At 60.0% G+C, this 55444-nt stretch carries 56 protein-coding genes, 2 tRNA genes and 1 pseudogene (1 of these 59 cut by a window edge); 28 read left to right on the forward strand and 31 right to left on the reverse strand.

Annotated features, from left to right (window positions below; all coding sequences use genetic code 11):
* The 9 genes and pseudogenes from GV818_RS34275 to recX all read left to right on the forward strand — a co-directional run.
* Positions 1-588: pseudogene (locus GV818_RS34275) on the forward strand (phage tail protein); the annotation flags it as partial.
* Positions 585-965, forward strand: coding sequence for a phage tail assembly chaperone (locus tag GV818_RS26245; protein ID WP_161759535.1), 381 nt, complete (start codon positions 585-587; stop codon positions 963-965). The pseudogene GV818_RS34275 and the gene GV818_RS26245, both read left to right, overlap by 4 nt.
* 49 nt (positions 966-1014) lie before the next feature.
* Positions 1015-1578, forward strand: a complete 564-nt coding sequence (locus GV818_RS26250; protein ID WP_161759534.1) for a glycoside hydrolase family 19 protein — start codon at positions 1015-1017, stop codon at positions 1576-1578.
* A gap of 165 nt (positions 1579-1743) precedes the next feature.
* A complete protein-coding gene (locus GV818_RS26255) occupies positions 1744-2259 on the forward strand; it encodes a hypothetical protein (RefSeq protein WP_161777915.1) in 516 nt (171 codons plus the stop codon).
* Positions 2260-2545: 286 nt separating this feature from the next.
* Positions 2546-2731 (forward strand): Com family DNA-binding transcriptional regulator, encoded by a 186-nt coding sequence (locus tag GV818_RS26260; protein ID WP_161759532.1) that lies wholly within the window; start codon positions 2546-2548, stop codon positions 2729-2731.
* An 8-nt stretch (positions 2732-2739) separates the two neighbouring features.
* On the forward strand, positions 2740-3582 hold the full coding sequence (locus tag GV818_RS26265; RefSeq protein WP_161777916.1) for a putidacin L1 family lectin-like bacteriocin: 843 nt from the start codon (positions 2740-2742) through the stop codon (positions 3580-3582).
* Between the two features lie 317 nt (positions 3583-3899).
* Positions 3900-4400 (forward strand): CinA family protein, encoded by a 501-nt coding sequence (locus GV818_RS26270; RefSeq protein WP_161777917.1) that lies wholly within the window; start codon positions 3900-3902, stop codon positions 4398-4400.
* 83 nt (positions 4401-4483) lie between these two features.
* Entirely contained in the window at positions 4484-5536 is a 1053-nt protein-coding gene (gene recA / locus GV818_RS26275; RefSeq protein WP_161759529.1) for a recombinase RecA, read from the forward strand.
* Positions 5537-5544: 8 nt separating this feature from the next.
* Positions 5545-6012 (forward strand): recombination regulator RecX, encoded by a 468-nt coding sequence (recX, locus tag GV818_RS26280; RefSeq protein WP_161777918.1) that lies wholly within the window; start codon positions 5545-5547, stop codon positions 6010-6012.
* Between the two features lie 40 nt (positions 6013-6052).
* Here recX and GV818_RS26285 read toward each other — a convergent pair whose 3' ends face one another.
* On the reverse strand, positions 6053-7171 hold the full coding sequence (locus GV818_RS26285; RefSeq protein ID WP_161777919.1) for a TIGR00730 family Rossman fold protein: 1119 nt from the start codon (positions 7169-7171) through the stop codon (positions 6053-6055).
* A gap of 455 nt (positions 7172-7626) precedes the next feature.
* On the opposite strand from GV818_RS26285, the gene GV818_RS26290 reads away from it, so the two are divergent.
* Positions 7627-7821, forward strand: coding sequence for a hypothetical protein (locus GV818_RS26290; protein WP_161777920.1), 195 nt, complete (start codon positions 7627-7629; stop codon positions 7819-7821).
* Here the strand turns inward: GV818_RS26290 and GV818_RS26295 are convergent, their stop codons facing one another.
* Complete coding sequence (locus GV818_RS26295) at positions 7822-8247, reverse strand: quorum-sensing-regulated virulence factor family protein (protein WP_161759525.1); 426 nt, start codon at positions 8245-8247, stop codon at positions 7822-7824.
* A gap of 191 nt (positions 8248-8438) precedes the next feature.
* Between GV818_RS26295 and GV818_RS26300 the strand changes: the two genes are divergently transcribed.
* Positions 8439-9149, forward strand: a complete 711-nt coding sequence (locus tag GV818_RS26300) for a tRNA-uridine aminocarboxypropyltransferase (protein WP_161777921.1) — start codon at positions 8439-8441, stop codon at positions 9147-9149.
* Here the strand turns inward: GV818_RS26300 and GV818_RS26305 are convergent.
* The gene (locus GV818_RS26305; protein ID WP_161759523.1) at positions 9133-10041 is read right to left on the reverse strand and encodes a DMT family transporter; all 909 of its coding nucleotides are present in this window, start codon (positions 10039-10041) and stop codon (positions 9133-9135) included. The genes GV818_RS26300 and GV818_RS26305 overlap by 17 nt on opposite strands.
* A 227-nt stretch (positions 10042-10268) precedes the next feature.
* Here GV818_RS26305 and erdR point away from each other — a divergent pair, with 227 nt between their 5' ends.
* Together erdR and GV818_RS26315 are read left to right on the forward strand one after the other, a co-directional pair.
* Complete coding sequence (erdR, locus tag GV818_RS26310; RefSeq protein WP_161759522.1) at positions 10269-10919, forward strand: response regulator transcription factor ErdR; 651 nt, start codon at positions 10269-10271, stop codon at positions 10917-10919.
* Positions 10920-10994: 75 nt separating this feature from the next.
* Positions 10995-11357 carry a diacylglycerol kinase gene (locus GV818_RS26315; protein WP_161777922.1) on the forward strand — a complete coding sequence of 121 codons (363 nt, stop codon included), beginning with the start codon at positions 10995-10997 and terminating at the stop codon, positions 11355-11357.
* Between the two features lies 1 nt (position 11358).
* On the opposite strand, the gene GV818_RS26320 is transcribed toward GV818_RS26315, so the two are convergent.
* Positions 11359-12285: a LysR family transcriptional regulator gene (locus GV818_RS26320; RefSeq protein WP_161777923.1), complete on the reverse strand. Its 927-nt coding sequence runs from the start codon at positions 12283-12285 to the stop codon at positions 11359-11361.
* 119 nt (positions 12286-12404) lie between these two features.
* Here GV818_RS26320 and fpr point away from each other — a divergent pair, with 119 nt between their 5' ends.
* Positions 12405-13184 (forward strand): ferredoxin-NADP reductase, encoded by a 780-nt coding sequence (fpr, locus tag GV818_RS26325; RefSeq protein WP_007923929.1) that lies wholly within the window; start codon positions 12405-12407, stop codon positions 13182-13184.
* Between the two features lie 67 nt (positions 13185-13251).
* On the opposite strand, the gene tsaA is transcribed toward fpr, so the two are convergent.
* From tsaA to rimO, 6 genes are all read right to left on the reverse strand, one after another.
* Complete coding sequence (tsaA, locus tag GV818_RS26330) at positions 13252-13947, reverse strand: tRNA (N6-threonylcarbamoyladenosine(37)-N6)-methyltransferase TrmO (RefSeq protein WP_161777952.1); 696 nt, start codon at positions 13945-13947, stop codon at positions 13252-13254.
* 119 nt (positions 13948-14066) lie between these two features.
* On the reverse strand, positions 14067-14837 hold the full coding sequence (locus GV818_RS26335; protein WP_161777924.1) for an SDR family oxidoreductase: 771 nt from the start codon (positions 14835-14837) through the stop codon (positions 14067-14069).
* Between the two features lie 123 nt (positions 14838-14960).
* On the reverse strand, positions 14961-15422 hold the full coding sequence (locus GV818_RS26340) for a DUF1456 family protein (RefSeq protein WP_161759518.1): 462 nt from the start codon (positions 15420-15422) through the stop codon (positions 14961-14963).
* A 64-nt stretch (positions 15423-15486) separates the two neighbouring features.
* On the reverse strand, positions 15487-16197 hold the full coding sequence (locus GV818_RS26345) for an rRNA pseudouridine synthase (RefSeq protein WP_161759517.1): 711 nt from the start codon (positions 16195-16197) through the stop codon (positions 15487-15489).
* An 82-nt stretch (positions 16198-16279) separates the two neighbouring features.
* Positions 16280-16753 (reverse strand): GNAT family N-acetyltransferase, encoded by a 474-nt coding sequence (locus tag GV818_RS26350; protein WP_161777925.1) that lies wholly within the window; start codon positions 16751-16753, stop codon positions 16280-16282.
* 118 nt (positions 16754-16871) lie between these two features.
* On the reverse strand, positions 16872-18209 hold the full coding sequence (gene rimO / locus GV818_RS26355; protein WP_161777926.1) for a 30S ribosomal protein S12 methylthiotransferase RimO: 1338 nt from the start codon (positions 18207-18209) through the stop codon (positions 16872-16874).
* 380 nt (positions 18210-18589) lie between these two features.
* Here rimO and GV818_RS26360 point away from each other — a divergent pair, with 380 nt between their 5' ends.
* A complete protein-coding gene (locus GV818_RS26360) occupies positions 18590-20431 on the forward strand; it encodes a potassium transporter Kup (RefSeq protein WP_372242125.1) in 1842 nt (613 codons plus the stop codon).
* Between the two features lie 168 nt (positions 20432-20599).
* Here GV818_RS26360 and GV818_RS26365 read toward each other — a convergent pair whose 3' ends face one another.
* The 4 genes from GV818_RS26365 to GV818_RS26380 form a co-directional block, all read right to left on the reverse strand.
* A complete protein-coding gene (locus GV818_RS26365; protein WP_161777927.1) occupies positions 20600-21892 on the reverse strand; it encodes a virulence factor family protein in 1293 nt (430 codons plus the stop codon).
* Positions 21892-24540, reverse strand: a complete 2649-nt coding sequence (mprF, locus tag GV818_RS26370; protein WP_161777928.1) for a bifunctional lysylphosphatidylglycerol flippase/synthetase MprF — start codon at positions 24538-24540, stop codon at positions 21892-21894. Before mprF ends, GV818_RS26365 begins: the two co-directional genes overlap by 1 nt.
* Positions 24541-24818: 278 nt before the next feature.
* Positions 24819-24895 (reverse strand) — tRNA-Met (locus GV818_RS26375).
* A 202-nt stretch (positions 24896-25097) separates the two neighbouring features.
* Positions 25098-25174, reverse strand: a tRNA-Met gene (locus tag GV818_RS26380).
* Positions 25175-25469: 295 nt separating this feature from the next.
* Between GV818_RS26380 and dinB the strand changes: the two genes are divergently transcribed.
* Entirely contained in the window at positions 25470-26534 is a 1065-nt protein-coding gene (gene dinB / locus GV818_RS26385) for a DNA polymerase IV (protein WP_161777929.1), read from the forward strand.
* Positions 26535-26601: 67 nt separating this feature from the next.
* On the opposite strand, the gene GV818_RS26390 is transcribed toward dinB, so the two are convergent.
* The 4 genes from GV818_RS26390 to GV818_RS26405 all read right to left on the reverse strand — a co-directional run bounded on the left by GV818_RS26390 (position 26602) and on the right by GV818_RS26405 (position 31379).
* On the reverse strand, positions 26602-27555 hold the full coding sequence (locus tag GV818_RS26390) for a hypothetical protein (protein WP_161759510.1): 954 nt from the start codon (positions 27553-27555) through the stop codon (positions 26602-26604).
* Between the two features lie 17 nt (positions 27556-27572).
* On the reverse strand, positions 27573-29288 hold the full coding sequence (locus tag GV818_RS26395; protein ID WP_161759509.1) for a proline--tRNA ligase: 1716 nt from the start codon (positions 29286-29288) through the stop codon (positions 27573-27575).
* A gap of 129 nt (positions 29289-29417) precedes the next feature.
* Positions 29418-30983: an AmpG family muropeptide MFS transporter gene (locus GV818_RS26400; protein ID WP_161759508.1), complete on the reverse strand. Its 1566-nt coding sequence runs from the start codon at positions 30981-30983 to the stop codon at positions 29418-29420.
* Between the two features lie 42 nt (positions 30984-31025).
* Positions 31026-31379, reverse strand: coding sequence for an MGMT family protein (locus GV818_RS26405; RefSeq protein ID WP_161759507.1), 354 nt, complete (start codon positions 31377-31379; stop codon positions 31026-31028).
* Between the two features lie 157 nt (positions 31380-31536).
* Between GV818_RS26405 and GV818_RS26410 the strand changes: the two genes are divergently transcribed.
* Positions 31537-32544: a DUF481 domain-containing protein gene (locus GV818_RS26410; RefSeq protein ID WP_161777930.1), complete on the forward strand. Its 1008-nt coding sequence runs from the start codon at positions 31537-31539 to the stop codon at positions 32542-32544.
* A gap of 120 nt (positions 32545-32664) precedes the next feature.
* Here the strand turns inward: GV818_RS26410 and GV818_RS26415 are convergent, their stop codons facing one another.
* Entirely contained in the window at positions 32665-32874 is a 210-nt protein-coding gene (locus GV818_RS26415; protein ID WP_002554837.1) for a cold-shock protein, read from the reverse strand.
* A gap of 352 nt (positions 32875-33226) precedes the next feature.
* Here GV818_RS26415 and dcd point away from each other — a divergent pair, with 352 nt between their 5' ends.
* Positions 33227-33793 carry a dCTP deaminase gene (gene dcd / locus GV818_RS26420; RefSeq protein WP_161777931.1) on the forward strand — a complete coding sequence of 189 codons (567 nt, stop codon included), beginning with the start codon at positions 33227-33229 and terminating at the stop codon, positions 33791-33793.
* A 105-nt stretch (positions 33794-33898) separates the two neighbouring features.
* Complete coding sequence (locus tag GV818_RS26425) at positions 33899-34111, forward strand: hypothetical protein (RefSeq protein ID WP_161759504.1); 213 nt, start codon at positions 33899-33901, stop codon at positions 34109-34111.
* Between the two features lie 71 nt (positions 34112-34182).
* Here GV818_RS26425 and GV818_RS26430 read toward each other — a convergent pair whose 3' ends face one another.
* The 7 genes from GV818_RS26430 to GV818_RS26460 all read right to left on the reverse strand — a co-directional run bounded on the left by GV818_RS26430 (position 34183) and on the right by GV818_RS26460 (position 41924).
* Entirely contained in the window at positions 34183-34947 is a 765-nt protein-coding gene (locus GV818_RS26430) for an ABC transporter ATP-binding protein (RefSeq protein WP_161777932.1), read from the reverse strand.
* A 14-nt stretch (positions 34948-34961) separates the two neighbouring features.
* Positions 34962-36080 carry a succinylglutamate desuccinylase/aspartoacylase family protein gene (locus GV818_RS26435; protein ID WP_161777933.1) on the reverse strand — a complete coding sequence of 373 codons (1119 nt, stop codon included), beginning with the start codon at positions 36078-36080 and terminating at the stop codon, positions 34962-34964.
* Between the two features lie 24 nt (positions 36081-36104).
* The gene (locus GV818_RS26440; protein ID WP_161759501.1) at positions 36105-36815 is read right to left on the reverse strand and encodes an ABC transporter permease; all 711 of its coding nucleotides are present in this window, start codon (positions 36813-36815) and stop codon (positions 36105-36107) included.
* On the reverse strand, positions 36812-37540 hold the full coding sequence (locus GV818_RS26445) for an ABC transporter permease (RefSeq protein ID WP_161759500.1): 729 nt from the start codon (positions 37538-37540) through the stop codon (positions 36812-36814). Before GV818_RS26445 ends, GV818_RS26440 begins: the two co-directional genes overlap by 4 nt.
* 56 nt (positions 37541-37596) lie before the next feature.
* Complete coding sequence (locus GV818_RS26450; protein WP_161759499.1) at positions 37597-38379, reverse strand: transporter substrate-binding domain-containing protein; 783 nt, start codon at positions 38377-38379, stop codon at positions 37597-37599.
* A gap of 316 nt (positions 38380-38695) precedes the next feature.
* Positions 38696-41137 carry a penicillin acylase family protein gene (locus tag GV818_RS26455; RefSeq protein ID WP_161777934.1) on the reverse strand — a complete coding sequence of 814 codons (2442 nt, stop codon included), beginning with the start codon at positions 41135-41137 and terminating at the stop codon, positions 38696-38698.
* Between the two features lie 148 nt (positions 41138-41285).
* Positions 41286-41924 carry a glutathione binding-like protein gene (locus GV818_RS26460; RefSeq protein WP_161777935.1) on the reverse strand — a complete coding sequence of 213 codons (639 nt, stop codon included), beginning with the start codon at positions 41922-41924 and terminating at the stop codon, positions 41286-41288.
* A 145-nt stretch (positions 41925-42069) separates the two neighbouring features.
* Between GV818_RS26460 and GV818_RS26465 the strand changes: the two genes are divergently transcribed.
* The gene (locus GV818_RS26465; protein ID WP_161759496.1) at positions 42070-42618 is read left to right on the forward strand and encodes a cysteine hydrolase family protein; all 549 of its coding nucleotides are present in this window, start codon (positions 42070-42072) and stop codon (positions 42616-42618) included.
* A gap of 57 nt (positions 42619-42675) precedes the next feature.
* Here the strand turns inward: GV818_RS26465 and GV818_RS26470 are convergent, their stop codons facing one another.
* From GV818_RS26470 to GV818_RS26485, 4 genes are all read right to left on the reverse strand, one after another.
* Complete coding sequence (locus GV818_RS26470; RefSeq protein WP_161777936.1) at positions 42676-42882, reverse strand: SEC-C metal-binding domain-containing protein; 207 nt, start codon at positions 42880-42882, stop codon at positions 42676-42678.
* Between the two features lie 6 nt (positions 42883-42888).
* The gene (locus GV818_RS26475) at positions 42889-43374 is read right to left on the reverse strand and encodes an LEA type 2 family protein (RefSeq protein ID WP_161759494.1); all 486 of its coding nucleotides are present in this window, start codon (positions 43372-43374) and stop codon (positions 42889-42891) included.
* A 65-nt stretch (positions 43375-43439) separates the two neighbouring features.
* The gene (locus GV818_RS26480; RefSeq protein WP_161777937.1) at positions 43440-43916 is read right to left on the reverse strand and encodes a YchJ family protein; all 477 of its coding nucleotides are present in this window, start codon (positions 43914-43916) and stop codon (positions 43440-43442) included.
* 4 nt (positions 43917-43920) lie between these two features.
* The gene (locus GV818_RS26485) at positions 43921-44418 is read right to left on the reverse strand and encodes a DUF6231 family protein (RefSeq protein ID WP_161759492.1); all 498 of its coding nucleotides are present in this window, start codon (positions 44416-44418) and stop codon (positions 43921-43923) included.
* Positions 44419-44608: 190 nt separating this feature from the next.
* Between GV818_RS26485 and GV818_RS26490 the strand changes: the two genes are divergently transcribed.
* The 3 genes from GV818_RS26490 (at position 44609) to GV818_RS26500 (ending at position 46530) form a co-directional block, all read left to right on the forward strand.
* Positions 44609-45265: an OmpA family protein gene (locus GV818_RS26490; RefSeq protein ID WP_161759491.1), complete on the forward strand. Its 657-nt coding sequence runs from the start codon at positions 44609-44611 to the stop codon at positions 45263-45265.
* 235 nt (positions 45266-45500) lie between these two features.
* Entirely contained in the window at positions 45501-45779 is a 279-nt protein-coding gene (locus tag GV818_RS26495) for a DUF1145 domain-containing protein (RefSeq protein ID WP_161759490.1), read from the forward strand.
* Positions 45772-46530: a collagen-like protein gene (locus tag GV818_RS26500; protein WP_161777938.1), complete on the forward strand. Its 759-nt coding sequence runs from the start codon at positions 45772-45774 to the stop codon at positions 46528-46530. The genes GV818_RS26495 and GV818_RS26500 overlap by 8 nt, the downstream gene beginning before the upstream one ends.
* 55 nt (positions 46531-46585) lie before the next feature.
* Here the strand turns inward: GV818_RS26500 and GV818_RS26505 are convergent, their stop codons facing one another.
* The gene (locus tag GV818_RS26505) at positions 46586-47050 is read right to left on the reverse strand and encodes a CopD family protein (protein ID WP_161777939.1); all 465 of its coding nucleotides are present in this window, start codon (positions 47048-47050) and stop codon (positions 46586-46588) included.
* A gap of 98 nt (positions 47051-47148) precedes the next feature.
* Between GV818_RS26505 and dinG the strand changes: the two genes are divergently transcribed.
* The 5 genes from dinG to GV818_RS26530 form a co-directional block, all read left to right on the forward strand.
* Complete coding sequence (gene dinG, locus GV818_RS26510; RefSeq protein WP_161777940.1) at positions 47149-49293, forward strand: ATP-dependent DNA helicase DinG; 2145 nt, start codon at positions 47149-47151, stop codon at positions 49291-49293.
* 93 nt (positions 49294-49386) lie between these two features.
* Positions 49387-51780 (forward strand): beta-galactosidase, encoded by a 2394-nt coding sequence (locus GV818_RS26515; RefSeq protein WP_161777941.1) that lies wholly within the window; start codon positions 49387-49389, stop codon positions 51778-51780.
* A gap of 151 nt (positions 51781-51931) precedes the next feature.
* Positions 51932-53086 carry a serine hydrolase domain-containing protein gene (locus tag GV818_RS26520; RefSeq protein ID WP_161759485.1) on the forward strand — a complete coding sequence of 385 codons (1155 nt, stop codon included), beginning with the start codon at positions 51932-51934 and terminating at the stop codon, positions 53084-53086.
* A gap of 97 nt (positions 53087-53183) precedes the next feature.
* On the forward strand, positions 53184-54329 hold the full coding sequence (locus GV818_RS26525) for a serine hydrolase domain-containing protein (protein ID WP_161777942.1): 1146 nt from the start codon (positions 53184-53186) through the stop codon (positions 54327-54329).
* A 140-nt stretch (positions 54330-54469) separates the two neighbouring features.
* Positions 54470-55444, forward strand: partial view of an OmpA family protein gene (locus GV818_RS26530; protein ID WP_161777943.1) — the 5' portion only. 270 nt of this gene lie beyond the right edge of the window; only the first 975 of its 1245 coding nucleotides appear in the window; the start codon lies at positions 54470-54472; its stop codon lies off the right edge, out of view.

The following is a 55444-nucleotide window of genomic DNA, read 5'->3' on the forward strand; positions in this document are numbered from 1 at the left end:
CTGCGGGGTTGGGATCATGGGCGGGGGGTGGATGCGGGACGGCTGATTGGTACTTGGCAGGACAGCGACAACAAAGCACATACTCACGGGTTAACTGCAGGTGCTGGATGGAAAATTCTTTCTTCTGATATTACCTCCGGTGGGGGACTTACAGGAGGAGCGGGTTCCAGGGTCAGCTACTTAGGCGAAATTGCGAGTTCGGGTGGTTCGGAAGCTCGGCCGCGCAACCTGGCGGTCATGTGGTGCATCAAAGCCTGGAACGCCCCGGTCAATCAGGGAAACATCGACATCGCAGGCTTGGCTGCAAACGTTTCAGCGCTAGAAGTCAGACCACGGGGCCTAGGTGATGGTCAGGCCTGGCAGAACGTCACGGCTAGCCGCGTTTCTGGCACGGTCTACACAAACACGACGGGTCGTCCAATTCAGGTCCAGGTATCAATAAACTCCGGCGCAGTTACTGCTACTTGCGGGGGGGTGACTGTGACAAGTATTGCGTATTACACAACGTTTGTTGTCCCTGCTGGTGCAACCTATTCAGTAACTCTTAATAATCCGGTTAGTCCCCTATGGTCGGAGCTGCGCACATGAAATATTTCCATAACTCCCAGACCGACAAGGTCCATGCTTACGATGACGATGCCCCAGCGCACTTTATCCCTAGCCATCTGATACCCATGTCCGAAGAGGAGGCGCAGGTTTACATCGACAGCACGACAGCGCCATTGCCTGCGACGCAGGACAGCGAGCGCAATTGGCGTGATACCGAGTTGGCTTCATTTATGTGGCTGCGTGAACGTCACCGCGATCAACTGGAAATCGAAGCTCCGACAAGTATTGATGGCGAGCAATTCAAGGCGCTGCTTGTGTATATGCAGGCGCTGCGCGACTGGCCACAGTCGTCTGACTTTCCTGATGCCCGGTACCGTCCTGCAGCGCCGCCCTGGGTTGCTGAGCAGAGCGAGTAAACGCCCCGCACTGATGGGGCGTTTTTTATCCAACCTCGAAAATCTGACCATGCTGATTACCGAACAACAACTGCAACAAATCATGCCTAACGCCCGCCGCCAAGCGGGCGTTTTTGTTTCTCCACTCAACACCGCCATGGCTCATCGGCAGATCGATACGCCGAAGCGCCAGGCGGCCTTTCTCGCCCAGATCGGTCACGAATCCGGGCAACTGCAATACGTGCGTGAACTGGGTAGCGATCAGTACCTGAGCAAGTACGACACCGGCACTCTGGCAGCGCGCCTGGGCAACACCCCGGAAGCCGACGGTGATGGCCAGCGCTATCGCGGGCGCGGGCTGATCCAGATCACCGGACGCAGCAACTATCGCCAGTGCAGCCTCGGGCTGTTTGGCGATGAGCGCCTGCTGGAGTTGCCGGAGCTGCTGGAGCAGCCGCAATGGGCCGCCGAGTCGGCGGCCTGGTTCTGGGAGCGCGGTGGGCTTAATGCCCTGGCCGATCGCGATGAGTTCAACAGCATTACCCGACGTATCAACGGCGGTCTGAACGGTCTGCAGGATCGTCTGCAACTCTGGGCCAGGGCACGAGCAGTGCTGTGTCTGCCCGCGATCTGAGGCCAGGATCGACCGACAGGCAGAAAGCGTTTCTGCGTTGCCACAGGCTCGGATTTTGTGCGGATGAAAAGGTCGGCACTCCAGCCTTATCAACTGCGGTGCCCCTTCGGGGGCGAACGCAGCGCTACCGGGTCTTGCCCTTCATCTCGCCAAAGGAGCATCGCGATGAACCTTCGCAGTTGGTTGGCCATCGCCGTCGCGGCCGGGTTGCTCTATGCCCTCGGCTACGTGAGCGGTGCCAGCACTGAACGGATTAAAAACCAGGGCCTCGATGAAACTCGTCTCAGGCAATCCTTCGAGCAAGGCCAGGCCCTGGGCACGGTCAAGGAAAAGGTGGTGGTCGAGTACGTTGACCGCATCGTCAAGGTCTACCAGGCGGGCGCCACCCTCACCAAGGAAGTCCCTATCTATGTCTCGAAAACAGCGGATGACGCTTGTGTCGTGCCTGATGGTTTTGTCCGGGTGCACGACGCCGGCGCCGCCAACCTGCCCGTGGCCGGAGGCCCCAGCGTCGCTGATGGCACCGCCTCGGGTCTTGCACTCTCTACCGTCGCCGCCAGCGTCGTCGACAACTACAGCGAATGCCACGCTAATGCCGAGCAATTGAAGGCGTTGCAGCAGTGGGTTCGTGAGTCTCAGGCAGTGCGACAGGGCACCGCGGCGGCGCAGCGGCAGCACTGAGAGCGGTACGGTGTCCCTTTATGCTTAAAAACTCGTTCAAGACCATTGTCCAGCAGCCTGAAAACGACAGGCTCATGCTTGTCGTCTAACTAGACGGACGACGGTAGTGGTAAGCCAGCAGTCTGCTGGCGAGATCCAGGGTCTGGAGCCCGCCTATCGATCCATTCTTTACTGAGAATGATGGCCTTTTCTTGTTCGCCAGATCGTGATAGCGCGCAGGCCAACCAACGCTCAATGGCTCCCACAAGCGGAGCATGGGCCGGCAGATAATCAAGCGGATGTGCCGATGCTAAAAGAATGCAGATGCGGTCATTGCAAACGACTTCTCGCCCGTACGGGTGAGTTCACAGAGCTCCAGATCAAATGTTCCCGATGCGGGACGTTGAATCATGTGAAGGCCACGAGCCTCGGGCAATCGCCTATGAGCGACATGAGAGCGGAATTTTCCGCGGCCAATCATTCGACTCAATAGGTAACAACATGGCTTGGATTCGATACGACTTTACCGATAACGGTTCTTCTGTACTGCCAGCTCGCTACTACATGGCGCCGAACCAGTTTCTGCAGTCTCCTAACAAGCGCTTCAAGCTGCTCTTTCAGCCGGATGGCAACCTCGCGCTCTATGACGGTGCTCAGTTGGCATGGGTCGCTGACCAGAACACCCCCTTCACGAATGTGAGCAAGGGCAACAAAAAGGACCCGATGATGGTCTTCATGAATTACGGCTTCGTCCTGGATGACCCTCTGCGTGGCCGTATCTGGTCGACTACTCCGAGCGACCCAACCATGGGCTCTCGTGAAGATGCATCACTGCGCGCGTTCACCCAGGTTCAGGATGACGGGAACATCGTAACCGTCGACACCCTCCCTCACTGGTATGCACCTAACGGCCGCGTGTTCACCCCGGCGGTCGGGGCTGCCATGATTATCGGTGGTACTACTGAGCTGGTACCGGGTCAGTTTTACGGCGCCGGCGACCACTCTCTGGTCTTCCAGGGGGATGGCAACCTGGTGGTCTACGGTCCGAACGCCAGTGTTGTCTGGGCGACTTACACCCAGAACAAAGGCGGCGTGCGATGTGTAATGCAAGAAGACGGTAACCTGGTGATCTACGCTGCGAACAATGCCGTAGTTTGGCAAAGCGGCACTGGCGGCCACCCTGGCGCAAGTATCCGTCTGCAGGCAAACGGCAGCTTCACGATCGTAACCGAGCGGCCGATCTGGGCTCGTTTCGGGTACACCCCAACCATCAAGCCGCCGCGTGTCTTCTACCCGGACCACAAGTGGAAAACCGGTAGCTACACCTGGAACAACGTGTTCTAAAAACTGCAAGGAGCTCCGCGATCATGCGGAGCTCTTTGCACATGGTCTCATCTTCTGCGGCAACAACTCAGGGAGAGCGGGCGAGCAAGCACAGTGTTCTTGCCATACCCTTTATTCATTCCGGCGGGTCTAGGCATCCCGGCAAGCAGCGGAAGCTTTCTTGCTGGGGCCGCACCTACTGACGGGCTGGGGCTGCCCTGGGACTTCCTCGCCTGATGCAGTGGCCCAGAGTCGTTCGGTTTCCTGACAGCTTGTCACTTGCAAGCCACCTCGCCTGGTGTACGGTAGGTACACGCCAGCCCCATCAGGAGAGAGACGTGAAAGAAATTACCCAGCTTGCCGCTGAACTCGGTCGGCGTCTGCAGGTTCTGAATGCCCACGTCACCACGGCGGAATCCTGTACGGGCGGTGGGATCGCGGAGGCGATCACCCGGATTCCGGGGAGTTCGGCCTGGTTCGAGGCCGGTTATGTGACCTACTCCAACCGCCAGAAGACCCAGCAGCTGAATGTGCCGGTGGAGCTGTTCGGCACTGTTGGTGCGGTCAGTCGCGAAGTGGTCGAGGCCATGGTCCACGGCGCCCAGGCCAAGAGTCATGCGCATTTTGCCGTGGCGGTCAGCGGTATTGCCGGGCCGGATGGCGGTTCCGCACAGAAGCCTGTGGGCACCGTCTGGCTGGCCTGGGGCGCGGGAGAGACGCTGAGCAGCGAGTGCCGGCACTTCCCGGGGAACCGCGATGAGGTCCGCCGACAAACGGTGAAAGCCGCGCTAGAGGGGTTGCTGCAACATGCCGCGGCAGAAATCGCAAATCAGGGGTAGGCGATCCTCGAACGCTGTGGAATAATACTGTCTACTTATACAGGTGTTGGCCGTCAGGCCTTATTGATTACGTGAGGACTTTAATGGACGACAACAAGAAGAAAGCCTTGGCTGCGGCCCTGGGTCAGATCGAACGTCAATTCGGCAAGGGTGCCGTAATGCGTATGGGCGATCACGACCGTCAGGCGATACCGGCTATTTCCACTGGCTCTCTGGGTCTGGACATTGCTCTGGGCATTGGCGGTCTGCCAAAAGGCCGTATCGTTGAAATCTACGGTCCTGAGTCGTCCGGTAAAACCACCTTGACCCTGTCGGTCATCGCCCAGGCGCAGAAAGCTGGCGCTACCTGTGCGTTCGTCGACGCCGAGCACGCGCTGGATCCGGAATACGCTGGCAAGCTGGGGGTCAATGTTGACGACCTGCTGGTTTCCCAACCTGACACTGGCGAACAGGCACTGGAAATCACCGACATGCTGGTGCGTTCCAACGCGGTAGACGTGATCGTCATCGACTCCGTGGCGGCCCTGGTACCCAAGGCTGAAATCGAAGGCGAAATGGGTGACATGCACGTGGGCCTGCAAGCCCGTCTGATGTCCCAGGCGCTGCGTAAAATCACCGGGAACATCAAGAACGCCAACTGCCTGGTGATCTTCATCAACCAGATTCGTATGAAGATCGGCGTGATGTTCGGCAGCCCGGAAACCACCACCGGTGGTAACGCGCTGAAGTTCTATGCTTCGGTCCGTCTGGACATCCGTCGTACTGGCGCGGTGAAGGAAGGCGACGAAGTGGTTGGCAGCGAAACCCGGGTCAAGATCGTCAAGAACAAGGTGGCTCCGCCGTTCCGTCAGGCTGAGTTCCAGATTCTTTACGGCAAGGGCATCTACCTCAACGGCGAGATCATCGATCTGGGCGTTCTTCACGGGTTCCTGGAAAAATCCGGTGCCTGGTACAGCTACCAGGGCAACAAGATCGGTCAGGGCAAGGCCAACTCGGCGAAGTTCCTGCAGGACAACCCGGAAATTGGTAATGCGCTGGAGAAGCAGATTCGCGACAAGCTGCTGACAGCTTCGACAGACGCCAAAGCCGAGTCGGTCAAAGAGACCGAGGCCGATATGGCTGACGCCGATATCTGATTGATCCAATGACTGCCGTACTTGATACCCTCGTCGCGGTGCGGCGAACTGCAATGGACCTGCTCGCGCGACGCGAGCATGGTCGAGTCGAGCTGACGCGTAAACTGCGTCAGCGCGGCGCCCCTCCTGAAATGATCGAAGCCGCCCTTGACCGTTTGACGGACGACGGGTTGCTCTCCGAATCCCGTTACCTTGAAAGCTTCGTTTTCTATCGTGCCCGTTCAGGTTATGGGCCGATGCGCATACGTGAAGAACTCAGCCAGCGCGGTTTGCAACGCAGCGATATCGATCTCGCCTTGCGTGAGTGCGCCATCGACTGGCAAGAGCAATTGCGCGATGTTTGGCAGCGCAAGTTTGCCGGCCAGCTTCCTGTGGATGCCCGGGAGCGCGCCAAGCAAGGGCGTTTTCTGAGTTACCGCGGATACTCCATGGACATGATTGGCCGTTTGTTGAGTGGCCGAGACCTGGATGACTGATGCCGTACCCGCTGCATGATGCAGCGGGCGATGGCTTTGATCAGCTGACTTTGCTGGTTTCTCTCTCGCGCTGTGTCGCCTTGGGTTGCGGCCTGGACCAGTTTTTCGGTTGGTTGATGAAGTCGATCAACTCGCGCAAGCGACCATTGTCCCTAGCGTTGAAGATGAACGACAGCCGCGCCAGATGGCTGAACTGCACTTCGTCATGTTCCTCACCGCTGTAGGCATGTTGCTGGAACTGACCGCTCAGGCACAGGTCGGCGAATGCTGTTTGCATCTGTTCCAGCGCCTGTTCATTGAGGTTGTAGTTCATGCGGATAACGAACTGCTGTTTCAGCCAGCGGCTGGAATGGAAGTTGGCATAGAACTGCTGGATTTCCTCCACCGCTTCTTCGGTACTGTGCACCAGGCGAACGAGTTTCATATCGCTGGGCAGGATGTAGCGATTGGCTTCCAACTGGTTGTGGATGAAGTCCAGGGCACCTTGCCAGAACTGCCCGCCCGGTGCGTCCAACAGCACCACTGGTACCAGCGGGCTTTTGCCGGTCTGAATCAACGTTAGTACTTCCAGAGCTTCATCCAGGGTGCCGAAACCTCCTGGGCAGAGCACCAGAGCATCGGCTTCCTTGACGAAGAACAGCTTGCGGGTGAAGAAGAAGTGGAACGACAGGAGATTCTCTGTGCCGCCGACTGTGGGGTTGGCATGCTGTTCAAAAGGCAGGGTGATGTTGAAGCCCAGGCTGTGTTCCAGGCCTGCACCATCGTGGGCGGCAGCCATGATGCCACCGCCGGCGCCAGTGATGACCATCAGGTCCGAGCGGGCCAGGGCTGCCCCCAGCTCTTTGGCCATGGCATACAGCGGATGTTCGCTGGGGGGTCGCGCCGAGCCGAAAACCGTCACCTTGCGCCGGCCCTTGAACTGTTCCAGTACCCGGAAGGCGTGTTCCAGTTCGCGGAGTGCCTGCAGGGTAATCTTGGCGTTCCAGCGGTTGAGGTCATCCTCAGCCATCCGTAGGACAGTGAGGACCATGTCGCGGTAAAGAGCAATATTCGGGCTGTTGGGGGCAATCTGGTTGAGTTGTTCTTCGACCTGGTTCGTGAGGTCGACACCGTTGCTTTGAAAATGACGGGTTAAAAGGTCATTCGATTGGTAAGGCATTCAGCTTCTCCTTCTGCACAGAACCTTGGACACGCCCGAGATATTCGAACGTGCCACGACACTGCCTGTGTCGCTGTTTGCTCAGCCCAACGCGTGAGCAACTTTGCTGACCCAATCACCGCCGGCAGTCGCTAAGCAGTGCCTGAGACATTCACAGAGGTTCTGCTTTCCTTTATTGAGAAAACAATCGCACTACAAGACGCGGGTGGACGGCCTCCTGAACCGCCCGTGGGCAATCAGTGGGAACCTTCGGACATGACTTGATCATGTGCCCATAAAGTCTTGGCTGGCAACCGCTGGTTGATGATTTTGCTGGGTTCGACACCGCTGGTCAGAAGGCGCAGCGACGGTCTTTGACTCTGATTTACTAAGTTACAGCGCTTGGTTCAGGAGCAAGGTCCGGGACGGGGCAAGAGTGCTTTCGTCGGCGCTAGCCGAGGGCATGGAGGCGATGGATGACCACTGTCATGTTGGAAATTGACCCGCAGCTTTATCAGCTGTTGCAAGCTGCTGCGGCGTCCAATCATTTGACTCTGGAGGAAGAGTGCCGGCGCCGATTGGCGGGTGAGGAGCGGCCTTCGCGTTATCTACAGGCCCTGGTGGCGGAGTTGCGCGCCGATGATCAGCAGCGGCGCGCAGCCCGTTCGTGATCACTTCTTCTTTTGCGGGCTCTGTGCAGGGCAATCCGATTCTTTAAAGCGCGCTGAGGCTACCGGGCGATTAGTGCGGTTCTCAGTGAACTCGTACCGCATGACTGCACCTTTGGCCATCAGTTTGCGGTAGTTGGGATTACGGCAGACGCTGGCGCCCAGTTGCAGATAGACCGCCTTGGGATTGGCACGCATCTGTTCGGCGTGGCCAGCCTGGACGCTGAGGTGGTTAATCAGCTCTTTGCCTTCAACGGTATAACCCTGGTCGAGAATGTTCTCGTTGACTTCCCGAGGAGTGCCGACGTTGCTTTCCGTAGCGACCTTCTCCAGCATTTTGCTCAGTTCGAACTCTTGCAAAGACGCAGCCTGGGCGCCCAGGGGCAAGGCCAGCAGAAGGGCGATGGTAGGGATGGTAAAGCGCAACATGAAACTCTCCTGGTGCATTGACTGATGCTTCGACCAGCCACTCGACTGTGCGTTCAGTGGCGACGAATTATAGGGGGAGAGATAAGAAGACGGTACAGGTTTGAACAGATAGCTCTGATAAACTTGTCCAACTTTTTACCCTTCCGAGTTTTTTTCGTGTCGATTCCTGCCTTTTTCCGGCGTAGTCCGCAATGAGTCATGCGGTTTCCCGTCTACGTGATCTGCGTATGGAGCGTGTGGCCAGACCGTTTTTCGCGCGTGGTTCACGGGCTGAGCGTTGCCCGCGTTGCCGTGTCATTCCCAGTCATTGCCTGTGTGGCTGGCGGCCGCATGTCACTGCCAAGTCGGCTATGTGCCTGGTGATGCATGATGTTGAGCCGCTCAAGCCAAGCAACACCGGTTGGTTGATTGCCGATGTGATTGCCGATACTTCAGCGTTTAGCTGGTCGCGTACCGAGGTTGACCCGCAATTGCTGGCGTTGCTTGCCGATCCGCAGTGGCAGCCGTACATCGTCTTTCCGGGGGAATTCGTGGCTCCCGAGCGAGTGGTCAGTGAGGTCAGGCAGGAAGAGGGCAAGCGTCCACTGTTCATTCTGCTGGACGCCACTTGGAGCGAAGCCCGCAAGATGTTTCGCAAGAGTCCCTACCTTGAGCACTTGCCGGTCCTGAGCCTGTCGCCTGAGAAACTCTCGCGCTACAAGTTGCGCCGCTCCAAGCGTGATGACCACTTCTGCACGGCTGAAGTGGCGGCTTTATGCCTGGAGCTGGCGGGAGATGAGCACGTCAGCCAGGTGCTGGATGCCTACCTTGATGTGTTCAGCACCCATTATTTATCGGCAAAGTTTCAGAAGGCCATCGATCCGGATGATGAGGTTCACTCCCGGCTCAAGCCCTTTGTGTAGCGCTGGCCAGCGCCTGAGGTTTCTGCGGCCATAGCTGGGCCACCAGCATCCCGCAGAGCATCAGTGCGCAACCGAAGTAGCCGCGCATCTGCAGCGACTCATCCAGTAGCCAGGCTCCGGCAATGGCGGCAAACACAGCTTCCAGGGACAGAATGATCGCTGCGTGGGAAGCAATCGCATCCTTCTGGGCAACCACCTGCAGGGTGTAGCCAATGCCGACGGCAACCACGCCACCGTAGAGAATGGCCGGGCCGGCGGCGACAATCGCGTTCCAGTGAATTGGTTCCAGGCATAGCGCGAGGATCAGGCTCACCACTGAGCAGGTGGCGAATTGCAGGAAGGCCAGGCGAATCGGGTCATGGCGATTGGCGAAAACACCCACCAGGATCACGTGCCCACCCCAGACAAAGGCGCCAATCAACTGCAGCCAGTCTCCCGAGGCAACATGAAAGTTGTCGCTGACGCTCAGCAGGAACATGCCCACCACCGCCAATATCGCGCCGAGCCAGGTGCCCAGCCCGGTTTTATGACCAATCAACAGCCCCAGAAGCGGCACTACAATAACGTAGAGACCGGTGATGAAACCGGCATTGGTCACGGTGGTAAACATCAAGCCGACTTGCTGCAGGTTGATCCCCAGGGCCAAGGCCAGCCCCATAAACACACCACCCAACAGCAGGCCGCGATTGAGGCGGGAGATGGGTTGGCGTTCAGCAGGTGTTTTGCGCAGCACCAAGGGCAAGAGGCAAAGTGAGCCCAGGGCGAAGCGCAGGCCGGAATAGAGGAAGGGACCTATATGATCCATTCCAGAGGTCTGTGCGACAAACGCTGAACCCCAGATAACGGCGGTAATCAGCATCAGGACATCGGCACGCAAGGCTTGGCTTCGCATGATGGCTCTCTTATTAGTTAGCCAGCTAAGATGCCGCAAAGCTTGAAGCTTGACCACCCCGGCTTCGCTGGGCATGCTTGGCGCCGATTAGGGCGCCCGCGTGCTTTGCAACAGCGTTTTTCGCGGTGTTTGTGCTCTTTGGGTGTCGCATTCTGGCGAGCACCTGTGTTGCTTTGGTGAGGATTGAATGCGTCAGTCCTGCCATGAAAAACAGGATCATTGAAAAAATGGCCACATACGAAATCCTGATTGCCGATGACCACCCGCTTTTTCGCAGCGCGCTGCATCAAGCTGTCACTCTGGGCCTAGGGGCCGATGTGCGTTTGGTGGAAGTAGCGAGCATCGCCGAACTGGAAACCCGCCTCACTGAAAAAGCCGACTGGGACTTGGTGCTACTGGACCTGAACATGCCCGGTGCCTACGGTTTTTCTGGCCTGGTGCTGTTGCGTGGGCAATACCCGCAAATTCCGGTGGTGATGGTGTCGGCGCAGGAAGAAGCTTCCGTCATGGTGCGCTCCCGAGAGTTCGGGGCCAGCGGTTTCATTCCAAAATCCAGTTCCCTGGAAGTCATTCAGCAGGCCGTGCGCAGTGTGCTCGACGGTGATGTCTGGTGGCCACCGCAAGCGTTCGAAGAGGTCAGTGTCTCGGCGGAAGCCAAGGCCGCCAGCGCCGGCCTGGCAAGCCTGACTCCCCAGCAGTTCCGGGTGTTGACCATGGTGTGCGAGGGTTTGCTGAACAAGCAGATCGCTTATGAACTGAGTGTTTCGGAGGCCACGATCAAGGCTCACGTCACGGCGATTTTCCGCAAGCTCGGGGTTCGCACACGTACCCAGGCGGCGCTGCTCCTGCAACAACTTGAGTCAATTTCCAGCCATTAAACGGCTGTTTGTTCACGTTTTTTTGACTTTTGTTGAACTAGCTTCCTCACTTCTTTTTATTCAGTTGCTCAGCTTATGTCGCCATTCAAAGGTCAAACCGGTCTTAAACGTATCCTTAATGCCGCCGGCTATTCGTTCGATGGCTTGCGCGCAGCTTTCACTGGCGAGGCGGCATTTCGTCAACTGGTGCTGCTCAATGTGATCCTGATTCCCCTGAGCTTCCTGCTCCACGTCAGTCGAGTCGAGCGCGCGCTGTTGATTGCCGTGTGCTTGCTGGCGCTGATCGTCGAGTTGCTCAACTCGGCGGTGGAGGCCGCCATCGACCGTATTTCCCTGGATCGCCACCCGTTGTCGAAAAATGCCAAGGACATGGGCAGCGCAGCGCAGTTTGTCGCCCTGAGCATGATCACCATTGTCTGGGCGGTGATCCTGTTCTGATCTAGGGAATGCTCGGCAGGACGATTTCGTCGCTGCGTTGCACCCCGGCAGTAAAGGAGCGACACAGTTCGAGAAACTCGCGCATGGCGGAAGTTTGATACTTCTGCTTGTGCCAGATGAAATAGAACTGCCGGGCCAGATCCAGGCCCGGTGTTTCCACGGGTACCAGGCTGCCGCGACGAAACGCATCGCGCAGGGCCAGTCTTGAAATGCAACCAATCCCCAGACCCGATTCCACTGCGCGCTTGATGGCTTCGGTGTGCTCCAGCTCCAGACGAATATTCAGTGCGCTGCGATGATGACGCATGGCCTGGTCGAAGGTCAGGCGTGTTCCGGAACCCTGTTCGCGGAGAATCCAGGCTTCGTGGGTCAACTCCTCCATGGTGGCGTGGCCGCGTTTGGCCAATGGGTGCTGCGGTGCGCAGAACACCACCAGTTCATCCTCGACCCAGGACTGGACTTCGATATCCGGATGGCTGCAGTCACCCTCGATTAGACCCAGATCAATTTCGTAGTGGGCCACCTGTTGCACGATATGCGCAGTGTTCTGCACATGGAGCTTCACCTGGCTTTCCGGGTGCTGCTGCATGAAGCTGCCGATCAGCAGGGTTGCCAGGTAATTGCCGATGGTCAGGGTGGCGCCTACCGAGAGCGAGCCGAAGCCGGACTTGCCGTTGAGCAGGTCCTCGATTTCCTTGGCTTGGTCCAGCAGTGCTACTGCCTGTGGCAGAAGCTGTTTACCCAGGGCGTTGAGGCTCAGGCGCTTGCCGGCTCGGTCGAACAGCTGGCAGCTGGATTGGCGTTCGAGTTCGGTGATCGAAGTACTCGCCGCCGATTGAGAGAGTGCCAAGAGCCCGGCAGCACGAGAAACACTCTCTTGCTGAGCGACGGCGACGAAGACTTGCAGTTGACGGAGAGTAAATCGCATATCGATATAACCGATAACCCTTATCTTAATAATCCAGTTAACAGATATTGTCGCCGCCATTAGAATGCTGTGCAATTGCGCTCATGGTTAGCGCAGGCAATTTCTAGGAGCCCCCGTACATGAGCAACATGAACCACGAGCGTGTCCTCAGTGTTCATCACTGGAATGACACTCTGTTCAGCTTCAAGTGCACCCGCGATCCGGGTCTGCGCTTCGAGAACGGTCAGTTCGTGATGATCGGCCTGCAACAGCCCAATGGCCGTCCGCTTATGCGTGCTTACTCCATTGCCAGTCCGAACTGGGAAGAGCATCTCGAGTTCTTCAGCATCAAGGTTCCAGACGGTCCATTGACTTCCCAACTGCAGCATTTGAAGGAAGGCGACGAGATCATCATCAGCAAGAAGCCAACCGGTACCCTGGTACTGGATGACTTGAAGCCGGGTAAGCATCTGTACCTGCTCAGCACCGGTACCGGTCTGGCGCCGTTCATGAGCGTGATCCAGGATCCGGAAACCTATGAGCGTTTCGAAAAAGTGATCCTGTGCCACGGCGTACGCTACGTCAACGAAGTCGCCTATCGCGAGTTCATCACCGAGCACCTGCCGCAGAACGAGTTCTTCGGTGAAGCGCTGCGTGAGAAGTTGATCTACTACCCCACCGTGACCCGTGAGCCGTTCGAGAACGAAGGCCGCCTGACCGACCTGATGCGCAGTGGCAAACTGTTCAGCGACATCGGCTTGCCGCCGATCAACCCGCAGGACGACCGCGCCATGCTGTGCGGCAGCCCGAGCATGCTGGATGAAACCAGCGAAGTGCTCAACAGTTTCGGCCTGACTGTTTCGCCGCGCATGCGCGAGCCGGGCGACTATCTGATCGAGCGCGCATTCGTCGAGAAGTAAGCGTCCCGCCACATTGAAAAGCCCGCGTTGCCTGTGAAGGCAGCGCGGGCTTTTTTGTTTTCGCGGCTCAGCTTGCCGGCACGACTTCCAGCACTCGGATCAACCCGGGTTGGGGATAGTGCCAGCGCACGTCCAGATCCCAGAACTGGGCGCCGTACTCTCGCTGCGCAGTCGGCGTTTGATAGGCTGGGCGGGGGTCCTGAGCCAGGCACTGCTCGATCAGCTCCACCAAGGGTTCCTGCAGGCGCTGAGCGTGAATCTGAGCCTGTTGCAAGGCGGTCTCCTGCCACTGCACGGGAATGATCTGTGGCGCGGCGCTGGCGATGTCATTGCTCGCTGTGGGAATGATGTCGGCGTAGGGTACGTAGGGCTTGATGTCGAGGATCGGCGTGCCGTCCAGCAGGTCGATGCCGGAAATCCACAGGCGGCCAGCCTCGACCTTGTCCAGTTTGACCACCGACTGACCAATACCGTTGGGCCTGTGGGTGGCTCGGGTGGCGAAGACCCCCATGGACTTGTTACCTCCCAGGCGCGGCGGACGTACCTTGAGCCGCGGCTTGTCTTCCAGGGCTTGGTGAAACAGGAACAGCAGCCAGACATGGCTAACCTGTTCCAGCCCTTGCACGGCGTCGCCCTGATCGAAGGGCGCCAGCAGTTCCAGCACCCCGCGCGCAGCCGGGGCCAGCTGTGGTTGGCGCGGGATGGCGAACTTTTCCTTGAAGCAGGAACGCACGAAGCCGATGGGGGAAACGCTGTAGGTCATGTTCTGGGGTCGAGGGCGATGGGGGAGGGGCATGATAACCCGTTCGCTGGCAAGCCAGCTCCTACAACGCCCCGTGCAATCTGTAGGAGCCGGCTCGCCGGCGAAGCGCACGACACCGATCAGAGACTGAATCCACCATCCAGAGGAATGATATTCCCAGTCATGTAAGCCCCCGCCGTGCTCGCCAGGCTGATGGCCAGGGCCGCCATTTCTTCTTCCCTGCCCCAGCGTTTCATCGGGATCAGCGCCACGTCTTCGGCCAGGGCTTGTTCATCGTTGCCGATGTGCTGGGTCATCTTGCTGGGAAAGCGCCCCGGGGCAATCACATTGACGTTGATGTGCTGGTCCACCAGTTCCCGGGCGAGAATCCGCGACATCTGGTGCAGCGCCGCCTTGCTCGGGCCATAGGCGTAGGCCTGTTCGCCAAAGGAGCAGATCGCGGCCACCGAGCCAATGTTGATGATGCGTGCCGGGTTGTCCGCCGAGCCAGCCTTGCGCAGCAGTGGTAACAGTTGCTGGATGCAGCTGAACACCGAAGTCACGTTCAATTGCATGACCTTTTCCCAGCCCTTGGCCGGGTAGCTTTCCAGTGGTGCGCCCCAGGTGGTGCCGGCGTTGTTTACCAGGATGTCCAGGGACTCAAGCTGGCAGCCCAAGGTGGTGGCGAGTTGTTGCACGCCATCTTCGCTGGCCAGGTTGGCGACTAGCCCTCGGCAATCGCCAAACGCTGTCAGTTCCTCGGCGGTCTGTTGGCAGGCTTCTGGATCACGGGCGCAGATATAGACTCGGGCACCTGCTTCGACAAAGGCCTTGGCGATCATCTTGCCGATGCCACGGGTGCCGCCGGTCACCAGAGCGGTGCGGCCTTGCAGGGAGAAGTAGGGATGCATGACGAATCCTGAGCAGATGAGGGTGTGCCTACCCTAGTCTTCAGGCGTTCGCTGGGGAGCCACTATTGCGTTGCGCAATAGCAGCTCATCAGGGGCGCTGACGGTATTCGTCGGCGCCAGGGCTCAACCGCGTACGCGCAGGGTCAAACCCTTGAGGAAGTTGCGCAGCAGTTGGTCGCCGCAAGGGCGGTAGTTGGTGTGGCCGAATTTGCGGAACAACGCGCTCAGCTCTGGCTTGGACACTGGGAACTCGGCGGCCTTGAGCACCGCGTGCATGTCGTCTTCCTTCAGCTCAAAGGCCACTCGCAGCTTCTTCAGGATGATGTTGTTGGTCACTGGCAGTTCGATTGGCAGCGCTGGACGGCTTTCATCCTTGCCGCGCTTGAAGATCACTAGGCCATCGAGAAAATGTGCCATGACTTCGTCCGGGCAATGCACAAAGCCTTCTTCCTCATCCTTCTTCAGGTAGCTGGCGAGGTCGTCCGGGCTGACTTTGAAGCCGGTGAGCTTGATGATCTCGATGACCTTCTTGTCGCTGATATCGAGCATGTAGCGCACGCTGCGCAGTACGTCGTTATGAATCATGGTTACAGTCCTGATCAATGCGTGTTGAGCGCCGTGCAAGGGCACGGCGTCTGAATCGAGTGGCTTAGAATTTCTCTTTGGCCGACAGGTAGCGCCATTGGCCCAGCGGCACTTTGCCGATGGAGACACCGCCGACACGGATGCGGCGGATAGCGACGACCTTGAGGCCGACAGCTTGGCAGAACAGGGCGATCACACCCGGTTGCGGGTTCTTCATGGCGAACCGCAGGCGATTTTCGTTCTGCCAGCTGGCTTTCACGGGTGGCAGTTCACGGCCTTTATAGGTCAGGCCGTGATTCAGGCGGTTGAGGCCGTGGTCGATCATCTCGCCGGAGACTTCGACGACGTACTCCTGCTCGATCTTGGCGGCGTCGGCAGTCAGCTTGCGCAGCACTTTCCAGTCCTGGGTGAACACCAACAGGCCGCTGGCATTGGGCTGCAGGTCGTCGCTGGCAGTCAGGCGCAGGAAATGCCCGTTCAGTGGCCGTTTGCCATAGCGGTGTTCTTCCGACAGGCTGGCGGCGTTGATGGACTGCATGGCGCTGTCCAGGTCCTGGCCGGCGGGCACGTTGAGCAGGATAGTGACCGGCTCCGGAGCAGTGGCCTTGGCCTCCGGGTCGAGGGCGACTGTTTGCGCACCGACCTTGAACTGCGGTTCGTCGATGACTTCGCCGTCTACGGTGACCCAGCCGCCCTCGATGAACAGCTCAGCCTCCCGGCGGGAGCAGCCGACCAGTTCGATGAGGCGTTTGGAGAGACGAATCGGGTCAGTCATGACAGGGGCCGTAACAAAAGGGGGCAGCCATTGTACCTGCCTGGCGCCGGTTAATCGCGGGTCCATTTGCCGGCTGTGGCTTTTAGCCGCGTCGGGCCAGCAGTTGTGGCTGTTTCAGGCGCATGTGCAGCAGTGGGTAAGGCTGGCCCATGCCGTCCTGCTCCGAGCGGCCAATGATTTCGAAGCCCAGCCTGAAGTAGAAGCCCAAGGCTTGGGGGTTCTGTTCGTTGACGTCCAGCACCTGGGCATTCAGGTGGTCCACGGCGTACTGCAGCAACTGCCGGCCCAGGCCCAGGCCGCGATGGGCGGGATCGATGAAGAGCATTTCGATCTTGCCTGCCGCGACCCCGGCGAAACCGGTGATGCGCAGCCGCTGATCCCGGGTGCAGATCAGCATCACCGCATCCAGGTAGCGGGTCAGCATCAGGTGCTTCAGCTGCTCTATATAGCTGTCCGGGAGAAAGTCATGGGTGGCGCGCACCGACGCTTCCCAGACCTGGGTCAGCTCCTGGTAGTCACTGAGTTTCGGTGTATGGATGACCGAGTGTTGGCGCATGCCGCCTGCCCCTGAGGTGATCGGCCGCACTGATTGCGAACCTGGCAAGAGCACACGATAGACCGAAAAAAGCCCCGCATCTCGTTGCGAGAGCGGGGCTTGGCAGTTTTTTTACGCCTTACAGGGTTTCGGCCCAGAGGTCGTATTCGTCGGCGTCGGTGACTCGGCACCAGACCTTGTCACCCGGTTTCAGATCGCCGGCGCCATCGATGAAGACGTTGCCATCGATTTCCGGGGCATCGAAGAAGCAGCGGCCGACCGCACCGTTTTCGTCGACTTCGTCGATCAATACTTCAATTTCCTTGCCGACGCGCTGTTGCAGGCGCGCCGAACTGATTTCCTGCTGGTGCGCCATGAAGCGTTCCCAACGGTCTTGCTTGACCTCGTCCGGCACCACTTCCAGGTCCAGATCGTTGGCCGGAGCGCCTTCTACCGGCGAGTACTGGAAGCAGCCGACGCGGTCCAGCTGGGCTTCGGTCAGCCAGTTCAGCAGGTACTGGAAGTCTTCCTCGGTTTCGCCGGGGAAGCCGACGATGAAGGTCGAGCGGATGATCAGCTCGGGGCAGATTTCGCGCCAGTTCTTGATCCGCGCCAGGGTCTTGTCTTCAAAGGCCGGGCGTTTCATCGACTTGAGGACTTTCGGGCTGGCGTGCTGGAACGGGATGTCCAGGTACGGCAGGATCTTGCCGGCGGCCATCAGCGGGATCAGTTCGTCCACGTGTGGGTACGGGTACACGTAGTGCAGACGGACCCAGACCCCCAGGGTGCTCAGGGCTTCGCAGAGCTCGGTCATGCGGGTCTTCACCGGCGCGCCGTTCCAGAACCCGGTGCGGTACTTGACGTCGACGCCGTAGGCGCTGGTGTCCTGGGAGATCACCAGCAGTTCCTTGACCCCGGACTTGACCAGGCGCTGAGCCTCGTCGAGCACATCGCCCACCGGGCGGCTGACCAGCTTGCCGCGCATCGACGGGATGATGCAGAAACTGCAACTGTGGTTGCAGCCTTCGGAAATCTTCAGGTAGGCGTAGTGCCGCGGGGTCAGCTTGATGCCTTGCGGCGGCACCAGGTCGATCAGCGGGTTGTGGTCCAGCTTGGGCGGCACCACTTCGTGCACTGCGTTGACCACTTGCTCATACTGCTGCGGGCCGGTGACCGCCAGCACGCTAGGGTGCACGTTACGGATATTGCCTTCTTCCACGCCCATGCAGCCGGTGACGATAACTTTGCCGTTTTCCTTGATGGCTTCGCCGATCACTTCCAGGGATTCGGCCTTGGCCGAGTCGATGAAGCCGCACGTGTTGACCACCACGACATCGGCGTCCTGGTAGGTAGACACTACGTCATAGCCTTCCATGCGCAGTTGAGTAAGGATGCGCTCGGAGTCGACCAGAGCTTTTGGGCAACCCAGGGATACGAAACCGACTTTCGGATTGGCCGGCGCGGAAGGGGTGGACATGTCTAACCTCGGTATTGGGTGTCGAGCCACTTGGGGGGCAAGTGCGACGGTTGGGCGCTGACTGCGCCTCTGATCAAAAAGTGCGCAATTCTAGCGATGGTCGAGGCGCTTGACCAGCTTTATGCAGGGGAAATACGACGAGCGCTGGGCTATGCTTGATCCCGTTATGCCCGGTTGTTTTCATCCGGCGTTAGTTGAGGTCGTAGTGGTAATAAAAACCCCTGGGTTACATGGCAAACTGCACAACTTCAGACAATAGCGCTTGTATAACCTTGCGCTTTCTATATAAGAAGCCCCGGTCTTGGTAGTAGGAGTCATTGATGGGTCAGGCAAGTAGTCAGGCAGCGGGTGGCGAGCACTCCGGGGCCAAGCCTCTGGGGATGTTGGTGGCGGCGGTCGGGGTGGTGTACGGCGATATCGGTACCAGTCCGCTCTATACCCTCAAAGAGGTGTTTTCCGGCAGTTATGGGGTCCAGGTCAATCACGATGGCGTGTTCGGCATCCTGGCTCTGATCTTCTGGTCATTGGTCTGGGTCGTTTCGATCAAGTACGTGCTGTTTATCCTGCGCGCGGATAACCAGGGCGAGGGCGGAATCATGGCCTTGACCGCGCTGGCTCGGCGTGCGGCGGGATCCTATCCACGCTTGCGTTCGGTGTTGGTGATTCTCGGCCTGATCGGTGCCGCATTGTTCTATGGCGACAGCATGATCACCCCGGCGATTTCGGTGTTGTCGGCGGTGGAAGGGCTTGAGCTGGCGTTCAGTGGCCTGGAGCACTGGGTCGTGCCGCTGGCACTGGTGGTGCTGGTGGCGTTGTTCCTGATCCAGAAGCACGGTACCGATCGTATCGGCAAGCTGTTCGGTCCAGTCATGGTGCTGTGGTTCGTGATCCTGGGCGTACTGGGCGCACGCGGCATTCTCCAGCACCCGGAAGTGCTGCAGGCACTGAACCCGGTATGGGGCGTGCGTTTCTTCATAGTGCATCCGGGCATGGGCGTGGCGATCCTCGGCGCGGTGGTCCTGGCGTTGACCGGTGCCGAGGCTCTGTACGCCGACATGGGGCACTTTGGGCGCAAGCCCATCGCTCGTGCCTGGTTCGCCCTGGTGCTGCCGGCGCTGGTGCTTAACTACTTCGGCCAGGGTGCGTTGCTCCTTGAAAACCCAGATGCGGCGCGTAACCCGTTCTACCTGCTGGCGCCGGGCTGGGCCCTGATTCCACTGGTGGTTCTGTCGACCCTGGCTACGGTGATCGCCTCCCAGGCGGTGATTTCCGGGGCCTTCTCCCTGACCCGGCAGGCTATTCAGCTGGGCTACATTCCGCGCATGTACATTCAGCACACCTCCAGTGCCGAGCAGGGGCAGATTTATATTGGTGCAGTGAACTGGGCGCTGATGGTTGGGGTGATTCTGCTGGTGCTGGGCTTCGAGTCCTCCGGTGCCCTGGCTTCGGCCTACGGTGTGGCAGTGACCGGAACCATGCTGATCACCAGTATCCTGGTGGCCGCCGTGATGCTGCTGCTTTGGAAGTGGCCACCGGTGCTGGCGGTGCCGGTGGTGGTGGGCTTCTTGTTGGTGGATGGGCTGTTTTTCGCCGCCAACGTACCGAAGATCCTCCAGGGCGGTGCTTTCCCGGTACTGGCGGGGATAGTGCTGTTCATCCTCATGACCACCTGGAAGCGCGGTAAGGAGCTGCTGGTGGATCGTCTGGACGAAGGTGGCCTGCCCCTGCCGATCTTCATTGGCAGCATCCGTGTCCAGCCTCCGCATCGGGTCCAGGGCACTGCTGTATTCCTCACTGCGCGTCCGGATGCCGTGCCTCACGCCTTGTTGCACAACCTGCTGCATAACCAGGTACTGCATGAACAAGTGGTGCTGCTGACGGTGGTCTATGAGGACATTCCACGAGTGCCCGCGCAGCGGCGTTTTGAGGTGGATTCCTATGGTGAAGGCTTCTTCCGGGTGATCCTGCACTTCGGCTTTACCGATGAGCCGGATGTGCCGCAAGCCCTGAAGCTGTGCCACCTGGATGAACTGGACTTCAGCCCGATGCGCACCACCTATTTCCTCAGCCGCGAGACGGTGATCGCCTCCAAGCTCGAAGGCATGGCTCGTTGGCGCGAAGCGCTGTTCGCCTTCATGTTGAAGAACGCCAACGGCAACCTGCGCTTCTTCAAGCTACCGGTTAACCGGGTGATCGAGTTGGGAACCCAGGTCGAGATTTAAGCGAGTAAACCCAAAGCCCCCGCATTGCGGGGGCTTTTTTGTGCCTGGAGTATTCGTCGCTAGGTTTGCTGCAGGCGAAAAAAAGCCCTCGCAGGGAGGGCTTCAATCTTGCAGCAGTATCCGGTTTGCCGGAGTTCAAGGCCGCCTGAGCTTGGCTCCAGGCTGTGATCAGTTACTGGGGCTGTCTTTGGCCTGACGTTTCTCGATGGCATCCACCAGGCGCTTGGCCAGTGCCGGGTAGTTTTCATCAAAGTGATGGCCGCCAGGCAGCTTCATGGCTTCGCCGACTGCAGTCTTGTCGGTGCAACCGCTCTCGTCGACTTCTTCCACGCCATAGATGCACACCACTTTTGCAGGCGGCAGCTTGGCCATTTCCGGGCCGGTAGCGGCTTCTTTGCCAGCATTGCCCAGCCAGCCTTCGACTTCGATTTCGAAGCTGCCAGTGCGGGCGAAGGCCAGCAGGATAATGGCGTCGATGCGTTGCTGTTCGGCTTCCGGCAGGCGGTTGTAGATGGCCGGCAGGACGTCGGCGCCGAAGGAGTATCCGGTCAGTACGAAGCGCTTGGTACCCCATTTCTGCCGGTAGTGCTGCATCAGCTCGGTGAGGTCGATGGCGCTTTGTTCCGGGCTTTTGTGCTGCCAGTAGTAGCGCAGTGTGTCGATGCCCACCACCGGATAGCCGATCTTGGCCATTTCACCGGCTACGTCGCGGTCCAGGTCACGCCAGCCGCCATCGCCCGAGAGGAACAGGGTCACTGTGTCCTTGGTCTGGCCGGCCGGGACTTCCACCACGGGAATGCTCAGGCCGCCGTTTTCCGAACCTACCAGCAGCTTGCGCAGCTCGTTGTTCAGTACTTGAGGCAGGTGGATGTCGTAGTCGCTGATGCTGGTGGTGGCATTGGGGGTGTCACGCACGAATCCAGCACTTTCATCATCTGGGTTGTCGTTCCAGGCCACCAGCCAATGGCCGTGGGCCAGGGTCTTGGGCAATGGGGCGGTGCATCCAGGTACCGGGTTGATGGTGAAACCCACCGATATGGCTTGGGCCTGATCGTCGTTCTGGCTGGCGATCCAGCGCCAGGCCAGTGCCGCGCCTGGGCCAATGCCGCTGACCAGGGTCGCTGGACCCGCTAACTGGGGCAGGGCACTTTGCAGGGCTTGCTCCTGCAGTTTGCAATCATCCTTGGGCAGGATCACCTGAACGATCTGTGCCGCGCCGCTGCGGCTCAGGGTCAGCAGCTGTTTGTCGGTCAGGGTCGAGTCAGGCAGCACCGCCACCACTACCCGGGCCTTGGCCTTGGTGCCTGGGGTCACGCGAGTCAGGGTCGAGCCGTCGGCCTGGGGCAATTGTTCCAGAGTCGGTTCGGGTGCGGGGCGATTCCACCACCAGTAACCACCACCCGCAATCAGAGCCAGCACCACCACTGTGGCCAGCAGATACCGCCAAGAGCGTTGAATCATTAGCGTTTCACCAATCCAGTCAAGCCACCCGCAATCAGGGCGGCAGTGTCGGCCAGCGCTACCAGCGGGTCCAGCCCGGCCGGTACGGCCATGTAACGGGGTTCCCAGTCAGGCTGGAACTTGTCTTTGAAGCGGCGCAAGCCTTGGAAGTTATACAGTTGCTCGCCGCGGCGGAAAACCATCGAGCCGAGGCGTTGGGTCAGTGGTGCTCCACGGCGTGGTTGCAGCCCGGAGAGTGGCACCATACCCAGGCTGAAGCGGGCATATCCATGATTTTTATAATGCTGGATCAGGCCGACCATCATGAACTCCATGGTCAGCTTTGGGGCGTCCGGGTGCGCGCGCATCAAGTCGAGGCTGGCCAGTTCATGGCTGTAGGTCTCGAGCAGGTTGGCGAAGGCCACTGGGCGTCCTTCAAAATGAATGATCGCGATGCGGAAGTGCTTGAGGTAATTGTCGCTGAAACGTCCCAGGGAGAAGCCTTTCTCCCGGACATTCTTACCGGTCAGCCAGGCATCGGAAATCACCCGCAACTCGTCCATCGGCGCCTGACCGGGCTCGTGGATCTCCAGCGACAGCCCATCGCGGCTCCCACGGTTCCAGGTGTAGCGCAGGTCCTTCATCTCTTTGCCCTTGGCTTCGAGATCAAAGCGCTTGAGGTCGACTCGGGCTTCTTCCCCGAGCTTGATTGCGGTCAGGCCTATGTCCATGTAGTAGGGCAGGTTCTCTGCCCTTACCTGATAGAACACCGGGCGAGCATGGTGCACATCACACAGGTCGCGGAACTGCCAGATCATTTCGGCGCGCTGCTGAGTCGGGCCGATCGGGTCATACAACGCTACCAGGCTGCGCCCGCGGCGGGCATACATGAGGAATGCGTCGTCGTTGGGGTGGAACAGCAGGGCCTTGTCGCCAGTCAGTGCGAGGCCGCCGTCGGGCTGGGACGAGGCCATGAGAATCTGCGCCGCCTTGTCCAGTTCTTCGCTGGTAGGCAGATGGATCACCGGGCGTGCGGTACGCAACAGCCAGGTCAGGGATACCACTACCAGCAGTACCGCTGCTCCTAGCAACGAGCGCAGGCCGCGTGGTGCGTCGGCATCCAGGGTGAACTGCCACCACAACTGGTGACTGTAGGGAACGTCCTGATAGGCGAACAACAGCAGCCAGATGGAGGCGCCGAGCACGCAGACACTGGCCACCAGGTACAGCGGCGAGAAGGGCAACTCGGTCAGGCGGCTAGGGCGATAGAACGAGCGCCGAAAGACCGCCAGCAGGCTGGCAGTCAAGGTCATCAGGCAGGCCTCTTCCCAGTCGAACCCTTTGAGCAGGGAGAGCAGGGCGCCCACCAGCAACAGAATGGTGGTGAGCATCCAGGCGGCCGACAAGCGCCGGCGCAGGCCTTGGGCCAGCAGCAGGCAGAGCACGCCGATCAGGCTGGCGCCAAAGTGCGAGGCGTCTACCAGCCGATGGGGGATCAGGAAGCCGATGTGCTGTAGACGAGTATCGATTTCCGGAGTGGCGCCGGAGAACAGCAGAACCACGCCAGAGAGGAATACCAGTACTGCGAGGATCGGTGCGGCCAGGCCGGAAGCCACCCTTAGAGACTGGCGGGTCTGGAACAGGCGCTGGGCTTCATTGATCAGCAGCAAGACGCAGGCCACCAGCATTGGCAGCACCACGTAGATCAGGCGATACAGCAGCAGGGCCGCGGCCAGTGGCGCGGCGCCAAGCTTGTCGGCGAACGCTGCCAGCAGGATGGCTTCGAACACCCCGACACCACCGGGTACGTGACTGAGTACTCCGGCAGCCAGGGCCAGCAGGTATATCAGCATGAAGGCGCCGAAAGGCGGTGCTTCGGGCAGCAGCAGATAGAGCACAGTGGCGGCTGCGGCGACGTCCAGGGCGGTGATGATCAGTTGCAGGAAGGTCAGGCGTCGCCCTGGCAGGCGCAGGGTACGGCGTCCGACCCGGACCAGCAGGTTGTCACGCAGTGGCTGCTCCGGCAGGCGTCGGCGATAGATGCCGATAGCCAGTACCGCGCCCAGCAGCAACACGGCGATCGCAATGCCCGCCAACAGGCTTTCGGGCAGGCGCAGCGCCGTCGAGGCTGCGGGTAGATTGCTCAAGGTCGCCAAGGCGGCCAGAGGCGGTAGTGCGCACCCCAGGGAGAGGCTGGCAAATAGGCTCATGTGGGCGACATCAGAGGCCCCCAACCCGTGGCGTGCATAAAGACGATAGCGCACCGAACCGCCGGATAGCAGCGATAGGCCGATGGCGTTGCCGATGGCGAAGGCAGTGAAGCCACCCAGCGCCAGGGTGCGGCCGGGCAGGTTGACCCCGGCATAGCGGCTGGCGGACCACTCGTAACCCAGCAGAATGATAAAGCCGACGATGGTCGCACCTAGGGCACCGAGCAGCGCAGGCTTGGGCACCTCAAGGATCGAATCGTGCAGGGCGTAGAAATCCAACTCGCTGAGCAGGTGTCGGCAAGCGATCAGGGCAATGGCAAACAGCAGCAGCGTTACAGCCAGGCCGATGGGTTGGCGGTATTTGCTCAACAGGTCCAGCCAGCGCAAGCGAGTGACTGTAATAGGTTGAGTTACTGTAGCGGTGTCGGTGTCTTGTGAATCAGACGTGTTGGCGCGCATCAATCACCTCGTGGATTGTGCGCGACAGGATGGAGGTATCCAGCCAAGTTACCAATCCCTGTAGAAAAAATAATTTCAAATATTAACGCGTCTCACCGTGGCCCGGCGACCCTGCGCGATCGACACGGGGTGGTTGCTCGAGACAGAGCATAGCTCGCATCTTGAAGGTGACGAAGTGTTACTAAAGGTTCGCAACACTTTGGCAGATCATTGTTGCGAAAGGACTTTTTCAGCGGATACAAAAAAGGCCACTCTTTCGAGTAGCCTTTTTTGATGTTTGGTTGCGGGAGCCGGATTTGAACCGACGACCTTCGGGTTATGAGCCCGACGAGCTACCAGACTGCTCCATCCCGCGTCTGTGTGGCGGCATTCTACAGGCGAACGACTGAGTGTCAACTGTTAATCGCCCAATAGGTCAAATAAATGTCGAATGACCTGTTTTGCCTTTTAAGTCATGGACAGATAAGGAGTTTTACCTGCATCCCCATCGAGGCTTGGTCGAACAAAATCGGCACGCACAAAAAAGGCCACTCTTTCGAGTAGCCTTTTTTGATGTTTGGTTGCGGGAGCCGGATTTGAACCGACGACCTTCGGGTTATGAGCCCGACGAGCTACCAGACTGCTCCATCCCGCGTCTGTGTGGCCGAATTCTACAGCGTTGCGGGACCCTGTCAATCACTAAATTTTAAAAAATGCTTCCGGTTCAATTGCTTAGCGTCTGAAAATGTCCAATTGATCAGGTGTTGCCCTAGGTAGAACGTGGCTTGCAGCGCTATTGGAGGGTTTTTGAGTCGTGGGCAAATAAATTCGGCTGAACCCCATGGCTACTGATACAGGGATGCAAGGTACTGGTGCTATATACAGGTGTCGGTGGATACTTGCCTTCTGTCTTCATTTTGACTTCTGCCTTTCATGATCTCCTCCTTTATATGATGCAGCGCAAAATCATCCACATTGACTGTGATTGTTTCTACGCGGCCATCGAAATGCGTGATGACCCACAGCTGGCCAGTAAACCGCTGGCGGTGGGTGGGTCCGCGGATCGGCGGGGGGTGATTGCTACCTGCAATTATGAGGCGCGGGCTTATGGCGTACGCTCGGCGATGTCGTCACGGCACGCACTGGGCCTTTGCCCGGACCTGGTGATCGTCAAACCACGAATGGATGCTTATCGCGAGGCGTCGAAAGAGATTCACACGATCTTTCGTGATTACACCGATCTGATCGAGCCGTTGTCCCTGGACGAAGCCTACCTGGATGTCTCCGAAAGCCCGAGTTTTGCTGGCAGCGCCACGCGTATTGCTCAGGACATCCGTCGTCGAGTCTCCAATCAGCTGCATATCACTGTGTCAGCGGGTGTGGCGCCGAACAAGTTCCTGGCCAAGATTGCCAGTGACTGGAAAAAGCCCAACGGGCTGTTCGTGATCACTCCGGACCAGGTGGAGGATTTTGTCTCGGAGCTGCCGGTGAGCAAGTTGCATGGTGTGGGCAAGGTCACGGCGGACAAGCTGGGGCGTCTGGGTATTGTCAGCTGTCTGCAACTACGGGACTGGAACAAGCTGGCTTTGGTGCGCGAGTTCGGTAGTTTTGGCGAGCGCCTGTGGGGGCTGGCCCGGGGTATTGATGATCGGCCGGTGCAGAATGACAGCCGGCGGCAATCCATCAGTGTGGAGAATACCTACGACGTGGACCTTCCGGACCTGGACAGCTGTCTGCAAAAGTTGCCGGAGCTGATGGAAACGCTGGCGGGCCGCATTGCCCGAATCGACAGCAGTTACCGGCCGGGCAAGCCGTTTGTCAAAGTGAAGTTCCACGACTTCACCCAGACCACTTTGGAGCAGGCCGGCGCGGGGCGAGATTTGGAGAGTTATCGGCAGTTGCTGACCCAGGCCTTCAAGCGCGGTGGCAAGCCGGTGCGGCTTCTGGGAATTGGTGTGCGTCTGCAGGATCTGCGCGGTGGGCACGAACAGCTGGAGCTGTTCCAGGGAGTGTAGGGGGCGTTTGTCAGCGAGCCAGGCGCCGCGGTTTGCCCGGGGCGCCACAATCGCTGGTTAAGGAGGATCAGTTCCTGCCTGGATCCGCCACCAGTCGGCCGGCGTTCTTGGTCAGAGACTTGAGAAACTCGTTTTGCAGTTCCGGATCATTGCGCGTCAGCTCGATCAGGCTCTGCTCCAGCTCGCTGGCTTCTTCTTCAAGGCCCAGTTCCGATAGACGTTTGACCCGGTGTACCCATTGGCTCACTTCGTCATCTTCAAGGTCGTCGTAGATCAGTGCGTGAGCTTCCAGCAGTTTGCTCCGCAAGCTGCTGCTGATGCTCAGGGATGAGTCCGAGTGCACCTCGTCCTGAGCGTCCTCGACACTGATCTGCAACTTGCCGATGTGGTTCAGATCCTGTTCGGAGAACGGGTTGTCCAGCAGGTTCAAGCGCAGCACGCCATTGCGATCGGTGCTCAGCTCGTAGGTTTCCTTGCCGGCCTTGACCTGCACCGGACGCTCGCTCCACGGCAGGCTCGAATATTCCAAGCGCTTGTCGCGCTGGACTTCATCAATCGCTGCCAGGTTCTGCTGGGCGCGGCCGTGGGACGGCATGTTCATGAATGGGTTGAGTCCGGAGACGCCGTAGCTGATCCAGTCCTTGGTGACACTGTCCGGCAGGTTGCCCAGGGCGAACACATTGACCACGTTAGCGCCGATGCCGGCCACCAGTGCCACCGCTCCCAGCGGGATCTCGTAGATCTCCCGCCAGGGTTGGTAGGGTGTATAGCGATCGTAGCGGCGGGTAACTTCGAATTCGGTGACTTCGAAGGTCTTCTGCTCGTGGATGCGTACCTGGCGTTGCGGCAGCTCAAGCACCTTAGGCTCACCGACATCGATCTGCAGGCTGTGGTCGAGCAGTTTGCGCTCGACCCGTTCCTCGTGCTCGCTGCGTTGTGACATCTGGTTGGCGCAGCCGCTGACCAGCAGGGCGCCGCACAAGGCGGCGCCACCGAGGCTTAAGGTGTTTCGCTTGAACATGTCTTCTCTATCTGGTTTCAGCGACGGATACGAGCTTGGATGAAGGACAGTACGTCGGCCACCGGCAGCGCTTGCGCCTCGGCTTCGGTACGGCTCTTGTATTCCAGGTTGCCTTCGGCGAGGCCGCGGTCGCTGACCACGATCCGGTGGGGAATGCCGATCAGCTCCATGTCCGCGAACTTGATACCCGGGCTGGTCTTCTTGTCGCGATCGTCCAGCAGCACTTCGAAACCGGCGGCGGTGAGTTCCGCGTAGAGTTTGTCGGTGGCTTCGCGAACCTGTTCGGTTTCGTAGCGCAGTGGCACCAGGGCGATTTGGAATGGCGCCAGGGTGTCGCTCCAAATGATCCCGTTCTGGTCGTTGTTCTGCTCGATGGCAGCAGCCACCACGCGGGACACGCCAATGCCGTAGCAACCCATTTCCAGGGTTACCGGCTTGCCGTTCTCGCCCAGCACTTCGCACTTCATCGCCTTGCTGTACTTGTTGCCCAGCTGGAAAATGTGTCCGACTTCGATGCCGCGCTTGATTTCCAGGGTGCCTTTGCCGTCCGGGCTCGGGTCGCCGGCTACCACGTTGCGCAGGTCAGCGACGGTCGGAACGGGCAGGTCACGCTCCCAGTTCACGCCGAAGTAGTGCTTGTCGTCGATATTGGCGCCGACGCCGAAGTCGCTCATCAGCTCCACTGAACGGTCGATGATGATCGGCAGCGGCAGGTTCACCGGGCCCAGGGAGCCGGCACCAGCGCCGATGGCGTCACGCAGTTCGGCTTCGGAGGCCATGACCAGCGGGCTGGCTACGCCTGGCTGGTTGGCTGCCTTGATTTCGTTCAGCTCGTGGTCGCCGCGAATGATCAGGGCGATCAGCTTGCCGGCTTCTTCGGCATGCACCACCAGGGTCTTGACGGTCTTTTCGATCGGCAGGTTGTAGCCTTCAACCAACTGAGCAATGGTTTTCGCGTCAGGAGTGTCCACCAGGCGCATTGCTTCGCTCGCAGCCGGGCGCGAGGTCTCACGAGGTACGGCTTCGGCTTTCTCGATGTTGGCTGCGTAGTCGGAGCCGTTGCTGAAGACGATGTCGTCCTCGCCGGAGTCGGCCAGTACGTGGAATTCGTGGGAGCCGGCGCCGCCGATCGAGCCGTTGTCAGCCTCTACCGGGCGGAATTTCAGGCCCAGGCGGCTGAATACGTTGCAGTAGGCCTGGTGCATACGGTCGTAAGTGACTTGCAGCGAAGCCTGGTCGGTATGGAAGGAGTAGGCGTCCTTCATGATGAATTCGCGGCCGCGCATCAAGCCGAAGCGTGGGCGGATTTCATCGCGGAATTTGGTCTGGATCTGGTACAGGTTGATCGGCAGTTGCTTATAACTGCTCAACTCGTTGCGCATCAGATCGGTGATCACCTCTTCATGGGTCGGGCCGGCGCAGAAGTCGCGACCATGACGATCCTTGAAGCGCAGCAACTCGGGGCCGTACTCTTCCCAGCGCCCAGACTCTTGCCACAACTCAGCCGGCTGAGTGCTCGGCATCAACACTTCAAGCGAGCCGGCAGCGTTCATTTCTTCACGAACGATGGCTTCGACCTTGCGCATTACCCGCAGGCCCATCGGGAGCCAGGTGTACAGGCCTGAGGCCAGTTTACGGATCATGCCGGCGCGCAGCATCAGTTGATGGCTGATCACGACCGCATCGGAAGGCGTTTCTTTCTGTGTGGCGAGCAAAAATTGACTGGTGCGCATGGGAGGCCGTTGTCGGTTGCTGAAGACTAGAAATGACGGAGCATTGTACGGGCGACTTCCGCTGGCGTACAGGATTGCGGCCGGGGGAAGCGGGGGAGGCCGATAAAACGCCGCAACCCCCGGGAATTTCTAGGGTTCTTCGCTGACAGCGGTGCTGTTGGCGGTCGGCTCCGGCTCAGGTTTCGGCCTGGCGCGACGACTTTCCTGGTACCAGTGCAAGGCGATCAGGATCAGGGTTGGAATCCCGAGTATGGCGGTGATGAGGAAGAAGTCGTGATAGCCGAACTTCTCTACCATAACCCCGGAATAACCGCCGATCAGCCGTGGCAGCAGCAGCATGATGGAGCTGAGCAGCGCATATTGGGTGGCCGAGAACTTGAGGTTGGTCAGGCTCGACAGGTAGGCGACGAAGGCCGAGGTGGCCATGCCTGAGCTGAAGTTGTCCAGGGAAATGGTGACAATCAGCATTTCCAGATTGGGCCCCATGTCGGCAAGCATGAGGAACAGCAGGTTGGTGGCTGCGGAAGCTGCGCCACCGATGAAGAGGATTGGCAGGATGCCGAAACGCACAATCAGCAGGCCGCCCATGCCTGCCCCAAGCAAGGTCATGATCAGGCCGAAAATCTTGCTGACACCGGCGATCTGATCCTTGGTGAAACCCTGGTCGATGTAGAACACGTTGGCCATTACCCCCATGACCGTGTCCGACATGCGATAGGTTGCGATCAGCCCCAACAGCAGGAAGGCTTGCCAGCGATACCGCAGGATGAAATCGTTGACCGGGGTCAGCACTGGCGCCAGCCCCCTGCGGCCCATGGCGGACAGGCACAAGGCGCTGAGGGTGATATAGAGAATCGCCCGCAGGAACGCCCGGTCCTCCAATAGCAAGTCCAGCAGGCTCATGCCGTTGAAGATCACGCTGGCGAAGTCAGTGTTGTACAACTGGGTGAAGGTAGCGGGCACCGACACCAACAGCACGATCAGCACGAATACTGAGATCAGTTGGTGGGCAAAGCTGTAGCGCCCTGCGGACAGCTGGGTGCGCAGCGGTACCGAGGGTTCACGCATCAGCAGGGTGGTGATCAGGGCCGGGATCATCAGTACCCCGAACAGCACGTAGGTGCCGGTCCAGGCCGAGTGCTTGTAGCTGAAACCGGTTGAGCCGAAGCCTTCGGCAAAGAACAGTGCGCCAGCAGTGGCCAGAAGTACCGCGACCCTATAGCCGGACATATAACTGGCGGCCAGGGCGGCCTGGCGGCTGTCGTCGGCGATTTCCAGGCGATAGGCGTCGATAGCGATGTCTTGAGTGGCCGAGGCAAAGGCCACGATCACCGCAATAGCGATCAGCCAGGAGAGGTGCTTTTGCGGGTCGCAGAAACCCATGCCGATCAGGCCGAAAATCACCAGGGTCTGTGCCAGTACCAGCCAGGAGCGTCGTCGACCGAGCTTGCCCAGCAGCGGCAGGCGCCATTGGTCGAGCAGGGGCGACCATACCCATTTGAAGGCATACGCCAAGCCGATCAGGCTGGCATAGCCGATGGTTTCGCGCGCTACACCGGCCTCGCGCAACCACACCGAAAGAGTCGAGAACACCAGCATGTAAGGCATGCCGGCGGCGAAACCAAGCAGCAACAGCACGAGCGTCGAGGGGCTGGCATAGGCGGCAAGTGCGGCGCGCCAGGTTTTACGGGGCATGGGCTGGAGTCTGCCTCAGGTTGCGGAAACAAAGCGCGCACTCTAACCGCTGTGCTCTACCGGGCGCCAGCCATGGCGCTGAATATCCACGCGATTGTTCAGGATAGAGACACCTTCGTCACGCAGTCTGGCGCGCTGTTCATCGCCTGACGGGCTGCCAGCGGGCAGGCTGATGCGACCGCCGGCGCCCAGTACCCGGTGCCAAGGCAGAACGGTCTCCGCCGGCAGTTGGCTGAGGGTGCGTCCGACCCAGCGGGCGGCTCTTCCGAGACCGGCCATCTGCGCCAGTTGGCCGTAGCTTACGACCTTGCCTGGAGGAACTAGGGCCAGGGTCAGGTAGAGCGCCGTGCGTCGGATTTGCGCGGGGCTTTGTGGGTCTTCGCCGTGTTCGGTCACATTCGCGGTTCCAGATAGTAGAAGGGACGCTGGTCAGTTGTGATGGTGAAGTCTGGATGAGTATTGAACTCACTCTCAATACCCAGGTCAGTCCTGACTAAGGCATGTTCAGCAGGAATAATGCCGTTTTTTCGCAAGATCGAGTCCGTATTTGCCTATGTTGTCCAGAACTCTGTTGTGTTTCGCGGCGCTCAGCGCTTCCCTGCCGTCACTGGCCGATACTGTCTGGTTAAAGAATGGCGATCGCCTGAGTGGCAAGATTAAAGTCTTCGATGGTGGCAAGTTGTTGATCCAGACCGACTACGGTGGTGCCATTTCGATCGATTGGAAGCAGGTCAAGACCCTGGAGAGCGACCAGGAACTGTTGGTCAAGCAGGACGCCTATGTGGGAGAAAAGGCCAAGTCGCTGCGACCGGCGGAGGATGGCAAGGTCGTGTTGGCTAATGGCGAGGCACCCAAGGCAGTCGAACTGGCGAGTATCCAGCAGATCATGAAGCCCAGGCCGTTGGTGGAGGACATGATCTGGAAGGGTAATGTCGACGTGGCCATGGACTATAAGCGCGCGGAAAAGGATACCGATGACTATGACATCGACTTCAGGACTTCTGCTCGGCATGGTGCCTGGCGTCACCATGCCCTGGGTGAGTACAACCGCGAGTTTCAGGATCATGTGGTGACCACTGACAACTGGCGCGCCGAATACGCCTTGGACCGCTTCATTACTGAGCAGTGGTTCTGGGAGGGTCGTCTGACCTACAAGCGCGACAAGGTTGAGGATCTGGCGCGGCAACGGGTGGTGGGTACGGGTCCTGGTTACCAGTTCTGGGACGATGAGTTGGGTGCGTTCTCCCTGGGCTCACTGTTCAACCGCACAGATTACGAGTACGCCGATGGCGGCAAGGACAACTTCTATTCCCTGGCCATGAAGTGGGACTACAACCGCTATCTGATAGGTAAGCGGGTGGAGTTCTTCACCAATGGCGAGGTGGGTCGGCCGCTGTCTGGAGTGGCTGATTACGCTCTGGATGCAGAAATGGGCCTGCGCTACAAGGTTACCGACTGGGCTTCGTTGAATCTCAAGGCGGAGAAAGACCTGATTCGCGGCACCGAAGACAGTGATCTGGACAGGACTCGCTATACGCTGGGTTTTGGCGTGACCTGGTAGGCCGGGGCGGCCCTGGCGCATTCGAGAGGGTGTTCCACCGCGTCAGGGTGAAAACAAAATCTGCGGGCACAAAAAAACCCCGCTGTTGAGGGCGGGGTTTTTTTACTGGATCAGTACAAGTTAGATAACTTGAACTTCTTCAGCTTGCATGCCTTTCTGACCGCGGGTAGCGATGAAAGAAACCTGTTGGCCTTCTTTCAGGCTTTTGAAGCCGTCGGATTGGATAGCTTTGAAGTGTACGAACAGGTCGTCACCGGATTGTGGAGTGATGAAGCCGAAGCCTTTTTCATCGTTGAACCACTTAACGGTACCGGTTTGGCGATTAGACATGGTGTATCTCCTTGGACAAAGTTAACTGCGACTCAGGAAAAGCCCTGGCCGAGACTGAGTGCAAAGAGCAGGAAAAATTCTTGGAGATGGTTGGATCGAAATTCAACATCGTGTAGAGATTCTCAGTGACACAAGCAGCACAGTGGCGCCACCTTAACCCTTTTTCCTGAACGTGCCAATGGTCAGTGCGAAGGTTTCTCGGTTTTCGTGACTGACGGCGAGGCGTCAGTCGGCCAGCCCTTGAAAAATAAGGGGGCAGGCGAGAAAAACGCCCGAGACTTTGAACCCGGCCACGCGCCCCGGTAAGATGCCGGACAGAATTTTTTCACCTCGTTATTTCAGGACACCCGCCATGAGCATCAAATCGGACAAGTGGATTCGCCGCATGGCGCAAGAGCACGGCATGATCGAGCCCTTCGTAGAGCGCCAGATGCGTGGCGAAGGCCAGGATCGGCTGATCTCCTTCGGGGTGTCGAGCTACGGCTACGACGTGCGTTGCGCTGATGAATTCAAGGTGTTCACCAACATCAACTCGGCCACCGTCGATCCGAAGAACTTTGATGAAAAGAGCTTCGTCGACGTCAAGAGCGACGTCTGCATCATCCCGCCGAACTCCTTCGCCCTGGCCCGCACCGTTGAGTACTTTCGCATTCCGCGCAACGTACTGACCATTTGCCTGGGCAAGAGCACCTATGCCCGTTGCGGCATCATCGTCAACGTGACCCCGCTGGAACCCGAGTGGGAAGGTCATGTGACCCTGGAGTTCTCCAACACCACGACCTTGCCGGCGAAGATCTACGCCAATGAGGGTGTGGCGCAGATGCTGTTCCTGGAGTCGGATGAAGAATGTGAAGTGTCCTACAAGGATCGCGGCGGCAAATACCAGGGGCAGCGTGGCGTGACCTTGCCGCGTACCTGAGTCCGTTTGTCTGACGAATAGCGGGAATTCCTGAGCGGGTAGACACTCTATTGAGTGTCCTTCCGGTACGCGCAAGGCGTATCGGGAACAGCTCAGGAGTGCCCCATGAAGATAGATCCGCGAATCAGCGCCACCTTGGCAAGGCTGGAACCCAATCAGGTTGGCTTGTTGGCCTGGAGCCTGTTGGCGTATCCCTCCGTCAGCATGGCAGGCGGTATTCCCGGTCAGCCTGACCCGGACACTCCTCAGCCGCTTGAACCTACAGAACCTGGCGAGCCGACGTTGCCGGACGAACCGCCTTCCGCGCCTGCCGTCTGAGCTTGGCGAGTACGTTCAAGTGCCCCGTCCGCCCAGTCCCTGTAAGGCCTAACGCACGGGGCAGGCAGCCCTTACTTCAGATTGCCGCTGAGAAACTGCTGCAGGCGTTCGCTTTTCGGGTTACCCAGTACGGCTTCGGGCGTACCTTCCTCCTCCACCAGGCCTTTGTGCAGAAACATCACCTGGCTCGAGACCTTGCGTGCAAAACTCATTTCGTGGGTGACCATGATCATCGTCCGGCCTTCCTCCGCCAGGCCCTGGATCACCTTGAGCACCTCACCCACCAGCTCCGGGTCCAGGGCTGAGGTGGGTTCGTCGAACAGCATGACTTCCGGCTCCATGGCCAGGGCCCGGGCGATGGCAACCCGCTGCTGCTGGCCGCCGGACAGGAACGCCGGGTATTGAGTGGCGACCCGGGCTGGCAGGCCGACCTTGTCGAGGTAGCGCCGGGCACGTTCCTCGGCCTCCTTGGGGCTGACCCCCAGCACCCGGCGCGGGGCCATGGTGATGTTTTCCAGCACGGTCATGTGACTCCACAGATTGAAATGCTGGAACACCATTGCCAGCCGGGTACGAATCCGCTGCAGCTCGGCCGGATCGGCCACGTGCATGCCGTGGCGATCGCTGACCATGCGGATCTGCTGGCCATCCAGACTCATGGCGCCGTCGTCCGGAGTTTCGAGAAAGTTGATGCAACGCAGGAAGGTGCTTTTGCCCGAGCCGCTGGCGCCGATCAGGCTGATCACGTCGCCAGTCTTGGCCTTGAGGGAAACACCCTTGAGCACTTCATTGTCGCCATAGCATTTATGCAGGCCTTCAACGGTCAATTTGTACATGGTGGCTTGCATCCTCAAGGCGAAAGTAGGTAACCGCTGCGATAGGCTTCGTGGCCGGCGACATGGGCGATCACCATGCCGGCGGTGGCCATGCGCCGCAGCGAGCGGGCATACATGAGCCCGGCATTGTTGCAGTGGATAGGGGTGACCCGGTCGTTGATCGGGTCGATGATTTCGGCCACCAACTGACCGGCCTCCAGGTATTCCCCCGGCAGGGCGCTGAACACCAACAGCCCGCCCACCGCTGTCGTCACCGGCTCGACCCCGGCCAGAGGCGTGGCCGGGAAGGGCAGGTCGGGCAGTGGCGGCGCCTCGCCGTCGATGGCGCCAAAGCGGGTCAGGTAGTCGATCAGGGCTTGGCAGTCGAGGCTGGCCAAACCGTGATTGACGTCGCCCTGGCCGCGCAGCTCGACGGTCACCGCAAAGCTGCCTGGCGGAATGGCAAAGTGCTCGCCGAAGCGCTGTCGCAGTTGCCACCACAGCAGGCTGAAGCACTCGTCGAACGACCAGGCCGCGGAGTCGGTGGCCAGCAGGCAGGCTTCGGCGCCGATATAGCGGGCCAATGGCTCCACCTGGGGCCAGGCTTCGGGGGTGGTGTACAGGTGCGCCACGGCTTCGAAGTCGCAATGCAGGTCCAGCACCATGTCGGCATCGCAGGCCAGCTGTTGCAGGGTCAGTTGCAGCGACTGCAATTGGGTCTGCGCTCGTTGTCGGGCCAGGGCGTCGACCAGTTGGCGGCGGATCAATTCGAGATTGTGCTGCGGATCGTCATTGAGCAGCCCTTCGATGGCGTCGCCGACCTGCTCGCCGAGGTCGACGAACCCGCGGTTGAAATTCTGCCCGCTTTCCAACTGGTAGCGGCCCAGGGGCACGTCCATCAGCACCTGTTCCAGGCCCACCGGGTTGGCCACCGGCACCAGGACGATTTGCTGGCGCAGGCGCCCGGCGGCTTCTAGTTCGGTCAGGCGTTGCTTGAGGTGCCAGGCCACCAGCATGCCGGGCATCTCGTCGGCATGCAGGGAGGATTGGATGTAGATCTTGCCGGTGGCCTGGGGCGGGCCGAAGTGAAAGCTGTGGACCTGGCGCGCGGTGCCCGGCAGCGGGGCGAGCAGGTCGTGGATCTCGTGGCGCATTGACGGTTTTTCCTGCAGCAAGTCCTAGTGGGTCGGCCCGAGGAAGGCCAGCCAGCGGCGTTCAGCGAGGCGGAACAGGCCCACCAGGGTGAAAGTCACGCACAGGTAGATGATGGCGGCGATACCGAACGACTGAAACGTCAGGAAGGTCGCCGAGTTGGCGTCGCGGGCGATTTTCAGGATGTCGGGGATGGTCGCGGTGAACGCCACGGTAGTGGAGTGCAGCATCAGGATCACTTCGTTGCTGTAGTAGGGCAGCGAGCGGCGCAGGGCCGAGGGCATGATCACATAGGCATACAGTTTCCATCCGCTGAGGCCATAGGCCTTGGCCGCCTCGACTTCGCCGTGGGCCATGCTGCGGATTGCCCCGGCGAAAATCTCCGTGGTATAGGCGCAAGTGTTCAGGGCGAAGGCGAGGATGGTGCAGTTCATTGCATCGCGGAAGAACGAGTCCAGCAGCGGTTGCGCACGGACTGCGGCAATGCTGTAGATCCCGGTGTAGCAGATCAGCAACTGGATATAGAGCGGCGTGCCACGGAATAGGTAGGTATAGAAACGCACCGGCCAGCGGATGTAGCGCTTGGGCGAAACCCAGGCAATCGACAGCGGGATCGACACCAGAAAACCAATGCAGATCGAGGCGCTGAGCAGCCACATGGTCATGGCCAGCCCGGTCATGTGGTAACCGTCGCTGTAAAGGAAGGGGCGCCAGTATTCCTGCAGGAGTTCGATCATCGCACCGCCTCCCGTGCGCCTGCAGCGTAGCGTCGTTCAAGCCTGCGCAGGATGAAGTTGGAGGCGCTGGTGATCAGCAGATAGATCAGCGCGGCGATAACCAGGAAGTAGAACAACTGGTAGGTGCTTTTGCCAGCATCCTGGGCGGCCTTGACCAGGTCGGCCAGGCCAATGATCGACACCAGGGCGGTGGCCTTGAGCATCACCATCCAGTTGTTACCAATGCCCGGCAGGGCGAAGCGCATCATCTGTGGGAAGACCACGAAGCGAAAGCGCTGTCCGCGTTTCAGGCCGTAGGCGGTGGCGGCTTCGACCTGGCCTCGCGGTACGGCAAGGATTGCTCCGCGAAAGGTTTCGGTGAAGTAGGCACCATAGATGAACCCCAAGGTGATCACCCCGGCGCTGAAGGGATTGATCTCGATGTAGTCCCACTCCATGAAATCGGTGAAGGACGTCAGCCAGGTCTGCAGGCTGTAGAAAATCAGCAGCATCAGCACCAGGTCCGGTACTCCGCGGATCAGCGTGGTGTAGAGCTGGGCTGGAATTCGCAGCAGTTTGAGGCTGGAGAGTTTGGCGCTGGCGCCGAGCAGGCCAAGCAAGACGCTGACCAGAAGTGACAACACCGACAGCTTGATGGTCATCCAGGTACCTTCCAGCAGCAGGGGGCCGAAACCCTTCAGGCTGAAGGCGGAAAGCCCTAGGTTGTTTAGAAGTTCTTCGAACATTGATCGGTGACCTGTGGCAGTAAAAAAGGCGCCCATCGAAGATGGGCGCCGGCAGGTTATTTACCGCTGTAGAGGTTCAGGTCACCGAAGTGCTTTTTCTGGATGGTGGCGTAGGTGCCATCATCGTGTAACGCTTTGATACCTTTATCCAAGAGCGCTTTCAGCTCTTTGTTACCTTTTGAGATACCGACCGCAGTCTTGGCTGGCAACAGTGGATCGTCCACTGGCTTGCTGACTTCGTAGTCAGCGCCCTGCGGCGATTTGAGGAAGCCCAGTTCGGCTTGCAACATGTCCTGGATCGAGGCGTCGAGGCGTCCGGAGGTCAGGTCGGCGTACACCTGGTCCTGGTTCTGATAGGCCTGGGTTTTCACCCCGGCCTTGTCCAGCACGGCCTTGGCATAGGCTTCCTGGATGGTGCCCTGCTCGTAGCCGACGGTCTTGCCCTTGAGCGAGGTGATGTCTGTGCTCAGGCCGGAGCCTTTCTTGAACACCAGCGAGGTAGGGCCGGAGAACAGTTCGCTGGAGAAGTCGATGACTTTTTCACGGGCTGGGGTGACGGTCATGGAGGAGATCACACCGTCGAATTTATTGGCCTTGAGGCCTGGGATCATGCCGTCGAAGTCGCTTTCGACCCACTTGCATTTGACCTTCAACTCGGCGCAGATGGCATTGCCCAGATCGATGTCGAAGCCTACCAGGCTGCCGTCGGCGGCTTTGGATTCAAAAGGGGCGTAGGACGGATCGACGCCGAAGCGCAGTTCCTTGTACTCCTTGGCCAGCGCGGAGCCGGCGGCCATGCACAGAGCCAGTGCAGAAAGGGTCAGCAATGCTTTTTTCATTATTCAATCCCTAAGAACCAATATGAGCGCTTGTGGCGCATGAGTACTGTTACTGGAAGGCATGTGACTTAATGAAAGTAGCAATTTCCGAACCAGAGTCCCGAACAAGTGTTTTAAAAGCGCTCCGAAGCAACGATGCGACGACCGTCGCGCGCTGAAACAGGGCGTGCTTCTCGCGTTGCACGATTAAGGTGCATGCGAGCTGGAAATGGCTTTTGGGGGCAGTGCTGGCGGGGGCGGGGGATGCTGCCAAGAGTGGATCACTCTGGCGCAGGCCCGCTTGCGCAGGGCGCGCAAGCGGGATCTGGGGATGGCCTTACTTGCCGGGAACCAGGGTCAGGCGGGTCTTGCCGTAGCTGCGTTCGAAGTTCTGTGGTTGCATCGGGAAGCTCAAGTACTGGGCCTTGAGCCAGCCGTCGATGCCGTTGGCATAGTTCGGGCTTGCCGGGTTACTGGATTGGCCACTGCTGTTGAGTCCCATTAGTGGCTCGCTCAGCGCGAAGTCGACAACGAAGCGCAGGGCTGGGGTCGTGGTGATGGCAAAGTCCTGTCCCCAGCGATATCCGGCGCTGTTGATGGTGTTCTGGTCGCCACCGGCCTGCAATGGGCCGCGAATCACCTGGCCGCTGCTGTTGATCCAGCGATAGCTGTGCAACTTGCCCCACTGCCAGGTCTTGCGGTCCATGCCCATCAGTTGCTCGCCCGCACTGACGGCGGCCGCCAGGCTACGGGCGAGAATCGCTGGCTTGTCCTCTTTTTGCTCGGTGCGCGAGTCGCCCCAGAACGGACTGTCTTCCCGGCCCAGAAGATGGTCGGCCTGGGCTGAATAGGAAAGGCCCGCATTGGCGACGAAGGCTTGCCAGGCAATGCCGGGCTCTGGGCCGAGCCGTTTGAGGAAGGTCTGCCTGGCGCTTTCCTGGAGGAACAATTCGTAGAGCGCGGCGTCGGCAGAGCCGGCACTGAGTTTGCCGTCGAACGCCATCAGCCGGCTGTAGGCCTCGCGGGCTTTGGCGCGGTCAGCGTCGGGCAGGGCTTGGATGGCGTTTTTCAGCGGCAGGGCCATACCTGGCGCCTCGAACATCTTTTTCAACTTGGCGGCGAACAGGGTGGTCTGGTCGTATTGCAGGGCAATCAGGCTGCGGCTGTCCTGCTTGCCGCCAGACAGCAACTGCCCGATACGCTCGGCCCTCTCCGGAGCATCCCAGGAGTTGGACAGCTGCATACCGTAACCGCGGGAGATCACCCGCTGATTGGCGGTGGCGATCCAGCCTTGCGCCGGGTCCTGGTCATAAGGATGGAGCATCGGGTCGGCGTAGCCGTCCCAGTCATAGCGTCCGTCCCAGCCGGGAGATGGCAGCAGGCCTTGGCCTTCACGGCGGTTGGGGAAGCGCCCGGTGACCTGCCAACCGATGTTGCTGGCGTCGGCGTAGACCATATTCAGGGCAATGGCACGGATCTCGCGGCTGGCGTCGGAGGCCTTTTCCACAGCCTGTGCCCGTGACAGGTCGAAGAAAGCATCCAGGCTCTTATCATCCTTGAACTCTGGCACTTGCAGCGCCAGACCGTAGCCACTGGCCAGGTCATTGCTGGCGTTGATCCCCAGGGAGCTGTTGAGCAGTGGGCCGTGGCGGGTTTCGTACACGGCTTCGCGAATCGGCCGTTGGCCTTTGACGAAGTAGGTTTCGTTGCGAACGATGGCCGGCTGCCATTTTCCGTTGTTCTGGTAGTACAGCGCGTTGCCCTGGCGCTTGAGCTTCTCCAGGAACAGGTCCTGGTTGTCGCCCATCGCGGAGCTCATGCTCCAGGCCAGCTTGCCGTTGAACCCTTGCAGAATGGCCGGCAAACCGGCAATCGAGGCACCGGCGGCCTGATACTTCGGGGCGCGGATCTGCACGTAGTACCACGCGCTAATCTGGCTGTCGCTGGCCAGCAGGCTGCGACCGCTGCGGGCGTGCTGCGGGGCGACGGCGAGGTTGCTGCCGCCGGTGACGCCCAGTGTATTGAGGGCCGACATCTGCTTGGCGGCAAGACTGAGCTCGCTCATGCCTGGCACATTCAATGCCAGCCCCTTGAGCTTGTCGGCCTCGGTCATGGGCAGCGGCTCATCGGGGTAGCTTGGCGTCAGCCAGGGCAGTCTGTCGTTGCCGACCTTTTGCGCCAGTACCAGAGCGTTGATCTCTTCCTGCAGATTGGCGGACTGGCCGAAACTCAGCAGGCAGAAAATCAGTGCCGAATCCTCGGCTTTCCAGTATTCCGGGGTGTAGCCCTTCGACGCCAGATCCGGCGGCAGCTTGTCGCGATAGCGGAACAGGTAAGCGTTGACGCCCCGCGCATAGACCTCGAAGAAGCGCTTGATTCGTGGCGACGAGGCCTTGTACAGCTCGCCGGCGCTTTTCTTCAGGTTCACTGCGCGCATCAGGCGGTCGACATCCAGCACCTCGGCGCCGGACATTTCGGCCAGTCGGCCCTGGGCCAGCAGGCGCAGGGTCACCATCTCACCGATGCGGTCGCTGGCGTGCACATAACCCAAGGTGAACAGCGCGTCGTGGAAGCTGTTGCTTTCGATCAGCGGTACACCGACGGCGCTACGTCGCACCGAAACGTTCTGTGCCAGCCCCTTGAGAGGTTGTACGCCAGAGGTGGGTGGCAGGCTGTTTTGAGTGTTCCAGGACTGGCAACCAGCCAGGCTGAGAGCACCGGCCACTGCCGCGGCAACGCCGAACCGGGGAAGAAAATGTGAGAGGGCTGGCGAGGCCATGGCAAAGCTCCTGCGGGGGGTAGCGTCGATAAAGGCGCTACGTTAGTGAGCAGGCGAGTGCCGCGCAAGCGGGGGCTGGGAGTATTTGTGTGTTGCTGCGCAATTAGCCTTCGCCGGCAAGCCGGCGAAGCTGTTTTGGACGATCGAATCAGGCTGGATTGACTCGCTCCACCAGGGCATAGGCCCGTTCCGTGGCGGGGCGGTTGTGGATGCTGATGAACCAGCGGTGCAGATGAGGGAAGTCCTCGAGTTTCTGGCTCTGTTTCTTGTACGAGGCGATCCATGGATAGATCGCCATGTCAGCAATGCTGTATTGATTGCCGGCGACAAAGGCCCGGTCCGCCAGGCGCCGGTCCAGCACCCCATACAGGCGCGCAGTCTCATCCACGTAACGCTTGATGGCGTAGGGGATCTTTTGCGCAGCGAACTGGCTGAAATGGTGGTTTTGCCCAGCCATCGGCCCCAGCCCGCCCATCTGCCAAAACAGCCATTGCAGGGTTTCCTGGCGATCCCGCAGCTCCTGAGGCAGGAACTGGCCAGTCTTTTCTGCAAGGTATAGAAGGATCGCCCCGGACTCGAACAGCGACAACGGCGCACCGCCATCCGCCGGTTCATGATCGACGATGGCTGGAATACGGTTGTTGGGGGCGATCTTCAGGAACTCGGGCTTGAACTGTTCGCCCCGGCCAATGTTGACCGGATACAAGGTGTAGGGCAGGCCGGTTTCTTCCAGGAACAGGGAGATCTTGTGGCCGTTGGGGGTGGTCCAGTAATACAGGTCGATCATGGAGTGCTCCAAGTGGGACGGGTCTTGGTTAAACGACAGCAAACTCCGGCATTAGGTCGTCCTGTCTGCATTCGATGGCTTGCCTGAGACAGTAGGTGATGTTGAAGTCAGTAAAAATCAATGACGGTTCAACCGAGAATCCTCCATGTCCATTTCAGCCAACACGGCGTTGATGCTTATTGATCAGCAGCAAGGCATCCTCCATCCCCGGCTTGGGCCGCGTAACAACCCCCAGGCGGAGGAGTGCATGCTTGAGTTGCTGGCTCACTGGCGTACCCGAGGTTGGCCGGTGATCCACGTGCAGCACCTGTCGCGTTCGACGGAGTCGGTGTTCTGGCCCGGGCAGTCCGGGGTGGAGTTTCAGCCGCGCTTTCGCCCTCGGCCCGGGGAGTGGCTGATTCAGAAACAGGTGCCGGACGCTTTTTGCGCCAATCCGCTGGAGGCGAACTTGCGTGAGGCGGGGATCGGACAGTTGGTGATCGTCGGGGTCGCTACCCACAACTCGGTGGAGTCGACCGCGCGCACCGCTGGCAACCTGGGATTTGCCGTGTGGGTGGTGGCCGACGCTTGCTACACCTTCGACAAACCCGACTTTGCCGGTCGGGCTCGCAGCGCCGAGGAGGTGCATGCCATGTCGCTGGCCAACCTGCACGGCGAGTACGCTACGGTGCTGACCCTGGCGCAGCTCCTGTAGGCGCGGCCAGGCGAGGTTGTGCTTGCCGGCGAATGCGCTGGCAAGCTCCTCGTTACTTCAGGCGCCGTGGCACTTCTTGAACTTCTTGCTGCTGCCGCACGGGCATGGATCGTTGCGGCCGACATCTTTCAGCGCGTTGCGCACCGGCTCCTGATGAGCGTGGTTGCAGTGCGGGCCGTGAACATGGCCATGGTCGTGATCGTGCTCATGATGATCATGATCGTGGTTGCAGTCGGGGCCATGGACATGAGGTTGTTGGGTCATTGCGGGTTACTCCGGAATAAAATCGCCGGGAATTATCACGCCATTGCGCTTCAGGTGCACGTCCTTGCCGATGAATAATCCGATTTCCAGTTCACCTTCCAGGCGATAGGGAATGGGCTGTTGAGGCTTGCGCAGCAGTTTCACCACATCACGGATCTGCGGCCAGAGGTTGGTGCGCACCGGCACCTTGAAGAAGCGGCTGCTGTGGGGCGTGACCGTGAACCAGTGCTCATGCTCGCCTTCGCTGAGCAGAAACCGCTGCAGATAGACTCGGTAGGTCAGGCGGCGCACCGTCAGGTCACTGTCATTCGGGTTGTCGACACGCAAGTGCAGGGTGAAGCGTTGTTCCAGCAGGTTGGCCTTGACCACCTCGACCTTGACCAGATGCACCGCGGGGTCGCGCTCCTCATCAGTGAACCAGGACGCGCAGCCCGACAGGCTCAGCACCCCGAGCAGGCAGATTGTCCGTAACGCATTTAGCTCACCGAGCATTGCAACACTCCCTTTGATTCCCCGGTGCCCATCCTGGGCCTGGGGTGACCGCCGCCAGTCACGGCTCAGCGGGTTAAATAGCTGGCGCAGCACTTCTTGAATTTGTGCCCGCTGCCGCAGACGCAGGCGTCATTGCGTCCGGCCTTGACCGCAACCGTGGGGTCGATGAAGTACCAGCGTCCCTGGTTCTGCACGAAGGAGGAGCGTTCGCGGTGGCTGTGTTCGCCCTGGCTGTCGTGCCAGCGGGCGGTGAATGTGACGAAGGCGTGCTCGGGTTGGCCGCCGAAGACCTCGGAGCTTTCCACTTGCAGTCCCAGCCAGGTGCTTTGTGCACTCCAGTCGCTGATGGACTGGCGATCCAGCCCGGCTTGTTGCGCCGGCAATGTGGTTGCCAAAAGGTAATCCACTTGCCCCAGCACATAGGCGCTGTAGCGCGAACGCATCAAGGCTTCGGCGCAGGGGGCGGGGTGGCCGGCATGGTAATGGCCGCAGCAGGCGTCCAACAGGTTGCCGCTGCCGCAGGGACAGATCGAGGCGCTCATTGTGTTACCACCAATACTTTCCGAAGTTTTCCGGGTTTGCCCAGAAGCGTGAGTTGAGCCAGTCGGGCACTTGTTTGTATTCAAGCAGATCGTAGGTAAACAGAGTCAGCACCTGTTTATCCCGTTGAAAGCGTTCGCTGGCCTGCAAGGCCAGGGAGAAAAAGTCGGTTTCCTGCCATCCGCAGGCATCCATGTCGGCCAGTACCGCAATCCGGCTGGCGTTGAGGTTGCGAATGCCTCCCAGCAGGTTCAGGCCCGCGCGCTTGGGCAGGTGCTCCAGGCAATCCACCGCCACCGCCAGGTCGAAACGCCGGGCAGCCAGCTCCGCGGGCAAGGGCCCCGGCGCTGCTTGAGCCACCTGGGTCGTGGGGTGAGCCTGTTTGAATGCCGCCAGGGCGGGGAAGTCACTGGCACCGATCAGCAACAGCTGTTGCGGTGCATAGCGATCCAGCAGGGCCGCCAGGGCCTGTTGCGGGGTGCGGGTAGAAATGCCGGCGCTCATCTTAGCTCCTCGATCAGAACGCTAAAGACTAGCGTGCCGGCACCTGCGGGCCTAGAGCGGTTCTCCACTAAATCAGCGAAGCGCCCGTGTTTGTTGGCTTTAAGCGCAGCTGGCCCTTTGCTGGCGGAGTTGAAAGGCGCGGTCTTTACTCCGTTAATCGGCTTCAAGCCGATCTTTCAGGAGAAATCAGATGAGCATCATTCGGACGGCAGTACCTTTGGTTCTGTTAACCAGTGTGTTGACTGGTTGTGCAGGTTTGCAGAAAACCGACTGGCCGATCTGCGCCGCGGTCGGTGGCGTCACGGGCGCGGCGCTGGGCGCCACCGAAAGTTCCTCGTGGGCAGGTGGTGGCGCGCTGTTGGTCGGTGGCCTGGCAGGCGCCTACTGCTGGGTGCATGGTGCCAGTCCCAAGTGCCCGGATACTCCGCAAGGCGTACCGGTCGATGCTGATGGCTGCCCATTGCCTCCTCCAGTGGTGGAAGAGGTGGTGGTGGTCAAGGAAGAAACCATCGTCATTCGCGATGTGCACTTCCATTTCGACTCGGCCAAGCTGACCGAAGCCGACAAGACCAAGCTCAACACCATTGTGACCCGCTTGAAGCAGGAAGCCCCGACGGCGCAACTGCGTGTGACCGGTTACACCGACAGTGTCGGTCGCGATGCCTACAACCAGAAACTCTCGGATAAACGTGCTCACTCGGTGGTCGAATACCTGATCAACCACGGTATCCCCCGCAGCAGTTTCGTGTCGGTGGCCGGTGCTGGTGAAAGCAAACCGGTGGCGGACAACAAGACCGCTGAAGGACGGGCGATGAACCGTCGCACCGAGATTCAGATCAACCGCTGAAGGCCTGGAGCCTGCGCGGCCTTATAGCCGCGCAGGGTTGACTTCGCGTCTGGATACCCTCAAAGCAGTCCTCACTCGAACCTTGGTCATCGGCGCGGTTACGGGCCTGTATCTTGCGATCCTCGTCGATCCGGTCGCTAAACAGGTGCCCTTGGAAGAATTTTCATCCCCCGCTGGCATATCCCCGGGATAAGTCGTTACTGTGCGCGCAAAGAATAATCCACGAGGGGAGCATATGAAGGTCTTATGGGGGCTGGGGAAGTTTCTGATCTTGGTATTTTGGCTGGTGGTGCTGATCAACCTGGCCCGGCCATTGGTCAATCCGTTGCATCTGCTGGTCAATTTGGCGGGCTGTCTATTGTTGGTGACACATTTATTGGAACTGGTGTTGTTCAATGGCAGCCTCAGAGGCCGTGTGCATCCCTGGCGTGACCGTCTGCAAATCCTGCTGGTGGGGATCTTCCATCTGCAAACCCTTCCTGCTCCTGAGATCGTCGAGGTCGACCATGCGTAAGCTCTGCCTGTTGGCCCTGTTCTGCAGTCCCCTCGCCGTGGCCCAGGAGGTCAAGGTCGAAACCAACTCCCTGATGCGTCTGCCCAATACCACCAGCACCTTGCAGTTGGAGCGCCTGGACGTCGCTGACTACGGCACCTTGCTGGTTCCGGCGAATGTCACCGAACTCAAGGTTGATAACCTGCATCTGGGGCGTGAGGCGCGGATTGCCATTGTGCCTACCGAGCAAAGCCTGCAACTGATTGTCCGCCGTGCGCAGTTGGACGCCGGCAGCCAGATCACTTCCCGTGGCGCACCCGGCAACTATCAGAAAGCTGCCAGGCCCGGACGCAATCTGAACCTGCGTATCGAAGCGCTGACGGCTCAGGAACTCTCCGTGGATGCCCGTGGCGGCGCTGGTGCGCCTGGCTATGTCGGCCTTGATGGTGGCAATGGCCAGGAACCTGGTTGCACTTGGGGCCAGGCTGGTCGCGGTGCCGACGGAGACGGCGGTGGCGATGGTCGCCCAGGCGCGGCGGGGGCCCAGGTGCGATTGGAATTGCCCCGTGATTTTCCGGGCGAGCAGATCAAGGTCTGGGTCGATGGCGGTGCCGGCGGCCTGGCCGGTGCAGGCGGCAAGCCCGGGGCTGGGGGCAAGTCCAAGGGTTGCCTGGTCTACCAGACCGACGGTGGCAAGAACGGACGTCCTGGCGCTCAAGGGCAGCCGGGATCGGCAGGGCAGACGGGATCGTTGACGGTGCAGCGCTTGTAACCCCTTGCCGCGTATCTTGCAGCCACCGGCTCTATAGAGCCGGTGGCTGGTTTCATCAGAAGGTTGGTCGGGCCGCGGCCAGGGCCACCAATAGCAAGCCGATGATCAGGTTGATACCCACCAGCCGGCGGATCTTCCCCAGCGCCGCCGCACCGGCCGGCCAGTCTTGCGCCGCCACCGCCTTGTGCAACTCCGGCAGTTGCAGGGACTGGATGCGAATGAACAGCGCGGTCATCACCAGATACACCCCCATCATTATCTGGACATAGCGCGGTGCGCTTTCAAAACCGTTGAAGCGTAGGTGCAGCAGGCCAATGCCACTGATCGGCAAGATCACCACGGCAGCCCAGACCCAGACAAAAAAGCGCGGAAACACTTGTGCCCAGAGCTTCAACCGCGCCGGTCCCTCAAGGGCGACCATGGCCGCTGGACGCAGGATCATCCAGGCGAAAAACATGCCACCGACCCAGACCAGGGCGGCCAGCACATGCAGGCTATAAGCGAGGGCGAAAGCGGTCATTCGGGTACTCCGTTCTGCGCAGGATGAATTAGCGGGGTATGATAGCGGCCGATTCGAACCACTGAAAATTTATCCAGCGTTTTGTGCGCCCGAAAACCATGATCAGCAACGAACTCAAAACCACGATCCAGGGCGCCTACTCGCGTTTTCTCGAAGCCAAGAGCCTCAAGCCGCGTTACGGCCAGCGTCTGATGATCGCCGAAGTGGCCAAGGTCCTGGGGGACATCGACACCGACGACGAGGGTCGCCGCAGTGGCGACCCGGCAGTGGTCGCGGTGGAGGCCGGCACTGGTACCGGCAAGACCGTGGCCTACAGCCTGGCGGCGATTCCCACCGCCAAGGCCGCGGGCAAGCGCCTGGTGATTGCCACAGCTACCGTCGCCCTGCAGGAACAGATCGTCTACAAGGACCTTCCGGATCTGATGCGCAACAGCGGTCTGAGTTTCACCTTCTCCTTGGCCAAGGGGCGGGGGCGCTACATGTGCTTGTCCAAGCTCGACATGCTGCTCCAGGAAGGTCATGCGCAGACCGCCACGGCCCAGCTGTTCGAGGAGGAAGGCTTCAAGATCGAAGTGGATGAAGCCAGCCAGAAGCTGTTCACCAGCATGATCGAAAAACTCGCCGGGAATAAATGGGACGGCGACCGTGACAACTGGCCAACGGCCCTGGAAGACGCCGACTGGGCGCGCCTGACCACCGACCACAGCCAGTGCACCAATCGCCATTGCCCGAACTTCGGCCAGTGCGCCTTCTACAAGGCTCGGGAAGGCATGGGCAAGGTCGACGTGATCGTCACCAACCACGACATGGTCCTGGCCGACCTGGCCCTGGGCGGCGGCGCTGTGCTGCCGGACCCACGCGACACGCTCTACGTGTTTGACGAAGGCCATCACCTGCCGGACAAGGCCATCGGCCATTTTGCCCACTACACCCGGCTGCGTTCTACTGCCGACTGGCTGGAACAGACGGCTAAGAACCTCACCAAGCTGCTGGCCCAGAACCCGTTGCCAGGTGACCTGGGACGGTTGATCGAGCAGGTGCCGGAGCTGGCAAGAGAGATCAAGACCCAGCAGCAGTTCATGTTCACTGCCTGCGAGCAGCTCGCTGATTTCAAGACCGGCGAAGACATGGAAGGCCGCGAGCGGCCACGCCATCGTTTCGTCGGTGGGCTGATTCCCGAGCATATGCGGGAGATGGGCATCGAGCTGAAAAAAGGCTTCTCCCGTCTCACCGACCTGTTTACCCGCCTCACCGAATTGCTCAAGGAAGGCATGGATGGCGAGGTCAACATCGGCATCGCCAGCAACCAGGCCGAAGAGTGGTACCCGTTGTTCGGCAGCCTGCAGGCGCGCGCCTCGGGCAACTGGGAGCTATGGACCGCATTCACCATCGAGGACCCGGAAGACAACCCGCCCATGGCCCGTTGGCTGACCCTGGCCGAGAGTGGTTCGCTGTTCGACATCGAGGTCAACGCGAGCCCGATCCTGGCTGCGGAAATGCTCCGGCGCAATCTGTGGAACGTGGCCTACGGGGCCCTGGTGACTTCGGCGACCCTGACTGCCCTGGGGACCTTCGACCGATTCCGCATGCGTGCCGGCCTGCCGAAAAAGGCCGTGACCGCCGTGGTGCCCAGCCCTTTCCATCACGCCGATGCCGGCGTGCTGCGGGTCCCCGACTTGCGCGCCGATCCCCGTGATGCACCGGCGCACACGGCGGCGATCATTCGCGACCTGCCGGAACTGGTAGAGGGTTCCCGAGGCACCCTGGTGCTGTTCTCCTCGCGCAAGCAGATGCAGGACGTGTTCGACGGCCTGGATCGCGACTGGCGCAAGCAGGTGTTTATCCAGGGCAACCTGTCCAAGCAGGAGACCCTCAACAAGCACAAGGCCCGAGTCGACGGCGGTGATTCCAGTGTGCTGTTTGGCCTGGCGAGTTTTGCCGAAGGGGTGGACTTGCCCGGGGCCTATTGCGAGCACGTGGTGATCGCCAAGATCCCGTTCTCGGTGCCCGATGATCCAGTGGAAGCTGCGCTGGCAGAGTGGATCGAGGCTCGGGGCGGCAATCCGTTCATGGAGATCTCGGTGCCGGATGCTTCCCTCAAGCTGGTCCAGGCCTGTGGTCGCTTGCTGCGCACCGAGCAGGACCGCGGAACCATCACCCTGCTGGACCGCCGCCTGGTCACTCAGCGCTATGGCAAGGCGATTCTCAATGCCTTGCCGCCATTTCGCCGCGAAATATCTTAAGCACGGTCCGCATATTTGCGCGCGGTGCTGTCTATTTCATGTCACCGCTTCAGCACCGGCCGCTTGGCGGCCTTTAGGGAGAGCCAGGTTCATATGATTCGCCGTTCGTTGCCCGCTGTATTTGCCCTGTTGTTTGCCGCGCCCGTCCTGGCGGCCCCTGCCGGACAACAGACGCTGTTCAACTTTGTCCGGCCTGCCGCTGTGGTCCAGGTGGCGACACAAGATGCCAGCCTGCCGCAGTCCAATGCAGAGCAAACGGCCGAAGGTGAAGTGCTGCGGCGGATCACCTTCAGCCCCACTGCCAAGCCCAGCCTGAGCCTGACGCCACAGAGCGGGGCCTGGGACTGGTCGCAGTCGGGAATGATAACCCTGCGCATCCAGAGTGCGATGAACTGGGCTTTGACCCTCTATGTGACTATCCAGAGCAACGACGGCAAGACCCTGGTCAGTCGCGTCGATCTGCCGGCCGGTCCGGCGCAGACCCTGTTGGTGCCGCTGGTAGCCAGCAGTCCGCTGAGCCAGGGCATGAAGGCCGCACCGCCGATGCCGACGACCGTGGACGGCCAGCGCATTTTGCTGGCCAGCAGCGAAGGGCAACTGGACCGCAGCCAGGTGGTGTCGGTGACCTTGTCCTTGGATAACCCCAAAGCCGCGCAAAGTATCCTCCTCGAACGTTTCGGCGTGCAGGACGGCGAGGGCGTGGTCAAGGCGGTCTATGGCTCGCTGGTGGATGGCTACGGCCAGTCGACCCGAGCCCGCTGGCCGGAAAAAGTCAGCTGCGACGATCAACTCAAGGCGGCCGATGCCAAGGAGCAGCAACAACTCAAGGGCTGGCTGGGCGAGCGCGAGAAGGCCTCCCTGGACAAGTTCGGTGGTTGGGACAAGGGCCCGAGCTTCAAGGCCAGTGGTTTCTTTCGCACGGAAAAACGCGATGGTCGCTGGTTCCTGGTGACCCCTGAAGGGCATCCGTTCTATTCCCTGGGGGTCAACACCGTGGCGCCTGACAACAGTCAGACCTATGTCGCGGATCGTGAGTGGATGTTCGCTGACTTGCCCAAGGACGGCGACCCCCTGACGGCTTATTACGGTGCAGGCGACAACCGTGGCGGCAACGGCGCTGACCAGGGCCGAGGCTATAACGTTGGTCGTTGGTACGACTTCTATCGGGCCAACCTGCAACGGACTTATGGCAAGTCCTGCACGGCGAGCAGTGAGGCTGTGGTCGAGGCCTCGACAACCGAGGCCAAGGCAGCGGAGACGGCCACTGCCCCCTGCGCGGCCCCGGTATTTGATGAAAAACGCTGGCTCAGCCATACCCTGGACCGCTTGCAGGCCTGGGGTTTCAACACCCTCGGCAACTGGAGTGCACCAGCGCTGGGTCTCGCTAACCGGGTGCCCTATACCTTGCCGTTATCGATCGTCGGTGATTACGCCAGCATCAGCACCGGCAGTGATTGGTGGGGCGGCATGCCCGACCCCTTCGATCCGCGTTTTGCCATGGCCACTGAACGCGCTGTAGCCATCGCCGCTCGCGATCATCGCGATGACCCTTGGCTGATTGGCTATTTTGCCGACAACGAGCTGGCCTGGGCCGGTCCCGGGAACGATCCGAAAGCCCGTTATGCCCTGGCCTACGGCACCCTGCGCCTGACCACCGATGTTCCAGCCAAGCGCGCTTTTCTCAAGCAACTGCGGGACAAGTACCGCAACCAGGCGGGCCTGTCGAAAGCCTGGGGAATCGATCTGCCGGCCTGGGAGTTGATGGAGGATCCGGGTTTCGTGCCGCCACTGCCGAACCCTGAGCATCCGGAAATCGAAGCCGACTTCAAGTATTTCCAGAAGGTCTTCGCCGACACCTATTTCAAGACCATCGCCGACTCGTTGAAGTGGCATGCTCCCAACCACTTGCTGTTGGGCGGGCGGTTTGCCGTCAGCAACCCTGAGGCGGTGGCCGCCTGCGCCCAGTATTGCGACGTTTTGAGTTTCAACATGTACACCCTCAAGCCTCAGGATGGTCAGGACTTTGCGTACTTGCGCAGCCTCGACAAGCCGGTACTGGTGACTGAGTTCAACTTCGGCTCCCGGGATCGCGGCCCGTTCTGGGGTGGCGTAACCGAGCTGGCCCGTGAGGAAGACCGTGGCCCGGCCTATGCCAACTTCCTCAAGCAGGCGCTGAGTGAACCATCGATTGTCGGCGTGCACTGGTTCCAGTACCTCGACCAGCCGGTGACCGGGCGCTTGCTGGACGGTGAGAACGGTCACTTCGGCCTGGTGGGCATCACTGATGTGCCGTTCCAGGGCTTTGTCGACAGTGTGCGCAAGAGCAACCTGCAGGCGGTGGACCAGCTGGGTAAGGAAGCGCAAAAGGCCCAGGTCCAGGCCGAACAGGCGGCCGCGACCGAGCATGGCGCTGACGGCGGTGACAAAGGTCACGCCAGCAAGGGTCCAGGCGGTCACTCCGGTGGCCATTCCGGCAACGGTCATTAATCGCCAGATGGCTCTATTCAGTGCTTATTGACCGTTCGGCTGGTCACCGCGCAATGACCAGCCAGAAACTGATCCAGGTCTATGGCTGGCATCGCTGGGGCTAAAATAATTCTCCCTTCACAGGTGTTTCATTGTTGAAGGGAGTCGACACATGGACATTCACGGGTATTGCGTAAAGGAATTCGAGCCGGTCTATCAGGCGTTCGCCGAATTGTTTGACGACCCGCGCGAGCGTGGCGCGGCGGTGTGTATCCAAGTGGCTGGGCAGACCCTGGTGGATCTCTGGGCGGGGACTCGTGATTCGCAGCGGAGCCTGCCTTGGGACAGGGATACGCTGGTCAGTCTGTATTCCTGCGGCAAGCCGTTCGCGGCTGTGGCGGTGTTGCAGTTGGTGGAACGCGGCCTCCTGCATCTGGATCAGCCGATCGCCCGCTACTGGCCGGAATTCGCCGCCTCGGGCAAACAGCAGGTGACCCTGCGTCAGGTGCTATGTCATGTTTCCGGCTTACCAGCGCTGCGCGAGGTATTGCCGGCTGCCACGCTCTATGACTGGGACTTCATGATCGAGTGCATTGCCGCGCATCCACTCTGGTGGGCGCCAGGCAGCACTCTGGGTTATGCACCGATGATCTACGGTTGGGTGCTGGGCGAAACAATCCGACGTGTAGATGGACGTGAGCCCGGTAACTATATCGCTGAGGAGATCTGCACGCCTCTGGGGCTGGATTTTCATGTCGGAGTGGCCGATCAGGACTTTCAACGCATCGCCTACCTGTCACGGGGTGAAGGCTGGGTCGGTGACGCTGCGGCGCAGGATCTGTGGTGGGTGATGGGCAATGAACCGCGCAACGTGGCCACTCTGGCTTTTTCCAATCCCTCGGTGTCGCCAAGCCAGACCTTTCAACCCCGCTGGTGGCGCCTGCAGAATCCGGGGCTTAGCGGGCACGGCAATGCCCATGGCCTGGCGGGTTTCTACAGTGCATTGCTAGGTGATGAACTGCTGGGCGCGCCACTGCGTGAGGAGTTTACCCGACCCCACAGTGGTGGTTGGGACCAGTCATTACGCACTCCGACGCGTTTTGGCCTGGGCTGCATGCTCGATCAGCCAGATCAGGCCAATGCGACCTTCGGCCTGGGGCCAAGGGCTTTTGGACACTTGGGGTTGGGCGGCTCGGTGGGATTTGCCGATCCACAACGTGATCTGGCTTTCGGCTTCGTCACCAATACCATGGGCGGTTTCAGCCTGATGGACCCGCGGGCCCAGCGCTTGTCGCGACTCGCCGGGCAGAGCCTGGCAGCCTGCTGATCCGAGGGTTTGCGAATGGCTGTCGGTTGTTCCCAAATCCCTTCGGGGCTGGAACAATGCGCGCCACGTTGTCGAGCATTGTTGTGGGGGAGTCAGGGTGCAGATTCAGGGTCATTACGAGCTTAAGTTCGAGGCGGTACGCGAGGCCTTTGCGACGCTGTTCGAAGATTCCCAGGAGCGCGGCGCGGCGCTGTGCATCCAGATCGGTGGGGAAACCGTCGTCGACCTCTGGTCCGGGACTGCTGACAAGGACGGTGCCGAGGCTTGGCACAGCGACACCATTGCCAACCTGTTCTCTTGCACCAAGACCTTTACCGCAGTCACCGCGTTGCAGTTGGTCGCCGAAGGCAAGCTCAAGCTGGATGCTCCGGTGGCTGATTATTGGCCGGAGTTCGCCGCGGCGGGCAAATCTGCCATTACTTTGCGCCAGTTGCTCTGTCACCAGGCCGGCTTGCCGGCATTGCGCGAGCTGCTGCCGCCGGAGGCCCTGTACAACTGGCAAACCATGGTCGATGCCCTGGCTGCCGAGCAGCCCTGGTGGACACCGGGTGAGGGGCATGGTTACGCCGCCATTACCTATGGCTGGCTGGTGGGTGAGCTGATTCGGCGAGCCGACGGACGCGGTCCGGGGGAGTCCATCGTGGCTCGGGTGGCCAAGCCCTTGGGGCTGGACTTCCATGTCGGCCTGGCGGACGCAGAGTTTTACCGGGTGGCGCATATCGCCCGTGGCAAGGGCAATGTCGGTGATGCAGCAGCCCAGCGCCTGCTGCAAGTGACCATGCGCGAACCCGCGGCCATGACTACCCGGGCTTTTACCAATCCACCGTCTATCATGACCAGCACCAATAAACCCGAATGGCGACGCATGCAGCAGCCAGCGGCCAATGGCCATGGCAACGCCCGTAGCCTTGCAGGGTTCTACAGCGGCTTGCTCGATGGCAGCCTGCTGGAGGCCGACATGCTTGAAGAACTGACCCGCGAGCACAGCCTCGGGATGGACAAGACCCTGTTGACCCAGACGCGTTTCGGCCTGGGCTGCATGCTCGATCAACCCCAGGTGGCCAATGCCACCTTCGGTCTGGGGAGCAGGGCATTCGGGCATCCCGGAGCAGGGGGCTCCATCGGTTTTGCTGACCCTGAGCATGATGTAGCGTTCGGTTTTGTGACAAATACCTTGGGGCCTTATGTATTGATGGACCCTCGGGCGCAGAAGCTGGTGCGGGTTTTGTCGGATTGTCTGTAAAAAGGTTGCTGTTAAGAACTTTTTTGCTTAAACATGCTCGGAAAGCTGCAGGAAGGAACCCTGTGGCTTTTATAATTTCCAAGCGTCTGTTTGTACCGGTTATTTAGACCGAATTTTTTATCTCATTTTGTGGATATCCCATGTCGTCGAACAAGTCTCTAGCCTTGGCCATTTGCCTGACCGTCACCGGTTGTGCACAAACCCCACAAAATGAAGCGGATGGCGGCCATTGGTGGTCGTTCGGGTCCGATAAGGCCAGCAGCAAGGAAGCCCCGCAAGCGCCTGAGAAACCGGCTACAGCCGAAGCAGCACCGGCTGCACCTGCGAGCAAAGTCGCGGTAGCGGGCAAGTCCGCTGCTCCCGCAGCCGCTGCGGGTAAAACCACAGCCTCTGCCAAGTCGGCCACGCCTGCTGTCAAAGGCGCCGCCAAACCGGCTGCAGTCGCTGCCGCCGAACCTGCCCCAGCTCCTGTAGCTGCTGCTCCTGTTGCTCCTGCTGCCAAGGCCGAGAGCAGCAACTGGTGGTGGCCGTTCTCTTCCAAGGATTCCGCTGACAAGCCTGTAGCCGAAGCCAAGAAGGTTGAGCCAGCTCCAGCACCGGCTCCCGCAGTAGCCAACACCGCGAATGCTGAAACCCACTGGTGGTGGCCGTTTGCCCAGAGCCAGCCAAAGGCATTGAGCAAGGTCAACGTGGCAGACATCCCGATGCCTGACCCGAAGATTACCCAGGCCTGGCTGGACGATTACGAGCCACGCCTGCGTGAAGCCGTGAAGGACAGCAAGCTGCAAGTAGAACGCCGTGAAAACGTGCTGGTGGTCATTGCCCTGGTAGACGGCTCCTTCAACCCAGACCGTCCAGCCATGCTGCTGCCGGTGACCCTGGGCCCGTTCACCCGCGTAGCCAAGGCGGTTGAAGGCGATTCGAAGACCGCCGTGCTGATTCTCGGGCATGCCGACGCCACTGGCCCGACCCTGGCCAACCAGAAGCTGAGCCGTGATCGTGCCCAGTCGATTGCCGCGATCTTCAGCCTCAGCGGCTTGAAGCAGGATCGCCTGATGCTGCGTGGCATGGGCTCGGTGATGCCTCGTGCGGCCAACGACAGCCCTCAAGGTCGT

It is taken from the genome of Pseudomonas sp. Fl4BN1 (genome assembly GCF_009908285.1).
Lineage (GTDB): Bacteria > Pseudomonadota > Gammaproteobacteria > Pseudomonadales > Pseudomonadaceae > Aquipseudomonas.

Coding starts and splice junctions, on each gene's coding strand:
- GV818_RS26245 (WP_161759535.1), top strand. CDS start 585: ATGAAATATTTCCATAACTCCCAGACCGACAAGGTCCATGCTTACGAT.
- GV818_RS26250 (WP_161759534.1), top strand. CDS start 1,015: ATGCTGATTACCGAACAACAACTGCAACAAATCATGCCTAACGCCCGC.
- GV818_RS26255 (WP_161777915.1), top strand. CDS start 1,744: ATGAACCTTCGCAGTTGGTTGGCCATCGCCGTCGCGGCCGGGTTGCTC.
- GV818_RS26260 (WP_161759532.1), top strand. CDS start 2,546: ATGCTAAAAGAATGCAGATGCGGTCATTGCAAACGACTTCTCGCCCGT.
- GV818_RS26265 (WP_161777916.1), top strand. CDS start 2,740: ATGGCTTGGATTCGATACGACTTTACCGATAACGGTTCTTCTGTACTG.
- recA (WP_161759529.1), top strand. CDS start 4,484: ATGGACGACAACAAGAAGAAAGCCTTGGCTGCGGCCCTGGGTCAGATC.
- recX (WP_161777918.1), top strand. CDS start 5,545: ATGACTGCCGTACTTGATACCCTCGTCGCGGTGCGGCGAACTGCAATG.
- GV818_RS26285 (WP_161777919.1), bottom strand. CDS start 7,171: ATGCCTTACCAATCGAATGACCTTTTAACCCGTCATTTTCAAAGCAAC.
- GV818_RS26290 (WP_161777920.1), top strand. CDS start 7,627: ATGACCACTGTCATGTTGGAAATTGACCCGCAGCTTTATCAGCTGTTG.
- GV818_RS26295 (WP_161759525.1), bottom strand. CDS start 8,247: ATGTTGCGCTTTACCATCCCTACCATCGCCCTTCTGCTGGCCTTGCCC.
- GV818_RS26300 (WP_161777921.1), top strand. CDS start 8,439: ATGAGTCATGCGGTTTCCCGTCTACGTGATCTGCGTATGGAGCGTGTG.
- GV818_RS26305 (WP_161759523.1), bottom strand. CDS start 10,041: ATGCGAAGCCAAGCCTTGCGTGCCGATGTCCTGATGCTGATTACCGCC.
- erdR (WP_161759522.1), top strand. CDS start 10,269: ATGGCCACATACGAAATCCTGATTGCCGATGACCACCCGCTTTTTCGC.
- GV818_RS26315 (WP_161777922.1), top strand. CDS start 10,995: ATGTCGCCATTCAAAGGTCAAACCGGTCTTAAACGTATCCTTAATGCC.
- GV818_RS26320 (WP_161777923.1), bottom strand. CDS start 12,285: ATGCGATTTACTCTCCGTCAACTGCAAGTCTTCGTCGCCGTCGCTCAG.
- fpr (WP_007923929.1), top strand. CDS start 12,405: ATGAGCAACATGAACCACGAGCGTGTCCTCAGTGTTCATCACTGGAAT.
- tsaA (WP_161777952.1), bottom strand. CDS start 13,947: ATGACCTACAGCGTTTCCCCCATCGGCTTCGTGCGTTCCTGCTTCAAG.
- GV818_RS26335 (WP_161777924.1), bottom strand. CDS start 14,837: ATGCATCCCTACTTCTCCCTGCAAGGCCGCACCGCTCTGGTGACCGGC.
- GV818_RS26340 (WP_161759518.1), bottom strand. CDS start 15,422: ATGATTCATAACGACGTACTGCGCAGCGTGCGCTACATGCTCGATATC.
- GV818_RS26345 (WP_161759517.1), bottom strand. CDS start 16,197: ATGACTGACCCGATTCGTCTCTCCAAACGCCTCATCGAACTGGTCGGC.
- GV818_RS26350 (WP_161777925.1), bottom strand. CDS start 16,753: ATGCGCCAACACTCGGTCATCCATACACCGAAACTCAGTGACTACCAG.
- rimO (WP_161777926.1), bottom strand. CDS start 18,209: ATGTCCACCCCTTCCGCGCCGGCCAATCCGAAAGTCGGTTTCGTATCC.
- GV818_RS26360 (WP_372242125.1), top strand. CDS start 18,590: ATGTTGGTGGCGGCGGTCGGGGTGGTGTACGGCGATATCGGTACCAGT.
- GV818_RS26365 (WP_161777927.1), bottom strand. CDS start 21,892: ATGATTCAACGCTCTTGGCGGTATCTGCTGGCCACAGTGGTGGTGCTG.
- mprF (WP_161777928.1), bottom strand. CDS start 24,540: ATGCGCGCCAACACGTCTGATTCACAAGACACCGACACCGCTACAGTA.
- dinB (WP_161777929.1), top strand. CDS start 25,470: ATGATGCAGCGCAAAATCATCCACATTGACTGTGATTGTTTCTACGCG.
- GV818_RS26390 (WP_161759510.1), bottom strand. CDS start 27,555: ATGTTCAAGCGAAACACCTTAAGCCTCGGTGGCGCCGCCTTGTGCGGC.
- GV818_RS26395 (WP_161759509.1), bottom strand. CDS start 29,288: ATGCGCACCAGTCAATTTTTGCTCGCCACACAGAAAGAAACGCCTTCC.
- GV818_RS26400 (WP_161759508.1), bottom strand. CDS start 30,983: ATGCCCCGTAAAACCTGGCGCGCCGCACTTGCCGCCTATGCCAGCCCC.
- GV818_RS26410 (WP_161777930.1), top strand. CDS start 31,537: ATGTTGTCCAGAACTCTGTTGTGTTTCGCGGCGCTCAGCGCTTCCCTG.
- GV818_RS26415 (WP_002554837.1), bottom strand. CDS start 32,874: ATGTCTAATCGCCAAACCGGTACCGTTAAGTGGTTCAACGATGAAAAA.
- dcd (WP_161777931.1), top strand. CDS start 33,227: ATGAGCATCAAATCGGACAAGTGGATTCGCCGCATGGCGCAAGAGCAC.
- GV818_RS26425 (WP_161759504.1), top strand. CDS start 33,899: ATGAAGATAGATCCGCGAATCAGCGCCACCTTGGCAAGGCTGGAACCC.
- GV818_RS26430 (WP_161777932.1), bottom strand. CDS start 34,947: ATGTACAAATTGACCGTTGAAGGCCTGCATAAATGCTATGGCGACAAT.
- GV818_RS26435 (WP_161777933.1), bottom strand. CDS start 36,080: ATGCGCCACGAGATCCACGACCTGCTCGCCCCGCTGCCGGGCACCGCG.
- GV818_RS26440 (WP_161759501.1), bottom strand. CDS start 36,815: ATGATCGAACTCCTGCAGGAATACTGGCGCCCCTTCCTTTACAGCGAC.
- GV818_RS26445 (WP_161759500.1), bottom strand. CDS start 37,540: ATGTTCGAAGAACTTCTAAACAACCTAGGGCTTTCCGCCTTCAGCCTG.
- GV818_RS26450 (WP_161759499.1), bottom strand. CDS start 38,379: ATGAAAAAAGCATTGCTGACCCTTTCTGCACTGGCTCTGTGCATGGCC.
- GV818_RS26455 (WP_161777934.1), bottom strand. CDS start 41,137: ATGGCCTCGCCAGCCCTCTCACATTTTCTTCCCCGGTTCGGCGTTGCC.
- GV818_RS26460 (WP_161777935.1), bottom strand. CDS start 41,924: ATGATCGACCTGTATTACTGGACCACCCCCAACGGCCACAAGATCTCC.
- GV818_RS26465 (WP_161759496.1), top strand. CDS start 42,070: ATGTCCATTTCAGCCAACACGGCGTTGATGCTTATTGATCAGCAGCAA.
- GV818_RS26470 (WP_161777936.1), bottom strand. CDS start 42,882: ATGACCCAACAACCTCATGTCCATGGCCCCGACTGCAACCACGATCAT.
- GV818_RS26475 (WP_161759494.1), bottom strand. CDS start 43,374: ATGCTCGGTGAGCTAAATGCGTTACGGACAATCTGCCTGCTCGGGGTG.
- GV818_RS26480 (WP_161777937.1), bottom strand. CDS start 43,916: ATGAGCGCCTCGATCTGTCCCTGCGGCAGCGGCAACCTGTTGGACGCC.
- GV818_RS26485 (WP_161759492.1), bottom strand. CDS start 44,418: ATGAGCGCCGGCATTTCTACCCGCACCCCGCAACAGGCCCTGGCGGCC.
- GV818_RS26490 (WP_161759491.1), top strand. CDS start 44,609: ATGAGCATCATTCGGACGGCAGTACCTTTGGTTCTGTTAACCAGTGTG.
- GV818_RS26495 (WP_161759490.1), top strand. CDS start 45,501: ATGAAGGTCTTATGGGGGCTGGGGAAGTTTCTGATCTTGGTATTTTGG.
- GV818_RS26500 (WP_161777938.1), top strand. CDS start 45,772: ATGCGTAAGCTCTGCCTGTTGGCCCTGTTCTGCAGTCCCCTCGCCGTG.
- GV818_RS26505 (WP_161777939.1), bottom strand. CDS start 47,050: ATGACCGCTTTCGCCCTCGCTTATAGCCTGCATGTGCTGGCCGCCCTG.
- dinG (WP_161777940.1), top strand. CDS start 47,149: ATGATCAGCAACGAACTCAAAACCACGATCCAGGGCGCCTACTCGCGT.
- GV818_RS26515 (WP_161777941.1), top strand. CDS start 49,387: ATGATTCGCCGTTCGTTGCCCGCTGTATTTGCCCTGTTGTTTGCCGCG.
- GV818_RS26520 (WP_161759485.1), top strand. CDS start 51,932: ATGGACATTCACGGGTATTGCGTAAAGGAATTCGAGCCGGTCTATCAG.